Below are 56989 nucleotides of genomic sequence, written 5' to 3' on the forward strand. Positions count from 1 at the left end.
AGCGCCGAAGGGCGGCTTGCCCGGAAACAACGGCAGAAATACCGTTGTTAGAGCGCCGAAGAGCGGCTTGCCCTTGTAAGGGGGTGAATCGGTCCAATTAGTTATCCTTTTTCCACTTGCGCTTGCTGCCACTTAAAATCTAAAACGGCTAACTGTCCAGTGAAGGACGGCGATAGCTGCGTTGCTACCGTTGCGTGACTTTAACGGACGGTCTGTAGCAGGTGAGCCTTTAACCTGCCGTTTCCTCACGGAAAGATCTCCATTGCACAGAAATGATACCAGAAAGCATAGGGTCAACCGTTTTTGGTTCAATAATTTTGCAGAGCGAATCCCTTCTACAGGAAGGAGAAAATATTCCGCAGCAGCCCGCGTTTCCTTGGCGGAGTCTTGAGCTTCATAGCGGCAGCGGGATGCAGTTCATCATACGGAGAGAGGGAGGGGCCGCCAGACTTTTGGATAGTTTCCAGGGATACGGCTAACTGCTTGATCATTTGGCGCAGGTCCTCAAGCTCTGCCCGCTGCTGGAGCAGCTGCACTGAGACTACCTCGTCAGCTTTGTGATCCAGTGAACGCTCGATATAATCGATCCGGGACAGCATGTCGCCCATAGGCCAGTCCTGTGTGTGGCGGAGCGGGTTCTCCTGTTGGGATACAGGCGGCTGGATGTCTGCTGCGGAACCCAAACTCATATACTCTAACACTTCCCCGTGACTGATGCGCTCTTTAATCGATTTTAACAGGCTGATCTCCTGCTCTGAGAATATATAATGTCCAAACCGGTCCTTTGGAAAATAATCAGGGAACATGGCAGCCCAGCGTTTGATGGTTGTCTGGCTGACAGACAGCAGCTCTGCGGCATCCTTCGTTTTCAGCATTTCCATATCGATTCCTCCAGTTCAGGTAGTCTTGAAACGGATACAGGCCTTGAAATGACGGTATCTGTTTCCTCTTGCTATGAACAATTCGTTGTTCATTAGCGGCTCCCTGCACGGGTGACAAAGGAAGTGCTGATTCGATAAACAAAGTGGTATTACGAGCAATTATTTAGGGGGTATTCGCCTGAAACAGACTGTTTCTGTATGAGGTGAGCGGAGCCAGCCAGACCGTGCCAGTTCCCCGGTACACATTGACCAGACCCTCGCCGGAAGCGGCAGAGCCGAGCCGGGTTTTGCCCGATTTCTCGATGGTAAAGTCCAGCGTGTTCGACCACATCAACGCAAAATTGCCATCGACTTTCAGCACATCATTCTGCAGCTCAATGACGACGGCTTCCTCGGAAGGAATCGGTGCTTCCAGGGCCAGGATTCCTTTGCCTTTGGCGCTCAGGTTGAACAGCCCTTCTCCGCCCAGTGCGGCCGAGGAAAGGGTCTTGCGTGCGGTGACGGCGAGCTGGAGTGAAGATTCACAGGCCAGGAACAGGCCGTCATCAATGACGATATGATCGTTGTCGACATCAATCAGCCACAGGTATTTATAGGTGGTTTCCAGCAGAATTGTACCGGTGCCCTTATAGAGTGGTTTAATGGCACTGGTCCCGGTTGCGGCACTGGAGACAATATTTCTCATCAGACCGCCGACCCCTTTTACCCCTGAGATCATTTCAATATTGCCGACCATATACTGCATTGCCCCGGCGCTCAGCGTAACCTCACTGTTATTCAGCTCAATCATGAGCTGCTTGTTGCGCATATTGCTTTTGCTCATGAAGAAGTTGGACTGTGCTTCCGCCAAGGTGGTGCTGCTCAAATCTTCTTTGTATTCGATAACCGTAAATCCGCCAAGCTGTTCCTTGATCACAACATTGCTGTTATCTTTCAGATTATTGATAGTGTAGGCCATATTGATCTTCTCCTCTGCTGGCAGTGATGTCGTAAGCAGTTCTGCTTCGAAGTTTAGGTATTCGACACATAAGTTCTATCTCCTTGCCTTTGTTTTAATAAAAAAGATAACGTACCAGGAGAGCGACCAGCAACTGGCGATAGGGATGATGGACAGCTGTTAGCGTACCCTAGAACCCCCTCACACTGGAGGGAGTTCTTTGTTTATGCTTTTTGAAGGTACGGCTGAAATAGTAGATATCGTTGAACCCGGTGGCTGCAGCGATTTCGGAAACGGTAAGCTGAGTATGGCGCAGCATATAGTCGGCCCGGTCAAGCCGGACGGCATTGACGTATTCGGAGACGGTATGTCCCGTCAGTTCCTTGAAAAGCCGGCTGAAATGGAAGCGGCTCAGTCCTGCCAAAGCTGCCAGACCTTCTACGAAAATCGGCTCCTGGTAATGGGTGTCAATATGGAGCAGCACAGGTGCGAAGCGTTCAATGGTCTGGATGCGCCGGGTCTGCTCGGCCTGCGACAACTCGGTTACGCCATGTCTGCGCAGCAGCAGCGCAAGCAGCCTGTACAGCTCAGCCTTGACCGCCAGCTCATAGCCGAGTTCACGGCGTTCAAGCTCACGGATAATGGTTAGAGCACAGTCGGAAATATGCTGGTCTCCGGAGACATGGTTGCTGAACAAGAGCCGGTTCTGCTGGATCGGTGCGATGAACTTGGTCTCGGCAGAATCACTGGCGGCGCTGTGCAGCAGTGAAGTGTCCGCAATAATGGCGTAATAGAGCAAATCGTTCGAGGCGCTGATGCCGTAATGCAGCTCGTTGCTGTTCACCGCGATAAGATCGCCGGCCCGGACTTGGAACGGTGTCCGTCCGCATTCGAACACAGCCTCGCCGCTCTCAATGAACAGAAATTCCAGATGCTCATGCCAGTGATGGGGGAACGTCACAACCCCCGCCCTGTCGAAGCGCTGGGTATGGACTTTGATCGGAAACCCGGGGTCCGGCATGTCCATAGGCTCCCGAAGATGTTTATCATAATTCAGCATTTCTGGATATCCTCCTTCCACAGCACAATTGTACAAATAAGACCGCAAGGCTCTGCATGGTGTTCATGATTGAAATCATTATAATACGAATCAGAAGTGATGCAAATCAAGGAGAGAAGGTTATGGATATGATCAGGATTGGCGTAATAGGAACGGGCTCCATTTCAGGCATGCATCTGAATGCCTACCGGAACAATCCGCAGACGGTTGTATATGCGGTGTGCGACCTGAACGAAGGGCGCGCAAGGGCCGCAGCGGCTGAGTATGGCGCTGAGAAGGTGTATACCGATTACCGCGGGCTGCTGGCTGATTCCAGCGTCGATGCGGTCAGTATTTGCACCTGGAACAATTCCCACGCCGAGATTAGCATTGCGGCGCTGAAGGCCGGCAAGCATGTGCTGGTGGAGAAGCCGCTCTGCCGCACGCTGGAGGAAGCTGTTCAGGTCCAGCAGGCAGTGGAGGAGAGCGGCAAGATTTTGCAAGTGGGCTTTGTGCGCCGCTATGATGCCAACGTCCAGCTGCTTCAGAAGCTGGTGGGGGCAGGGGAGTTCGGCGAAATTTATTATGCGAAGGCGACAACCTTGCGGCGCCTGGGCAATCCCGGCGGCTGGTTCTCTGATATCGAACGCTCCGGCGGCGGGCCGCTGATCGACATCGGGGTCCATGTGATCGATTTATGCTGGTATTTGATGGGCCGCCCGAAGCCGGTCTCCGTAAGCGCCAACACCTACCGGAAGCTGGGCAACCGGGCTAATGTAGAGAATCTTTCTTTCTATAAGGCTGCCGACTACGATGCGGCGAACAACACGGTGGAGGATCTGGCGAATGCACTGATCCGGTTCGAGAACGGCGCTTCGCTGCTGGTGGATGTCAGCTTTACGCTGCATGCCAAGGAAGACGGGCGGTCAGTGAGCCTCTACGGTGAGAAAGGCGGCTTTGAGATTGATCCTGAGACGGTCATCGTCAGTGAGCGGGCGAATACCATCGTTAATATCTATCCGCAGACCGATCATAAAGGATTTGAGTTCAACAGTGCGTTCCAGTATGAGATAGACCATTTCACCCAGTGCGTGCAGAGCGGCTCGCAGCCGCTAAGTCCTGTGCAGGACGGGGTAGCAATCATGCGGATTCTTAGCGGGATCTACGAATCGGCAGCCAAAGGTGAAGAGGTGAAATTATGAAGCTGGGAATCAGTACCTACAGTCTGCACACGGCTTTTGCAGCCGGAGAGCTGACACTGAAGGGCGTCATTGAGACGATTGCCGATCTGGGAGCAGAACATGCGGAGATTGTGCCCCTGGGCTTCAATCTGATCGACAATCCGGAGCTGGTGAATGTCATCCTCCAGACCGCAGCAGACCGTGGCCTCGAATTGTCCAACTATGCGATCGGAGCGAATTTTGCCGGGCTGGAGGCAGCAGAGCGGCGGCGGGAACTGGAGCGGGTCAAACGGGAAGTGGATGTATGTGCGGCGCTTGGCATTCAGCGGATGCGGCATGATGTGGCTTCATCACCCGATCTGTCGATTGTCCACTTTTTGGAGGAGCTGCCGCAGCTGGCTGAAGCCTGCCGTGAAATTGCGGATTATGCATCCGGCTTTGGCATTATAACGAGTGTGGAGAATCATGGATATTTCATTCAGCACAGCGACCGTGTGCAGGCGCTGGTACATGCCGTGGGCCGGGACAATTTCCGCACGACACTGGACGTTGGCAATTTTCTGTGTGCCGATGAGAATCCGCTAACCGCTGTGGCCAGCAACCTGAAGCTGGCTTCCATGGTTCATCTCAAGGATTTCTATATCCGCCCGCAGAACCGGCATCCGGGAGAAGGATGGTTCCAGTCCTCCGGCGGGAATTGGCTCAGGGGTGCGATTGTGGGCCAGGGCGACATTGATATGCCGCGTGTACTCCAACTGGTGAAAGAAAGCGGGTATGACGGCTATATCTCCATTGAATTCGAAGGGATGGAAGACTGCCGCAAGGGAACAAGGCTGGGTCTGGAATACGTCAAGCGGACATGGAACGAAATCTAATCAACTACAGGGGAGGATTACTGCTATGGCTAGACCTGTGATCACAAATAAAATTGGTGTCATCGTAGACAGCTTTCAGGTTGGTGTAAAGGAGGGCTTGCGCAAGGCGAAGGAAGCAGGAGCAGATGGCGTACAGATATATGCGGTGCAGGGTGAATTCGATCCGGCCAATCTCCCGCCGGCTGCCCGCCGTGAATGGAAGGATTATATTGCTTCGCTGGGGCTTGAAATCTCTGCCCTTGTTGGCGACCTGGGGGGCCACGGCTTCCAGGACCCTGCGCAGAACCGGGCCAAAATCGACAAGTCCAAACGCATTATGGAGCTGGCCAAAGAGCTGGGCACGGATATCGTGACCACCCATATTGGTATTGTTCCCCCGAACCGGGACAGCCAAATCTATGAAACCATGCATATTGCCTGCGAAGAGCTTAGCCGGTATGCGCATGAGATGAATGCTTACTTCGCGATTGAGACCGGGCCGGAAACCGCCGCCCATTTGAAAATGTTCTTGGATGGGCTGGGCTCAAAAGGGGTTTCCGTCAATTTTGACCCGGCCAATATGGTCATGGTGACCGGAGATGATCCGGTACAGGGCGTTCATGCCCTGAAAGACTACATTGTGCATACCCATGCCAAGGATGGCGTCAAGCTGGCAGAGATCGATCCGCGTAATGTATACGGCCAATACGGCTATGAAGCACCCGCGCTGGACCATGAAAAGATCGCGGAAATGGCAGAGACCGGCCAGGCATTCCGCGAGGTGCCGCTGGGAACAGGAAGTGTCGATTGGAACGGTTATCTTCAGGCGCTGAACGATATCGGCTATAAAGGGTACTTGACGATTGAACGTGAAGTCGGCAGCAACCCGGAGGCGGACATCCGGTTAGCCGTTGAGTTCCTGAAAGGGTTCCGGGCATAGTGCTCAAAACTTAGATTCCAAACGGCTAAGCTGTCCGATGAAGGGCGGCTTAGCCGTTTTGTTCAGTCATACCCAAAATATACACAGGAACAAGGTCAATTCCATTTTACAGATAATTATTATATTATTGTTATGCACCAACGGGGAGGGAGGACAGGCCATGAACAAAGAAGAACAGGTCAAAATGGATTTCAGGGACTTATTTAACAAGATGGCTTGGCTGAATAAGACGAAGATGGAAGACAGTCTTAAGGGTTATAAGCCTTCTGAAGTACATTGCATCGAATCCATTGGAAAAAATGTAGACTCGAACGTGACAAAACTTGCGGAGTCCTTGTATATGACTAGAGGTGCCATAAGTAAAATAACTAAGAAGCTCACAGAAAAAGGCTTGATCGAAAGCTACCAGAAGCCGGATAACAAGAAAGAAATCTATTATAGGCTTACTGAGCAGGGGGAAGTTGTTAACAAAATCCATGAGGAACTGCATAAAGAGTTTCAAGAGCGGGATAAAGCCGTATTTGAGCATTTAACCGAGGAGCAATTAGACAGTATGCTTAACTTCATGGAAAAGTATAGCAGGCATTTGGATGAAGAAATAAAGAAACAGGGTCTCGATATTAAGCCGGAATAACCAAACTGAAAGCCGGTCCTGAACGGAAAGTGAATTTGCTCAGCCCCGGAATTCTTCCAAAACCTTGGATTTGTCTCCATAAATCTTCTCCAGGTGATCCTCTCCCCAATAGCATAAATGGTCTAGCGCAGGCTTTAATCCCCAGCCGTAGTGCGTTAACTCATACTCCACTTTAGGAGGGATCTCATTATAAACCTTTCGCGCAACGATCCCATCCTTCTCCAGGCCTCTAAGCTGAGTGGTCAGCATTTTTTGAGTAACGCCGGGCACTAACCGGCGAAGCTCAGATGTTCGTTTCCGTCCTGTCATCAAATGGTAGATAATTAAAGGCTTCCATTTGCCTCCCATTACTTCTAAAGCCGCTTCCACTCCAACTTGATACTTCTTTTGAACGTTATTTTTCTTCTGTTCAGTCATCTCTTAATCCTCCATTAAAAGGCTAAGTTTGCTTAGAACAACCCATCATTTTAATCCGTTACTCAGGTCAGCTTCTGGGGAATGTACCTAGGGTACTTCCATGTTCCTATGGCACCTGTATCATCCTATAGAACTTAAAAGTGCGTACTTCCAGATCAATTTCCTACTGTTTATAATAGCATCAGCCATTGATCATGGCTAGAAATTAGCTGCTCAAGAAAGGGGATGAAAATACAAGCATGAAAGTATTAAGTGTTGTTTCACACCCGAGAAAAGATTCCTTGACTTTTGGGGTGGCCGGTCGCTTCGTACAAGGTCTCGCCGAGGCTGGACACGACTATGAGATATTGGATTTGCACGGGATTGGTTTTGACCCTGTGCTGCAAGGAGCAGATGAACCTGATTTGTCAGCCCCGGAACAGTCCTTTTCCCCTGAAGTGGAAATGGAAATCCGGCGGATGCAGGAGCATGATGCTTTGGCATTTATTTTTCCGCTTTGGTGGTGGCATTTGCCGGCTATGCTAAAGGGGTATATTGACCGTGTATGGAACAATGGGTTTGCGTACGGTTCGAACCACCTTCATCATCAGCATGTCTTGTGGATTGCTTTGGCTGGAGTTTCGAAGGATCAGATGAAAAAGCGTAACTATGACGAAATGATTACTCATCTGCTGAATGTGGGAATTGCTGATTATTGCGGTGTTTCCAATTCCAAGGTTGAATTCTTATATGAGACCCTGGATTCAAATCCCCGTCATTACGAAATGCTGCTGGACCAAGCTTATCGCTTAGGTTTGAATTACGCCAAGGACCATTAAGCTTTGCTTTACAATTTACTGGAAGTGGATTTGCCCATTTATAGTTAGAATAATGATAGTGAAACCCAGGCAGCCGGTCTCCATTGAGAGCAGGCTGCATTTTTATTGCCGCTTTTTTGTTGACAAGGAAACAAAGTTATAATACGATGATTTTGTTTCCGGGGAAATAAAACGATGATTTTTGAAGGGAGAATTTAAGTGTTCAAATTTAGATCACATAATGAACAGAACGCAGAACAAACCATAGATAAACACGCTTTAATATTCGGTCTGATCTCTGTGTTTCTGTGCGGAATAGGCTTCAGTATCATAACACCTGTCGTCCCATTCTTAGTGCAGCCTTATACAAGCAATCCGGGAGAACAAGCTATAATGGTTACGCTGCTGACTTCTGTTTATGCACTCTGCGTGTTTTTTGCGGCCCCTGTACTTGGAGCTTTGAGTGACAGATATGGCCGTCGTCCATTGCTCTTGGTATGCCTTTTGGGTTCCGCCATCGGGTACTTGGTTTTTGGCATAGGAGGAGCTCTATGGGTACTATTTGCCGGGCGCATAATTGAAGGTATAACAGGCGGGAGCATAAGCACTATCTTTGCATATTTTGCAGACATCATTCCTCCGGAACAGAGAACCAAATACTTTGGATGGGTGAGTGCGGTTGTAGGTGTAGGCACCATCATTGGCCCCACTCTAGGCGGATTACTCGCCAAGTTTGGTTATGCTGTACCTATGTATTTTGGAGCAATAATAACGTTATTGAATGTTGTTTATGGATTCTTTTTTATGCGTGAGAGCCTTGACAAGAACCATAGACTGAAAGAGATTACCTTTGTAAGGCTGAATCCATTTACACAGCTTGCAAACCTGCTCTCCATGAAAAACTTAAACAGGCTGCTTGTCTCTGCATTTTTACTTTGGATACCTAACGGATCTTTACAGGCCGTTTTTTCACAGTTTACAATGGATACCTTCAACTGGAAGCCTGCACTAATCGGGCTTATGTTTTCAATCATGGGCTTCCAAGACATCATTTCACAGGGTTTCATCATGCCAAAGCTTTTGAAAAAACTTGATGATAAACAGATAGCGATTCTTGGAATGTTTGCGGAGATTATAGGCTACAGTCTTATTGCCCTATCTGCTTTGTTCTCATTCTATCCTCTTCTTATCGCTGGAATGTTTATATTTGGTTTTGGTGATTCGATCTTTGGGCCTTCATTTAATGGGATGCTCTCCAAGTCTGTCGATTCTAGTGAACAAGGAAGGATTCAAGGAGGCAGCCAATCTATTCAAGCTTTAGCAAGAATGATCGGGCCTATCATTGGGGGTCAAATCTATGTATCGCTTGGGTCTGCCGCACCCGCTTTTATGGGGATGATCCTTATAACAGCGGCAATACCCGTTCTATATAAAAGAACGTATGTAAATAAGTAAATACTTACTTTAGATTGAATGACAATGCATACATGCAATATTATCCAAGCCTGGTTGAGCGTTCAGCTGGGCTTTTTTATAACGTATCTCTTTTTTTGACATAATACAACCTATAATATATTATACTCTGAGAGGTCTATGTATTATAACGGAGGGGGAAATCCCCTGAATGGGAGTGTAGGAATGAAGTTGAATAATTTGAGTCAAAAACCGCTGTACTTTCAGCTTAAACAGATATTGAAAGAAGACGTAGAACGTGGGGTATATAAGGCGGGACAGCAGCTACCGCCGGAAGCGGAATTATGCGAGATGTACGGTGTAAGCCGGATTACTGCCAGAAGAGCTATTACGGATTTGGTAGAAGAAGGGATTCTGCATCGGCAGCAGGGCAAAGGAACATATGTTAAAGAGGCGAAGGTTATGCGTGAGCTGATATCGGTGGGAGGGTTCTCGGAGCTTACCACCGCATCTGGGAAAACACCAAGCTCGCAGATTTTATTCAATAAGGTTATTCAGGCAGACGAGAAGCTGGCCAAAACCTTTAATATAGCACTTCATGATCCTATACTTAATGTTCACCGGCTGCTCTTCATTGATAATGAGCCTTTTATTATCGAGACCTCCTATTACCCCCTTAATTTACTCCCGGATCTAGAGAAGCATATTGGAGAGAGTGCATCTACCTACAGTATTCTTAAGAAGCGATACAATGTGGAATTGTGCCGGTCCGAAAAAACACTTGAGGTGGTAGCTGCTTCAGAGTACGATGCGGACCTGTTCCGGTGTGACCGGGGAACCTCGCTGTTTGCCATTGAAAAAGCAAGCTATGATAAGACGGATCGGCTGATTCATTTATCCAATTCTCTATACATGACCAACAAAGTGATTTTTACGATAGATACCAAAAAAAGCGGAACTTTCTAATCGTTCATCACTGTCGGAGGAAAGGGAATGAATTACTCTTAGAAACACGTATTATGTAAATTTACATTACATAATACGTGTTTTTTGTTTTCTTTTTTTATTATATTACAGATCCATGTTATGAAATGTAACTTATGAAAACGCTATCTTTAAAATATAAGATTGACTTAATACTTGTGATGATGGTATATAATATAATATTACAATATATAATAAGTTGCTCATCTTCCTGAACACTGAATGCTATTTCAAGAAGGAGGGGGAAAATGCGGGTTGCGGGTGTTGGCTTCAATTGTATGGACATTTACGACAATTTGCAGAGGTATTATCCGACCGGAAACAGCGTTGACTTCATTATTCACATGAGCCGGTTCGGGATTCAGAGTTCCATGATAAGTGCCGTGGGTACGGACAAGCATGGGGAACTGATGATAGAGGTCCTGCGCAGAGAGAATGTGGATGTCTCCCATCTTCATGTGGAGGAAGGAGATACTGCGATTTTCAAAATGGACCTCAATGGAAATGACAGAGTGCACAAGGAAAAGCTTGCGGGGGTTATGGAGAATTTTGCGCTTACGGATGATGATATCGCCTTTGTACTAGAACATGGGATGATTCACACCAATTTGTCCGGAAATATTATTGAATGGCTCCCCCGGTTCCGCGCCAGCGGCGTGCTTGTAGTATTCGATTTCACTACCAAAGTTAACTCTATTCCGGAGCCCATTCTACCGAATGTGGATTATGCCTTCTTCTCCTACGATCAGGACGATATTTGGATTCTGGAATATATGAAATGGGCGCAGGCTCTGGGACCCCGGATTGTGGTAGTCACCCTGGGGGAGAAAGGAAGCATTGCGTATGACGGGCAGTCTTTTTTCCGGGAGGGCATTCTTAAGGTTCCTGTAGTGAACACGGTGGGGGCGGGTGATTCCTTCTGTGCGGGCTTTATGTACGGGGTTATCCAGGGCAGGACCATACCGGATTCATTGCGTATAGGAGCTGAAACAGCTGCTGCTGTCGTTGCCAAATTCGAGCCTTATTGAGAAAAATAACTAATGAAAGGCGGTGCTTAGGATGATTATTGATGTGCATACCCATCCTATTTTTTACAAAGATATTTGTGAGGACTCTGAGCAGCTGAAGTTCCGCAAGGAGCAGTTCGGCATTTACAAGCAGTCACCCTATTCCATTGAATCGGTCAAGATTGAGATGGACTATATGAATGTTGATAAATCGGTACTGCTGCCCGAGGACCTGACTACACAAAGCGGCGGTTGTATCGTGACTAACGAAGAGATTGCCAAGCTTGTGAGTCTGGAACCCGACCGGTTCATAGGTTTCGCGAGTGTGGACCCTTACCGCAAGGACGCAGTGGATGTGCTCGACTATGCTTTTAAAGAGCTGGGGCTGAAAGGACTTAAGCTTCATCCATCGAAGCAGAGATTCTATCCTTACGACAAGCTGCTAAAGCCCATCTATGAGAAATGTCTTGAGTACGATAAACCTATTATGTTCCATGCCGGAATGACCTGGCAGCCTGATGCTCCAGCCAAGTACTCCCACCCGCTTCATTTTGAGGAGGTTGCCATGGCCTACCCCGGGCTGCGGATGTGTCTGGCACACTTCGGGTGGCCGTGGATTCATGAGACTGTAATGCTGCTGTTGAAATACCCCAATGTCTATACAGATACTTCACTGCTGCACATGGATAACGCAAAGGATTTCTATGAGCAGGTATTTACACGGAATATGGGTCCGCTATGGATTGAACGAAACCTGAAGTATCAGGTAATGTTCGGTACCAACAGTCCAAGGTTCAGGGCCAAACGCCTGCTGCCTGCTCTGAAGGGGCTGAACTTCCGCCCATCCACACTGGAGAATATTTTGAGCGGCAACGCAGAACGATTTATCGGGGGGAGTGAGCAGAAATGGTAAATACGAAATGTATTGTGCTCCAGACAAGATCAGAATTCCAGATGATTAAAATTACAGAGGATATCAGGCAATTTGTCGCCGGCTCGGGTATCAAAAATGGTTTGGCTGCTGTTATTACAGCCCATACTACTACCGGCATTATGGTCAATGAAGGTCTTGAATGTGTGGAAACAGACATTGAGGAGACCCTGGAAAGGCTGATTCCCAAGGATGCGCCCTATGCACATGCCCATTTTCTTCCCAGCTATGGGGCAACCGGCAGCAACTCTCCTTCCCATCTAAAATCAATGCTGTCCGGCAACAGCTGCCTATTCGTAGTCCAGGATGGAGTCATGGTTACCGGGGATGCACAAGATGTTTATTTTGTTGAGTTCGATGGCCCCAAGAGCAGAAAAGTCTACATTCAGGTTATGGGCGAGTAAATCTTGGAGTTTTCGCAGGAATACTTTCTGATTGGCTGGGATGCGCTTACATGACAATGCAGCGTCCGGGTATGGACCGTCTGGCATTTCTGCGTTGATTACAGTACACACAATTCTAGTGAAGTGAGGGATTTGAGATGAAAAAAGCGGTAGACAACAAGGCAGCAATCACATTGTTAATGGTTCTGGTATGTATACTTGCTCTGGCAGGCTGCGGCAATAATACAGCGTCCAACACGGGGAACGCGACAAATGCAGCCCCGGCAGCATCCTCTGAACCTACGGCTTCTTCCACGGCTCCGGCCACATCAGATACCCTTACTCTCCCTGAGGCTGTAAAGGAAAGAGGAAAGCTGGTTGTGGGTGTTAAGGTAGACTACCCGCCGCTTGGGTATCTGGATGAAAGCGGTAAAAATGCCGGATATGAAATTGGCGTTGTGCGTAAAATGGCTGAATATGCCTTCGGTGATCCTAATGCCGTAGAATTTATCCCGGTCAATGCCACTAACCGCATTCCTTACCTCACTTCCAAGAAAATAGACTTTATTGCGGCTACGCTGGGAGTAACTGAAGAGCGGAAGAAGCAGCTTGATTTCACAACCACATTCTTTGACGGCGGCGCCGTTACAGTTGTCCCCCAGGACAGTAAGATAACCGCTATCGCTGATCTCGCCGGTAAGAAGGTTATTGTAATTAAAGGGTCCACAGGCTCCACCTACCTTGAGGAAAATGTGCCGACTGCGGAGCAGATGAAGATTGAGAGCAACGCGGATGCCTTCCGGGCGCTGAAGGATGGACGGGCCGATGCCATGTTCCATGATGCCGTGCTGATGTCTGAGTTCATTAAGACTTCACCGGAATATAAAATCGTGGGTGAACAGGTGGCCTTTGCCCCCATGGCGATGGGTGCACGCAAGAATGAACCGGAAATGCTGAATTTCCTTAATGGCTCCCTCGAACAGATGAGACAGGAGGATTACTTCAAGGTATTGATTGAAGAGTATTTGCCAAAAGCAGGCGATCTCGATCCAATGGAAATGATCCCGCGTCCATAAAGGGAATTTAGGAGGCCATACGATGGAAACGAACAAACCCAAATTGACGATCCGCAATCTGCACAAACGGTTCGGGGAGCTTCAGATTCTCCGGGGGGTCAATTTTGAAGTATTTTCCCAGGAAGTCATAGTTATTATAGGTCCCAGCGGATCAGGAAAAAGCACGCTGCTCCGCTGCATCAACGGTTTGGAGGGAATTAACGACGGGCAGATCTTTATCGATGAGGCTGCGATTGAGTATACCCCAGCTTCCCTTCAAAAGGTCCGCCAACGGATCGGGATGGTTTTTCAGAGTTACAATCTCTTCCCTCATCTTACCGTCATGGAGAATCTGCTGCTTGCTCCATTAAAGGTGCAGAAGAAAACCAAAAGCGAAGTGCTGCCCCGCGCCGAGGAACTGCTGAAGCAGGTAGGCATGTCTGATAAAGCGGACAGCTATCCCTCGCAATTATCGGGAGGACAGCAGCAGCGCGTAGCGATTGCCCGCTCTCTGGTGATGAATCCGGAAGTTATCCTCTTTGACGAGGTTACTTCTGCACTGGACCCTGAACGGGTCCGGGATGTGCTGGATGTCATGAAGGCGTTGGCGCATACCGGAACTACTATGATCATCGTTACGCATGAGATGGGCTTTGGCCGCGATGTGGGTGACCGGATTATCTTTATGGATCAGGGTGTGATCGTGGAACAGGGTCCTCCTGAGCAAATATTCGGCAATCCCCAGGAAGAGCGGACCCGGCAATTTCTGCGCAATGTGATGTAAAAGAGAGGGTGAGTAGGTTGAGCTTTGACTTCGGCTATATCATTAAAACGCTGCCCTTGCTTATGGTAGGCCTTAAAATGACGGTGTTTATCAGCGTGCTGGGTATCCTGTTCTCACTCCTGATTGGCCTCAGCGGGGCTGTAGCCAGAACACTCAAGATGCCGGTAGTATCCCAAATTGTAGCTGTTTATGTAGATATTATCCGGAACACCCCTCTTCTGGTGCACATATTCTTTGTTTATTTTGGTCTACCTATGATAGGAATTAAGCTGGATGCAGTAACCGTGGGGATTGTGACTCTTTCTCTGTGGGGCGGAGCCTTTGCGGTCGAAAACTTTCGTGGAGGTACAGATGCTGTGTCGAAATCCTTAATTGAATCCGGTGAATCCCTCGGACTCAGCAGATGGCAGGTGGTACGGCATATCATTGTCCCTCTGGGGTTTCGGATCAGCTTTCCGGCCTTCTCCAATACAGCGGTTTCCGTGATCAAAAATTCGGCCTATATGACAGGGATTGGTGTCGTCGAACTGACCTTTGTTGCGGTGGACCGTATGGCCTATGATTTTAAAACCTATGAAATGCTGCTTGCGATTGCAGTCATTTATTTAGCGCTGATCTGGGGAGCCTCCTATCTGTTCAGCAGGATCGAGAGAAGACTGGATTTCAACAAAAAGACGGTGAAGGGGGGAAAGGGCCGTGGAGGTTTTGTTGAAAAACTCGCACTTTCTTTTAGAAGGGGTAATTAACACGCTGCTTCTAAGCATTAGCTGCCTGTGTATCGCGCTGATTGCCGGAATCGGTGTGGGTGTGCTCCAAATGGCAAAGAACAGGCTCATCTCGTCGATTGCCAGAGGCTACGCGGAACTCTTTCGGGGACTGCCTATCGTCATTACCTTATTCATAGTCTTCTTTATGCTCCCTGAGCTAGGCATTTATGTGAACAGTTATATTTCAGCGATGATCGCACTTAGTGTCTGGAGCAGCTCTAACATATCCGTAGCTGTGCGCGGAGCGATTCAGTCAATCCCTCCTACGCAATTCGAAGCAGCCCATTCACTTGGTCTGAGCTCTATGCAGACGATGCGGTATGTGATCCTGCCGCAGGCATTCCGCCGGATGCTCCCGTCGATTATCGGGCTTTTATCCAATCTGGTGCAGTCCACTACCCTGTCGGTTTTGATAGGGAATCTGGATTTTCTCAAGTCTGCCCAGCTCGTGATTGAACGGGTGGAGATCATGCAGGGAGGTTCCATCGCTTTTCAGATCTATGTGCTGGTGCTGTTGGTTTATTTTGTTATCTGTTACCCCTTGTCCATTTGGGCGAAACGTTTGGAGCGTTCGTACCGCTAACGGCTAAACACTAGGCAATTGAAACCTTAACCTGCTGCAGCCGGAGGGGCTTATGAAGATTAGCTACCGGAAATATTCCCTGCATGTCTATAATTATTTTTTCTACATTGCTTACGCTTCTTATCTGCCTTTCATCAGCTACTGGTTTGCTGAGGATGGATTATCGACACAGCAGATTGGACTTATTTTCTCTATTGGTCCTTTGGTTGGATTTTTGGTACAGCCGCTCTGGGGCATGCTCATTGATTATTACGGCATGGCTAAATGGCTGCTGCTCATCAGTACAGGAATTACACCTTGGGTAGTTATAGCCTACCGGTTTGCAGGGCATCACTTCTGGCTGTATATCGTGATATCTGTTGTGCTGGCAGTCTTCTCATCCGCTACTTTACCGGTGATTGATGCCGTTACTGTGCGCCATGCCAAACATAACTCGCTTAGCTATGGAGCCATTCGGGTGGTGGGATCGATCAGCTTCGGTCTGGCTGTGACCGTATTCGGCCAGATGTATGAACATTTCGGAGTGTCCACTGTGTTTGCGGCCTACATCCTCACCATGACCTTAGTCTGTCTGTTTACCTTCTCAATCCCGGGAGACAGAAAGAGTCGTCCGAAACCGGAGATGACGGGAAAAAGGGCGCCGCGAAGCGGGATGACTGCCGGAATGATCACCTTATTAAAGGAACCGAAATTTGTATGGTTTCTCATTCCTGTATTTTTGGCAGCGATCGGGCCGCAAATGAATAATGCCTTTTACTCCGTATATATCAGCCATTTTGGGGGAGAGGCTTCGGCGAAAATCGGTCTGCTCTATACTGCTGCATCTTTGACAGAGATTCCGGTCTTTTTATTCTCAGGTTATCTCATCAGGAAATTCGGTTATGTCAAAATACTGACTGTTGTTTCACTGGCGGGTGCGCTCAGATGGTATGTGCTTTCGCTGGAGCCGTCATTTGAAATTCTTGTGGCCAACCAGATGCTGTCCGGACTTACCTATGCCCTGTTTTTGTCGGCAGGTGTGAACTATGCCTATGACAACAGTTCGGATAAGGCAAAGACAACAGCGCATTCCCTGTTCGTTGTAGTCTATACGAATGTTGCAGGAATTGTAGCCAGCAATGTAGGCGGATGGGTCGTTGAACGTGGAGGCTATTCTCTTTTGTTCCAGGGGGCTGCTGTTATGAGTCTGCTTGGAGCAGCGGGCTTTGCCTCGCTCGGAAGAGTGAAGAGACGTGAGGGGAGACTGAAGGTATGATCGACATTACCGACCGGATTTTTTTGGCTCATCAGGGTGGTAAAATATGCACCCAGCCTAATCTGCCAATCCTCAACCATGATGATCTAGCCCGTGTATACACTCCCGGGGTAGCACAGGTGTGCACCGCGATTCATGAAGACCCGGAACAGGTCTATGCACTGACGGTCAAGCGGAATATGGTTGCCGTCGTGACGGATGGAACCGCTGTGCTGGGACTTGGCAATATCGGCCCCTATGCTGCCGCTCCGGTCATGGAAGGGAAGGCAGTGCTGTTCAAACAGCTGGCTGGTATCAATGCCTTTCCGATCTGCCTGGATACCACGGATACCGAGGAAATTATACGTACGGTAAAAGCTATTGCGCCTATCTTCGGCGGCATTAATCTGGAGGATATCAGCTCGCCGCGATGCTTTGAGATTGAGCGCCGTCTGGAGGAGGAGCTGGATATTCCAGTCTTCCATGATGATCAGCATGGAACAGCTATTGTTGTCTTGGCAGGTTTGATCAATGCGTTGAAGGTTACCGGCAAACAAATAGATCATGTCCGTATTGTTGTTAATGGCATTGGAGCGGCAGGGGTATCCATTTGCAGAATGCTGCTTGCAGCGGGTGCCCGGCATCTGGTTCCTGTCGATCAGGAGGGTGCGCTCATAAGAGGCGGAAATTATGCTCATCCCAAGTGGCAATGGCTTGCCGGGCAGTCCGGGGTCGAGGATCAGCCCGGTACGCTGCAGGAGGTGATTGCCGGAGCGGATGTTTTTATCGGCGTCTCCCGCGGCGGCATTCTGCGGTCGCAGGATGTGCAGCGCATGGCCCGCTTGCCTATCGTGTTCGCTATGGCAAATCCCGAACCGGAGATATCGCCTGAGCTTGCTCTGCCATACGCCCGCGTATATGCTACCGGACGAAGTGATTATCCCAATCAGATCAACAACGTGCTGGCTTTTCCGGGAATCTTCAAGGGGGCACTGGAATGCAGGGCGCAGCGTATCAACGACCAGATGAAGCTGGCAGCCGCCCACGCTATCGCTGCGGTGGTTAAGGATAGCGAACTGAGCGCAACGTATATTATTCCCAGCCTGTTCAACGAGCAGGTCGTTATTAAGGTAAGGCAAGCTGTAATTGAAGCAGCGATATCAAGCGGTATAGCAAACATCATCCCGCCAGGCTTTGAAATATAAGGGATAAAAGGGGGCTCTCCGCTTTGTTAAATGATCTTGTCAGGGTGGAGCATGATTTTCTCGGTGAAATGGAAGTTCCCGCCGGGGCTTATTATGGAATTCAAACGCTGAGGGCAATCGAGAATTTTCCGATCACAGGCTACTCTATTCATGAACGCTTAATCACCTCCATGGCCATGGTCAAGAAGGCTGCAGCCCTTGCCAATATGGATATCCACCACCTACCCTCACGGATAGGACATGTAATCGTACAGGCTGCGGATGAGGTGATCGCAGGGGTATGGAGTGAGCAGTTTAAGGTAGATCCCATACAGGGCGGGGCGGGCACATCGATTAACATGAATGCTAATGAGGTGATTGCGAACCGTGCGATTGAACTGCTTGGGGGATTAAAAGGCGATTACACCATCGTTAGCCCTAATTCACATGTGAATATGTCGCAGTCCACCAATGACAGCTTTCCCACGGCTACCCATATTGCCGTCCTCTATTTGATGGATGAGCTGCTGGAGACTATGACAGGCCTGCACGGTGCCTTTGTCCGAAAGGCTGAAGAGTTTGATGACATTATCAAGATGGGCCGGACCCATCTTCAGGATGCGGTTCCCATCCGGCTCGGACAGGAGTTTGCCGCCTATGCCAGAATGCTGGAAAGGGATTTGGTACGGATCAGGCAGACCAAATTTCATTTGTATGAAATCAACATGGGGGCTACTGCTGTGGGTACCGGATTAAACGCTGACCCCCGCTATATAGGCAAGGTTGTACAATTACTGGCTGATATAAGCGGTTATCCGTTAGAGAACGCAGCACATCTGCCCGATGCCACCCAGAATACGGATGCCTATACGGAGGTCTCTGCTGCGCTCAAGATCGCTATGATCAATATGTCCAAAGTAGCCAACGATCTGCGTCTCATGGCTTCGGGGCCACGGGCCGGTCTGGGAGAAATTAAGCTTCCTGCCCGGCAGCCGGGCTCTTCCATCATGCCGGGCAAGGTGAATCCTGTAATGTGTGAGGTTGTGAATCAGGTGGCCTTTCAAGTTATTGGCAATGATCATACGATTTGTATGGCCTCGGAAGCAGGACAGCTTGAATTGAATGTAATGGAGCCTGTGCTTGTATTTAACTTGCTCCAGTCTTTAAGCATTATGAATCGTACGTTAGGGGCTTTTCAGCATCATTGCATCGATGGAATTACGGCGGATAAAGAGAGATGCGAAGGCTATGTCAAGCAGAGTGTAGGGGTGATTACTGCCCTGAATCCTTATTTAGGTTATGAAGAGGCGGCAAGGATTGCTCATGAAGCGATTCAGACAGGAGACTCTGTCCGTTCGCTTTGCCTGCGGTATAACTTGCTGAAAGAGGAAGAGCTGGACCGTATCCTCAACCCCTACCGCATGACAGAGCCCGGCATCGCAGGTTCGGTGAATTAGAATAACCTGCAAAGACAGGTTGACTTCACACAATCTAGATGTTATATATTATAATATAACAACATATAACAAAATATAGTGATGGAGGTAATCATGCAATGAGTACTGTAGACAGATTAACTAAAGCGCATTCCCAAGTGGAAAAGATTCTGGAGGCTTTTAAGCAGAGAACCATTAATAACGTCTTTTATGTGGCCTGCGGCGGATCGTCAGCCTTAATGTATCCAAGCAAATATTTTATTGACCGTGAATCCAGTAATATTACAGCAGAAATCTATAGCTCCAATGAGTTCATATACCGCAATCCTAAGTCACTTGGAGCGGACTCTCTGGTCATCCTTTGCTCTCATAAAGGAAAGACGCCTGAGACCACGGAAGCTGCACATTTTGCTAAATCCAAGGGAGCTCTTGTAGTCTCACTGATGTATGTAGATACCGCTCCGCTAGCTGATGAATCGGATTTCATTGTTAATTACAGTTGGGCGCCTCCGGGGGAGCTTGATCCACTTCCCGAGATCATGAACTATTCCATTTTGTACCGTCTTTCCATGGGGCTTTTATATGTGCAGGAGGGAAATGACCTGTACTTGAAGCTTCTAAGCAGTTTAGAGAACATGGATACGGTGCTGGAGAAAGCCAAGGTACAGTATCTTGCTCCAGCCAAGGCGTTCGCCGCCGAGTATAAAGATGAAAAAATAATGTATACCATGGCTAGCGGATCAAACTACGGGATTGCCTATTCCTTTGCAATTTGCATCCTGATGGAAATGCAGTGGATTCACTCACACGCCATTCATGCCGGGGAATTCTTTCATGGTCCGTTTGAAATCCTGGACAAAAATGTTCCTTTCATATTATTGATGGGCCTTGATGAAACACGTCCGATGGAAGAGCGGGCATTGAAGTTCCTGAAGGAACACGGGGAAAAGATGCTGGTGATCGATGCTGAGCAATTTGATTTGGCCGGCATAGAGGAAGAAGTGAAGGGCTATATCGCCCCACTGGTGATGAACCTTGTATTGCGTGTATATGCGGTTGAGCTTGCTAAGGCTACCGGGCATCCACTGGAAGAAAGACGTTATATGTTCAAGGTTCCTTATTAAGTTTGGTAAATAACAAACTTCTTTTATAAACATAAGATTCCGTAAAAGAACTCCTCCTTTCCGCAAAGAAACCCAGGTCATTTATGATCTGGGTTTCTCTATAATTTTATTAACAGCCTAATGACTTCTCGAAATCAATTCATTCATCCAGGCGCTCAGCCTCTTCCCCAAAAATCATGAGAATAACTCTACAAATATATGCCTGTAATCTCGTCCGCGCTTACCGGCTTACTATAGTAGAAGCCCTGGGCATTGTAGCACTGAATTTCCTTGAGCAGCTCCACCTGTTCTTCCGTCTCCACACCTTCGGCGACGATGGTCAGCCCAAGCTGCTTGGCCATCGAGATAATCATCTCGGCAATAGCCCGGCTGTCGGTGTCTGTAGTGATCTTGCGGACAAAGGACCGGTCAATCTTCAGGCAGCCGATAGGAAGGCTCTGCAAATAGCTGAGTGAGCTGTAGCCTGTCCCAAAGTCGTCCATCGATACGGAAATTCCGGCCCTCCGGAGATCATTCAGGATGCTGATCACATGTTCTTCATTGTGCATCATCGCACTCTCTGTAATCTCCAGCTCCAGCAGCTGGGTATCGAAATCCAGCTCATGGATTGTACTCATAATCGATTGGAAAATATCCGGTTTCATCAGATGAATCTGCGAGACATTCACGGCCACGGGAACGACCTGACGGCCCTCACGCTCCCAGGTTTTTACCTGGGTGCAGGCCGTGCGGAGCACCCACTGCTCCAGCGGAATAATGAATCCCGATTTCTCCGCCAGCGGAATGAACTCCAGGGGAGGAATCATGCCCAGAACCGGATGCTGCCAGCGCACCAGCGCTTCAAGACCAACGATTTCACCGCTGCGGATATCGATTTTGGGCTGGTAGAACAGCCTGATCTGGTCATTGTCCAGCGACTGCTCCAGATCATTCTCCAGAATAATCCGCTCCAGACTGGTCTGGTCGCGTTCCGCATCGTAGAACTGGTACTGGGAGCTGCCGTTCTCCTTGGCGCTGTACATTGCGGTATCGGCGTGCTTCACCAGAGAGTCGGCATCCAGCCCGTCCTCCGGAAAGCGGGCGATTCCTACTGAAGCAGACAGTTTGACCGAATGGTTGCCCACCTCAAAGGGATGGGCGAATTCTTCCACGATGCCGGCAGCGAGGGACTCCGTCTCTGCCCGTGAGCGCAAATGGGGCACCAGCACTGTAAATTCGTCCCCGCCCATCCGCGCGATGCTGCAGGAGGAAGGGAGACAGCGCTTCAGCTTGCTGGCCGCCTGCTGGAGGACCTTGTCACCGAAAGAATGGCCAAATAAATCATTGATCCGCTTGAAGCGGTCAAGGTCAATGAAGAACAGTGTGAACGGGTAGGCGGGAACGCCGTTATGCTCCGTATGCTCCAGCAGCAGATTATGAAAGGAGCGGCGGTTCGCAACCCCGGTCAGTTCATCCTGATAGGCTAGATGACGAATGGTTTCCTGGTCCTTTTTATTCTTGGTAATGTCTTTAATGATGCTGTAGATGCCTACCGGCACAGCTTCAACCACAATCGGCAGCGAGGTGAGCCAGAAGGTCAGCATAGCGCCAGCGGGATTTCTCAGCTCCAGCTCGATGGTGCTGGATTTGCCGCGGAGAACATGCCGGTAATGATGCTGGGCCAGTGCATGGTATTCCCCCTCAAAAAGATCCGAGAAATGCCTTCCGACCAGCTCCTGACCGAGCTGCCGGGCGAGCAGTTCGGCCTGGCGGTTCAGCCCGGTGACGATCCCCTGGGCATCGAATGCCAGCACACTGTCCGGGTTGTACTCAAACAGCGACATATAGTGCTGCTCTGTCTCTATGATTCTGCGGTTCTGGCGCTCCTGCCGGGTGTCTCTGTAGGCATCCGGAATGATGTACAGGCCGCTGCTGATAAACAGCGACAAGATGTAGGGAATCAGCTGCAGGTAACTTCCCGGAGCGGGGCTCCCGACCGGAAGCACCGAGAAGGCACAGAGCAGCGGAATTAACAGCAGGCCTGCTGCACAGAGCACAATGCCGGGAACCGTAGCCTTGGAATGAAGATGATACTCGCGGTTGCGGTTGGAGATCACCAGGACACGAAGGATGGCCAGACACAGGCTGAGCGCGGAAGCTGCCGTCATAAGGACGAGTACGGGCTTCCAGACCACATAGTCACGGAACAGAAAGATGATATTCAGGTAATCGAACACCAGAATGATGCCGGCAATGCCCAGACTGATACTGAAGTGGCGGCTTGTATGGCTGCGAGGCATACTGGAATACCAGATACCGAAGTAGGTGGCAGCCCAGCAGCCGGCCATGGTGAACAGGAGATGCAGGATGTAATATTTCGGAGCCAGGGGCAGGTTAATAGATAAAGGGATCAGAATATGGGAAGCGCTGAAGGTGGCGGTCCCCAGCAGTATCATCTTCGTCCGGGTGAAGCAGACCTGCAGGCCTTGGGCATGAGTGCGGAAGGGAACCGTTCCGAAGACAATGAGAGTGCAGGCCGCCAGGCTTGCCAGTAGTGCCAGAGCCAGTTGCAGCCAGTTCATATTCAGGAGTTCTAAGTATAACATCGGTGTACCTCTTTCATTATGTAGATATAATATAAAAGTTAAATTATGTAGGCCTTTTTTCATAGGACATTTATCGTAATTAAACCGCAAAGGGAGCAATTAAACTGCTTTTATGATAGAAATACGAAAAAATAATGACATATGGCCTCCAATTTGCGTTAGCGGTGTTTTGCAGGCCGCTAAGTGTGCATATGCGTACCCAATAAAATCCAGGGTGTCCGAAGTCCGAAAGATGAACGGCCTTAAAAAAATTGTCCAACTTTTGGTTTTTTCTGTATATAATCGAAGTGCAGAGCTGAAAAATTCCGATAAAATAGTTATAGGGAGTTGTCTAAACTTTCCTTATAATAGAAATAACATACTGGCAAGACAAACTGAGAGGAAGTTAGCCATTGTTTGAAACCTTACTTTTAAATTTCCTGTTCTTGTTGTTTCCGGTCTTAATCGTGGTGATTTTCTTTGAGAATAGAGCATACCCGTACAACAACAAGCTTCTGGTCTTTATGTCTGCGGTAACGATGGTTTTATGCATTGCCAAGCCGATTAAGCTGGAAATGGGATTTATTTATGATCTAAGATATATTCCGTTTATTCTCGTGGCTCTGTTTGGCGGATATTGGAGTGCGCTTCCATTGTACGCGATCATGAACATTTACCGGTTCTATCTGGGGGGAGCGGGGACCTTTCCCTCCTTCCTGTTCTCAACAGCGGTGCTGCTGCTGGTGCCATATCTCAGCAAACGCTTCATCAAGCTGTCTTCCAAACGCCGCATTCTGTGGGCAGTGTTCATCGCTGCGTTAACCATGGGCATGTACCTGATTATTCTGGGACTGATGACGGACAAATTGGATCAGCAATTCTGGAGACTTACGGTCTATGCCTTGTTGACGCATGGTGCCGTGATGAGCATTATTATGATTCTCATCGAGCAGATCATTACCAATATTAAAAACCGTGACCGGATTCTGCAGTCTGAACGCCTCAATGTGGTCAGTGAGCTGGCAGCCAGCGTGTCGCATGAAATCAGGAATCCGCTTACGGTAACCAGCGGTTTCCTGCAGCTGCTGAATAAATCGATTACGATTACACCGGAGGAAAAGGGGTATGTCGAGTTATCCTTGCTGGAACTGAACCGTGCGGAGAAGATCGTCAGCGACTACCTCTCTTTTGCCAAGCCGCAATCCGATAATATGGTGTGTTCCAATATGAAAGCGGAAGCCGAGTATACCAAGAACATCATCATGCCTTACGCAACCATTCATAAAGTGGATGTTCAATTCAATTTCAACAACACCCTGAACAAATGCTATGACAAAAACCAGATCCAGCAATGCCTGATTAATCTCTACAAAAACGGGATCGAAGCGATGAAGGAAAAGGACGGGGGCACGCTCACCATTGATATTTCGGAGAAAAAGCAAAACATCGTCATCAGTATTCAGGATACCGGTATCGGTATGACCAAGGAAGAAATCTCACGCCTTGGCAAGCCGTATTATTCCACCAAGGAAGAAGGGACAGGTCTCGGTATGCTGATGGCGTACAGCGCTATCAATAAGGTCAAGGGGATTATAGAAGTGGAAAGTGAAAAGGGGAAAGGTACAACCTTCCTGATCACCATCCCTACCTGAGCGTTCTGTGGCAGACACCTGTCCAATAATGGTAAAGTATTTCTTAAGCAGAGAATTTTGCAGGAATTCAACCGGGAGGCATAAGCAATGAGAGAAGAACTTATCGCACAATTAAATAAGTGGCATGAGGAGGACAAATATCAGGAAATCGTAGACCGGATCAAAGAAACGCCGACGATATTGATTGATGATGAGCTGGCCACCCATTTGGGGAGAGCACTGAACAATCTCGGGCGGTACAAGTCGGCACTGAAGTGGTTCATGAAGACAGCGGATAAGGGTAAAAAGGACCCGCTGTGGCATTTCCGTGTGGGATACGCCCATTATTATCTGGATGAGCTGCAGGATGCGATCCGGGAATTTGAGATTGCGCATAAGCTGGACCCCGAAGATGAAGATACCATTCAATTTCTGGAATGGAGCCGCAAGGAGGCTGCTGAAGCCCCGGCAGATAAGGACTCTGACGGGGAAGAGGAAGAGGAATAGCAGCGGTTTATCCTTAATGAATAAGGAGAACGAGGTTTTAAACTATACTGTTCGGAGTCCGGGCAGCAGTTTAGAGCCTTTTTACTTTTCCTGGATCAGATCAGTATTTCCTAAGCATGAAACGGGCAGCCCCCATCTGAGGTTCAGATGGGGGCTTTTGGTCCGGAAGAGGTTGAAATGCTACTGCCTTTTTGCGGGGAATCCATGTGCTCTGCTTCGCCAAGCGATTAGAAGGGCAAGACTCAGCAGAATAAACAGTGCCCAAGGGAAGGAACGGACACCCGTTGTTTCGAGAAGAATGCCGCCGATCACACCGCCGCCGCTGATCGCCAGATTCCATGCTGTCACCAGCATCGACTGAGCCACATCCGCACTCTCGCGGCCAGCTACAGCAATTGCTGTCTGCAGCAGAGTCGCAGCTCCCCCGAATGTCAGCCCCCACACTGCAGCCACCAGATAGATCACGCCAGGCTGGTTGCTGACTATGCCCAGCAGGACGGAGGCCAAGGCAAACGCAGCCAGGCTGACCAGAACCAGCAGCCGCAGATGGCGGTCGATCCATACACCGGTCAGCCAGATGCCAAGTAGCGCTGTAATCCCGAAAATAAGCAGCACTAAGTCCACGCGCCCGGCAAATCCCGTCTGGGTAAGATAAGGTGCAATATAGGTATAAAGGATATTATGTGCCAGTACCCATGCCAGCACGACAAACAGTACCGGGCGAACTCCTGGGGCAGTGAAGACCTTATGCAGAGGGAGCCGCTTGTCAGCAGCTTCTCCCGGATAGTCCGGAAGCTTCCAAAGCACCCAGACGGCCAGCAGCAGCGCGGACAGCGACAAGATTCCGAAGACATTGCGCCAGCCGGCAAGGTCACCGAACAGGGTTCCGGCAGGAACACCGAACGCCAGAGCAAGAGGTGTACCTACCATTGCAACGGCCATTGCGCGTCCCTTCAGCGGCTCCGGCACCATGCGCCGGGCATAACCTGCTGACATTCCCCATAGGACACCGGCAGACACGCCCGCGAAGAAGCGTGCTGCCAGCGTCAGCGTATAGTTAGAAGAAAATGCGGTAACGGTGTTGAAGACGAGAAAACCAAGGATACACAGCAGAAGCAGAGGTTTCCGCTGCCAACCGCGCGTCGCAGCGGTTAATGGAATGGCTGCCAACAGTGAGCCTAGCGCGTATAAGGTAACAAGTTGACCCGCCATGGCCTCCGTCACTCCAAGCCCATGAGTGATCTGGAGCAATAAACCGGCAGGAATTGTTTCGGTAAGAATACAGATGAAGCCAGTCATAGCAAGGGCGAGCAAGCTCCCCCAAGGGAGCCGCCCGAAAGCTGGAGTGCCGGGGACTGGCGGGGAGGCGGAAGCCGTGGTGCTGCTCATTGTGTACACCTCTCTAAGGATAGTATTTATTTGCTCAATCTGCCGTAGACGGCGTTGCAGAGGTCAATGGTAAACGGGCCTGACATCCCCTCCAATGCGGTGTTGGTGAAGGCTGCCACGCTTAGCCGCTGCTCCGGATCGACGAACCACGAATGACCATAGGTGCCTCCCATGCGCCATGTGCCAGGCGATTCCGCAGTGTCTGCTGCAATAGGGTCTTTCAGCACCGTAATCCCCAGGCCAAAACCCCGTCCTGGCCAGAAGGGCATGTGCAGATCCCCAATCTGATTGGTGGTCATTTCACGGACCAGAGGTTCCGGCAGCAGAGGCGCTCCTCCCTTGCGCAAGGTTTCCAGCAGCTGCAGAAAGTCTCCGGTGCTGCCGACCATGCCGGCTCCCCCGGAATGATAGGCGGCAGGGTCGAGCGCCCGTCCAGGGGAAAGCCGGAAGCCTGCTGTACCCTCCATAAAAGCAAGGCTGTCCGGATTGTGCAAAGGCCGCAGACCGGGAACGTCATCGGCGTAAGCGGTGGCCAGCCGCTGCGGGTCCACTGCAAGGAAGCCGGTGTCCTTCATGCCGAGTGGCCGGGTCACGAGTGCATCAATAGCTTCGCTGAGCGTGGTCCCGGCAACCCTTGCGATCACAGCCCCCAGCACATCTGTTGCGATAGAATATCTCCACTGGGTGCCCGGCGTATAGAGCAGCGGGGCTGAGGCGATCCGCCGCAGGTTCTCATCCAGGGTGATGCCGGACTGATCCATGCCATCGGATACCCCGGCCTGCTCATAGGAGCCGCCCTCTTCCTGAAAGAAACGGTAGGTCAGACCAGCGGTGTGCGTCATTAAGTGACGGATCGTGATTGCCGGTCGCTCGCCGTTCTCCAGACGTGGCTGAAACTCCGGCAGCCAGCGGTCCACCCGGTCATCAAGCTGCAAGCGGCCTTGGGCCACTAGTACCAGCGCAGCTGTAGAGGTAATGGGTTTGGAAACCGATGCGAGCCGGAATAACGCATCCTCCCGCATGGGCTGGTTCAGTTCGCGGTTCGCAAAGCCGGCAGCCCGGCTATATAGGAGCTTCCCATCTACCGCCACCTTGATGACAGCGCCCGCCAGGCGCTTGTCAGTAAGCGTCTGGTCAATTACTTTATCAATGCGTTCCGGGAGGCGGTCTAGGTTAATCGTGTTCGAATGCAGTATACTCAACAGTGATCATCCTTTCGTTATAGTTAAAGCAGCATTTGCTTTACTATTGTAAGTATATTATATAAAATTAGTTAACCGGCTTACATAAGGCAACAAAGCTATAACAGCTGTTTGGCGGTTAAAAACAAGGCAGTTTGCACAAAGTCCCTTAAAATTAAAGGAGTTGAATGGGATGGACCATACGGATAAGCAGATTCTGTTTCATCTTCAGAGCCAAGCGAGAATATCTATGACGGAACTCGGGAAATGTGTGGGCTTATCACAACCGGCAGTGACGGAAAGGGTTAGACGTATGGAGGAAAACGGGGTGATCAGCGGGTATCGTACTGTAATCTCGCCCGAAAAGATTGGAAAACATGCGGCCGCCTATATGCTGTTCCACTCCAGAGAATGTACCGCCTTCATGGATTTCTGCCGCTCCTCTCCGGAGGTCGTTGAATGTTACCGGATCAGTGGAGAGCACAACTACCTGTTAAAAGTAATGACCGATTCCACACAAGCCCTGGAGCAGTTCGGCAATGAATGCGATAAATACGGGAACTATACCATACTAATTGTGATGTCATCGCCCATTGATCATAAATATCTTATTCCTTCGCTGGAAGGAGCAAGCCCAAACCTGCTCGAGTAGAAAACGGACCCAACCGAATGGAAATGTTTAACTCCTCCCCTTAGAGGGGAATAAAGAATAAATGCTTAAGGAGGTACATACATAGTGGAAGAAAATTTGCTGGAGCAGTTGGCGCGGTGGCATGAAGAAGATGAGTATGCCAAAATCGTAGAACGTATTATGGACATTCCCGAACCGGACAGGGATTACGTGCTCATTGGCCAGCTCGGCAGGGCGCTGAACAATCTGGACCGCTACAGCGAAGCGCTGGAACAGCTGCTGAGTATTGCGGAGCAAGGGAAACAGGACCCCATCTGGCACTACCGGGTAGGGTATGCCTATTACTATCTGAAGCAATATGATCAGGCAGTCCGTGAATTTGAGCTTGCGGATGCGCTGGAGCCTGGAGATGAAGTAGTTCTTCAGCTGCTTGACTGGAGCCGCCGGGCGGCCGGGCGGGAGGCGCGGGAACAGCAGCGTTTTGCGGCTGCACAGGCCAGCGGTGGCGGACACTCCGGCGGCGGGCGCTTTGATCCCCAGGAGTTCGCAGACTTCTGGGAGGATAGCGACTATGCGCTGGAATCGTATGTGTCCGAGCCGCCTACGGACGAGCTGATTGCCTCTGTGGAGCAGGAGCTGGGGTATAAGCTGCCGGCTTTTTATATTGAGATGATGAAGCAGCATAACGGAGGCATTCCCCGTGACACCTGTTTCCCTACGGAGGAAGGCACCTCTTGGGCTGAAGACCATGTGGCCATCACGGGAATTATGGGCATTGGACGGGAGAAGACCTACTCCCTGTGCGGAGAATTAGGCAGCCAGTTCATGATTGAAGAATGGGGTTATCCCGATATTGGCGTGGTATTCGGGGACTGCCCGTCCGCAGGACATGATGTGATCATGCTGGATTACCGGGCCTGCGGCAGGGACGGCGAACCGGCAGTGATCCACGTGGATCAGGAAGCGGATTACGAGATTACCTTTCTCGCCAAAGATTTCGAGAGCTTTGTACGCGGCCTGGTAAATGAAGAGGTCTTCGATACGTCCGAGGAGGACAAAGAGGAGGATCTGCGAAAGGTAGCCCATGGAGCCTTCTCTCCTCTGCTTGCGGAGCTGTGCGGCAATGTCACGGAGATAGAGAACATCGAGGGAATAATCCGCACGGTCTGTACGGCAATTGTTGAAGAAAAAGGGCATTTTTCTCTCCATGCCGATGAGCGGTCTACCTTGATGTACGATGTGCAGTTCTGGCTGTACACCAAAGCCTACCCGGATACGAACCGCGACGAATACATGGAGGTCTATTCCAAAATGATTGCGTTCGGCGGCGAATTCGGAACTGGCGGCTATGCGCCAGCGTTCATTTCCGATTGGCTGGATGAGCGGGTCCGGCAGGGAAGGATTGTTGAACGCGGTGGCGCGCTTGCCTTCACGGATGAGGCCAAAGAGGAGCTGCTGTACAAGCTGAAGAACGTTGCCGTGCCCGCAGCCGGAAGTGTAGCCCCGTTCATCCTGGTGGAGCAGGATCATGGCGGCATGTCCGTCATTCTGAATGTGGGCACCTACTTGGCGGAGCTGTTCGACACCAGGGCAGAAGAAGGTTTTGAAGGCAACGGGTACGACTGGGCTTCCCTGGCGGCCGTCTATCTGGAGGAGCAAATGCCGGAGTTGGCGGGGACGGTCCATTTTGACCCGGAAGCTGATATGTTCTGCGCGTACTCCGGCAATAGGGAAGCTATCCTTAATTTTACTGCCGGGTTCAAAAAGGCTTGCGAAGATGAGTCCCTGATCCGGGACCTGTTCTCCCGCGCTGAGCTGGACTGATTATCCCCCATGGGCAGGAATTAGGGTCCCCTATTATATGTCTGATTCCCGCTGAAGCAGTACCGTCCTTATGCAAGGACGGTACTGCTGTTTCTGCTGACCCATTCCGTGAACACACCAAAATCCTTCTCCACCTGATTGGCATACCCGTAAGCCCACCGGGAGAGATAACGGGCAAAAGCATCCGGGTCCTGCCCCATGGCCTTGGCGATTTCCTCTTCGCTATGATAAGGAAGAATCCCCTGGTCTACATCTATATCGGCCCGGGCATGCATTTTGGCGGTCAGGCAGCCCATCCCCTCAAGGACCCGGTTCATATCCTCTGGACTGGTGATGTCTTTCAGCTTCAGTCTTTTTTTATAAGGCGAACGTTCTCTTACATAAAAATGTCTTCCCTCCAGCGTAAGAAAACCCAGATATGGATCGGCCTTGTGGTGCATGGCCTGCTGTGTCGCTGTTACACGCTTCCCCTGATGTCCAAAATACTGCCAGAAGGATTCGGAATAGGGCATGAAATAGGCCGGCACCGGCACCCGGACCTCTTTTACCTCAAGAACAGTATCGTCTGTATCCTCTTGCTCCTGCCCGCCCTCAATGAGGATGTAGTAGCGGTCCAGCCCAATGGAGGCGGTCCCTGAACCATGCTTGACGGCAATGTCCTTCATCCGGTAGTGATTCTCGTCCTGGCTGCGGGAAGTGATGGTCTGCATATAGAATGCCCAGGCGCTCTCCAGGAGGGTCTGTTCGGCTTGCCCCGGGACAGCCAGCTCAGAATTCTCCAGAAACACCCGGCCAGTCTGCATTTGAGCTGTCACCTTCTCCAGAAAATGTGCCTGTCTGCGTTTCTCCAGCTTGCGGAGGAGCTTTTTCACCGGACCTTTGGCCCTTCCCTCATCCAGCACATAAGTGGCGGGGTTGTCCTTGCCCTGCACGAACCGGCGGATCTGTCTGGCATAGGCCTGTACGAAGCGCTCAATACAGCTTAGCTGTTCAGCTTCACCGTACCCGAGCTGTCTGCCCACCAGGGCGATACTGCCTGCCATGCGCAGGAGATCGTAGAGATAAGAACCCACATAGCCCTCATCGAAATCATTGACGTCATAGACGATCTCCCCGTCACTGCTTCGGATCGCGCCGAAGTTCTCAAAGTGCAAATCCCCCTGAATCCAGGTAGGCCGGTCCTCTGCGGTGTGGTAGGGGAAATACTGGCGGGTGGTATCGAAATAGAATAAGTACGCACTGCCCCGGTAAAAGGAAAAAGCATTCTGCGACATTTTCAGATATTTTTCCGCCCGTTTCTCCGCGCTGAGCCCCATAATGCTGCCGTCGAATTCATCAAAGATGGAGATCAGCAGATCCTTGCGCAGCTTGGTGCGGGTGCGGATGACGCCTTCGGTAATAGACTTGTCGATCATGGGAAGCCTCCTATGCCGTGATTGAATAAAGATGGGATAAGAACGAAATCATGGCGTATGTTTTTTTTATTTTTAAAAAGAATACACATACAACTTAGTCCGCAGCGTATCTCTGCAGGTGACTGTTCGGACCGGCTGCATATCCGGCAGGGCAAAAAAAATGCTGATTACCACCGCCCCGGGGGGAAGCTCCTGCCTGAACTTGGCCGCAAGGCGCTCCATGGCGCCGGGAAACAAATAGCAGAGGACCATATCGGCATCGGCGTATGAGCTGCGGTAGATATCGCCCCGGGTGAAGCGGAGCCGGCCTTGAAGCGGTTCCTGGCCATTCCTTGAAAGTGGGAGCCGCGCAGCAATCCGCGCCAGCAGCCGTGAGCACCATAAGGGGAGAATTGAATTCTCAATGCCGATCAGCCTTTTGCCCGGACATTGACGGACGATATCCAGCCCCAATGTGCCCCAGCCGGACCCTGCTTCGATAATCGTGCCATAGCCAGGCACCCGGTTCACCTCCCCGGCAACCGCCAGCCTTACAGCCTTCGAGGCGGGCATCGGGGAGATCCCGTTCCTCCAGGTGTCTACGACGATCCACATCACCGATAAGAGAACGGCAAGTGCGAGCAACCACGTGATTTGGAGGATGAGCATGTATCCGTTCCTCTCTTTACTCTCTATGAATAGAATTTCAATGTTTCTGTTATTATAAATCCCCTGGGGCCGCATCACCAGCTTAAGTGTTCTCAGCAAACTCTAATCTTCCTGCAAAGCTTTTCTCCAATGAAATATGAAGGTTACATGAGAGATTTATGAACAGAGCAATCATCTTTAGTGGGAAAAAGGTTCACTAATCGAACTCACTTTGCTTATCGGAATTCCTATGTTGGAAAAAGTACCACTAATTCGGCTGAAAGTGGCCGTATGAGGCGAATAGGCATGAATTAGGTGGACAAAATCCAACTAAAACCTTTTATAGCAAGGATTTCAGCAAATTAGTTTTACTTTTTCCACTTAGCTTTCGTTCCTGATGAGCTTCATTGCATACCCCGAGCTTTCAAGTTCTCCAGTTCAACTCAGATAGCCTTCCTTTAGAGTAGTTGCAATTCTGAGAATAATTTTTAAATATTCCTTGACGGGAATATTCTTATTGGAGTATATTACTGGTGTACCCAACAATAATCTAATGCTTCACTAAAGGAACATCAGAATGATGGACACAACGACATTTAGCGCGTTAGCCGAACCCACCCGCTTGCGGATGGTGGAGGTGCTGAAGAACGGACCTCTGAGTGTTGGCGAGATTGCCGAACAACTTGGGCTCAGACAGCCCCAGGCCTCGAAGCATCTGCGCGTCCTGCTGGAGGCCGGACTGGTTGAGGTAGAGGCAGCCGCTAACCGGCGGAATTATAGGCTGCGGACGGAGCCGCTGCAGGCACTGGATGCATGGCTTGAAGCCTACCGGAAGATGTGGAATGAACGTTTCGACAATCTGGATGAGTACCTGCGGCACCTGCAATCCAAAGACAAGGAATGACAATGAACGTTACTTACAGGAGGGAATTGAAATGTCCAAAATGATTTCCAGAGTAGAAGGACTTGAGCTGGTTCTTGAACGTGTATTCGATGCACCCCGCGAGCTGGTATTCAAAGTATTCTCCGAGGCGGAGCATTTGAAGCAGTGGTGGGGCCCGCGCGGCTGGACGGTTCCCGTGTGCACCGTTGATTTTCGTCCGGGCGGCATTTGGCATTACTGTATGAAGTGTGTCGACGAGAAGCAGGGGGATTTCTACGGAATGGAGTCCTGGGGCAAAGGGGTCTATCATGAAATTATTGACGGGGAGAAAGTCGTCTACACCGATTACTTCTCGGATGCGGAAGGTAATGAAGCCGAAGGGATGCCGTCTACGCTGGTCACGATGCTCTTTGAAGAATACGACGGGAAAACGAAGCTGGTAAGCCGTTCGAAATATGACTCGGCTGAAGCGCTCAAGACGGTACTGGATATGGGTATGGAGCAAGGCATTACCGAAACCTGGGACCGCCTCGAAGAGCATTTGCAGTCGGTTCAATAGGGCAAGAGTATACACAAATTAGGGGGCTATCCCATAAGCCGTGATGTTGGCTGGGAGAGCCTCTTTTTGTTGTGTAGGGATTCTAATTCAAATGGAAAAAATGATATATTTGTCTAGGGTGAAAATTTATGTTAAAACGATTTATGCAAGTTGTTATAGGATTGTCTTTACTTGTTGTGGTTTCGGCATGCACGAAGGCCGGGGAGTCCGCAAACAGCGTCAGCGCGGCCCCGGATACTGGGGCAATGGCAGTGACCTCTTCAAGCCCTTCTCCTACTCCAATAGCCAATCCAAAAGTAAGAGCAGCCGGAGAATCGGAGTTCGGGGAATTGGAAATCCGGTCCAGTGTCCAGGAAAACGTTGAACCATTGGGAGCCCCTAGCTGCTATGGTACCGCAGAAGATTATAAGATTAGCGGTACTTATAAAGTACAGTTCACAAATACGGCTAACATAGTAACGGAGCTGGCGCTCCCCTCATTGACCGGCTTTATTCAGCCCCGGAATGAGACCATTCCATTAAAAAAGCTGGCATTCCCTGGGCACGAGGTCTTCGTGATCACACCGAACTATACAGATTGCCACGGGATTTCCTTTTATCTGGTCGATGTATCGAAAGACGGGGCTTTTCTATTGCAATTCCTTACCCGGGAAGGTACCTTTGATCAGTATGATTTTTTGCCAAAAACAGAATTGAAGGTTGAGAAGGGGTTGTTAGAGGTCCAGCATGGGGGTGCCCCAGGGAATGAGACTGTAATTGAACAACATTTCAAACCGGATTTCGCCAAGCATGTAATGGAAAGGGTATTGTAAATCCATCTTTTGCCAAATCGAAATGAATCTCCTCCCGCGGATTCCCCGGCTCCCGTTTCTTTTGAACACGTTTGGAAATAATGGGGGGAGGAGGCTGAAAAATGAACTATGCAGAGATTCTGATGAGAACCATTCTATCGGTAGGCCTGCTGCTGCTGATCCCGAGAATACTGGGCAAGCAGACCCTTTCCAATATGACGTCCAACGATTTCGTGATTAGTATTACGCTTGGCTCCCTTGCGGCGAATCTGGCGTTCAATGTCAGTCTGAAATCAACCTATCTTGTCCTGTCGATAGTCGTCATAACGGCCACCTCGTTCCTGCTCTCCTTCATTGCCCTCAAAAGCCGCCGCCTGCGCAGCTGGATTTCCGGTTCTCCCACGGTCCTGATCGAAGAAGGCAAAATCATGGAAGCCAACATGCGGAAGATCCGCTATACCATGGATTCGCTGGATCAGGCGCTGAGGAAGAAGGACATTTTTAATATTGAAGAGGTTGATTATGCGGTGCTTGAGGACAACGGACAGGTCTCTGTTCTCAAGAAGGAAGCGTACCAGTTCGTTACGAAGCAGGATCTGGGGCTGGCGCTGAAACCGCAGGCTTTTCCCGTGGAGCTGATTATGGATGGCAAGCTGGTGGAGGACAATCTCAAGCAGAACGGCCTGACCCGGGAGTGGCTGGAGAAGGAGCTGGACAAGAAGCAGAAGGGGAAGACGCTGGCAGATGTGTTCTATGCGGTAAAAGGCACACAGCAGCAGCTCGTGTTCGATTTCTATGAAGACGGACTGCAGCAGCCGCTGGATCGGGAGTAGCCATGGGAGCGTTAAGCGGAAGTAGGAATAAGTCCTGCAGCTGGCGCAGGCATACAAACCGGGGAAGCATAGGCTTCCCCGGTTTTTTGGCAACCCTATAATGGTGATGAAGGAGCAGGTTGTGGAAATTCTGTTACCAGGCGTAAATCCCGTTCAGATCCAAAAATTCTCCGTTGTGGCGTTTACCATCCGTAGCGTAGCCCACAATAATAGCCGCCCCGGCTTCTTTAGATTGTCCGCCTTCTGCGTTGCCGTTTAGGTCCGTCTTCGTGAATCCGGGGGTTACTGAGAATACTTGGGCTTTACTGTTCTTTAGTTCCAGGGCCATCGCGACTGTCATCGCATTGTTTGCCGTTTTGGAGGAATTGTAGTCGAACGCATTCAGCGCGTATTCCGCATTCTGCATAAAGTGCAGTGATGCCATATCGGTGGAGACGTTCACAATCGTTCCTTCATTCTCTGTAATTAAGGGGAAAAGACGTTGATTCAAGCGGAAGGTTCCGAAGAAATTCACTTCAAAGGCATCCCGCAAATGCTCTTCCTGAGTATTGCTGAACGAGCTGGAGAAGGCGCCCGGCATACCTGCATTGTTAATTAAAAGTGTCAACTCAGCATAGTTGTTATGAATGGTACCGGCTGCCTGTTCAATACTTTCCAGATTCGTCATGTCAATCTGCAGGAACTCCACGTCCAGCCCTTGGCTGGTTAATTCAGCAACTGCCGCTTCCCCCCGTCCGATGCTGCGTGCGCCAAGCAATACCTTCCATCCGGCTTCACCAAGCTGTCTTGCGATTTCCAAGCCAATCCCTTTATTCGCACCTGTTACCAAAGCAATTTTTGTCATGGTTATCCTTCTTTCTCTGCGGAATAGTATCTATCAACAATTCGTAGCTTACTATGCTACACTAAGTGTAGGTCAACACTAAATTTTAGGAAGTGATTAGGATTTTTACGATAGGACAAGCTGCCAAAAAAGTAGGGCTCAACATAGGGGCAATCCGTTTTTATGAGAGAAAGGGTCTGCTCGATCCTGTTGTCCGCAACGAACAGAACAATCGGCTGTATACCGATGACGAGATTAATTGGCTGATCTTTCTTAGATGTCTGCGTGAAACCGGAATGAGTGTAGAGGAGATTAAGAAGTACTACGACATGGTCAAAGCCGGAACGTCCACCTTGCCGGAGAGGATCAAGCTCATCCAGGACCAAAAGCAAGCCCTGCTGGACGATATCGACAAGAAAAAAGCCCAACTCATTCACCTGGAGCACAAGCTTGAGCGTTATTACCGCGGGGAGAATTATTAAAACTTAGACTGGGCTGGCCAGCATTCAATTGCACTTTCTACAATAGATGATCCCTAAATCAGCGGAAAAATGGAATCTATTGCACTCTGTACAGCAGAATCTGGCGAAAAAGGCGTTTATGGCCCAAAATCAAGAAATCTACTGCACGAAATACAGCAGAATGCGATTCGCCGCAAGAATTTTAGCTTTCTATTGTACAAAGTGCAATCACACGGAAAGTGGAATGCTTCAAAAACACTCCAGATTTTGAACACAATGAAGGGATTCACATGCACGAACTAGTGCCCCATCCGAGATCATAGTTGGGAAAACGGGTAATTATACGTAAATCCAACTCTCTCGAGGTGAGCAACATGACTATTTTTGTTCGTGACTTAACTCAGGATGAAGGAAACCGCCTCCTGCGGATTGCCCGTAAGGGAGCCGATCCGGTTCAGGTCCGTCGAGCCTTACTCATTTTGGCCTCCGCCCAAAAAATGAAAGTACCTGAAATCAGCCGACTTTATCATATCTCCGGTGAACATATCCGGCATACGATTCATCGATTCAACCAGGAGGGGTTGCCTTCATTGAAACCGAAATACTGCGGGGGACGTCCGCCTACCTTTACTCCAGAAGAACGCAGCAAGATCATTGAACTTGCGCAAATTCCTCCCAAAGTAGCCGGCTATCCGTTTACCCATTGGTCGCTCTCGAAATTGAAGCAAGCCGTAGAAGAACGCAAGATCGTGTCTCCCATCTCCATCGAAACGCTTCGGGTGATCCTGGGCGAAGCCAAGATTACGTATCAAAATACGAAAACGTGGAAGGATTCAAACGATCCAGAATTCGAGTCTAAAAAAACGAATCGAAGACCTCTACGAGAACCCTCCAGCGGACGGGCGTGTAATTTGTATGGATGAATTTGGCCCGCTTTCACTTCAACCTTACCGTGGGAAAGGCTGGTTTCAAAAACGCAGACCGATTCGGCTTCGGGCGACCTACAACCGACCGCATGGCGTGAAGCATTTACTTGCTGTACTGGATTTGAAAACAGATCAGTTGTATGGTCATGCTTCAAAAACGAAGAAGCATCAGGATATTCTTCGTTTCTTCTGTGTGCTCCGGCGCCGGTTTCATCGGTCGGAACGCTTGTATATCATTCTGGATAATTTTTCTCCGCATTTGCACCACAAAGTGAAAGAATGGGCCGCAACGAACAATGTGGAATTAATCTATACTCCAACGTATGCATCGTGGCTTAACCGAATCGAATGTCATTTTGGACCCCTTCGAAAATTTGTTCTCGAAGGTAGTGATTTTGCCAAACAACAAGATCTAGCATTGGCGATTCAAGCGTATCTTCGCTGGCGAAACAAGAATAAACGCAAGGCCATTATTCTACGCGAGCAAAATAAGATCAAGGTTGTCTGAAGGGGCACTAGCTACACGTCTGCACCAGGAGACAGTGGTGCACCAACGTATTATAGTACTGTATTAATGGGAGTTAATAAAGGCCGCCACAATGGGAACGCTGTATATTCGTATATCCAAAACGTATTGAATGCTTTACCAGCGCAACCAATTTTAAATTAATGCCGTAAAATCAAAGGAGAAATCCATGGTTCAAAAAAATAGTTCCTTTAAGAGGACTCCTATTTTAATTTTTATTTGCTTGTTCTTGTTCACTTCATGTAATAAGGATGTTGAAATATTTATTGGAACCGTACACACAATTGATGTAGAGAATAAAAGGATGCTGGTGATATCTCACTTGAAAGAACAAGACTTGAACAAGAATTACAAAGAAGTTATTAATTCTAGTGAGTACTCTCAGGCCATTTGGGTAAATAAAGTTTCACCTTCTAATTATAAACAAGGTGATGAAATTGAAATATCCTATACAGTAAGTGATGATTCATTTCCAGCACAAGTAACCGCCAAAAAAATCACTAAAATTAAAAATTGATTCCAAAGAATAAAATCAAGTATGTGGGAGCGTTGTTTCCAAAAGAAGCGACGCTTTTTTGTGTGAAATAAAAGTTATATCAACCAACATTATTGTCATCAAAGAGGAAAACTACAATATAATTACTATAAATGACCAAACTCACTTCCAGGAAACTGTAAAACACAAAAAGAATAGGGATAAAGTAACCCGTCTTAGCACATATTTAGACGCACATGACAGCGGCAACTGCCATCGTACCATGGTTACCCCTCAACCCACTTTCTCCAATGTCTCAAGCGTAAGGTTCTTTTCTCCGCGTTCGGCTTGTCCCACATATTCGTAGGTAAACCCGACCGTTCTGCAAGCTGCTCTTGTGATAAGTTCATTTCTTTGCGTAATCTTCGAATGCGTTCTCCGATACTTTTTACAAGTTCTGATTTGGATTCATCTGGCATTTTGGCTCACCTCATGACTAAAAAAAGCCTAAAAACGAAATGATGTTTTGGCTTCTATCTGTTCCTTCTTCGGAGTTAAATTCATTTTTATTTAGTCTTACTGTCTCCAGACGTATCAATAGCAGCAATCACTTCCCGATTAATCTTGGTGAGTGCTGCTATTTCCTCTGTACTCCTACTGCTAATCAAAGTGATATGCTCATCTAACGCCTTACGGCGGTCGGTATTATTATCAAAACGAAAAATTTCTACAGCCAAGAACTTGAAAGGCAGTAATTATTTTCTCCAATGTCTCAAAAGAAATGTTGCGGTCGCCTCGTTCTACACCGCCTATGTAGCTGTAATGAAGGAATGCTGCTTCGGCCAGTTGTTCTTGTGTCCATCCTTTTGCTTTTCTAAGCTCGCGTATTCGATTGCCAACGCTTTCTGATAAACTCATGGGATCACCTCGTGTGCCTAATCCTTAAAAGCTCCCTTAACTTCTCTAACAATCCTATTCAAAGTATCAATTTGCTTCACACTCAACTCACTAACTGTAACCGCATATTCATCAATGGCACTTTAAGAAAGGATAATCAAGCGGGGAGAGGAGGACGGGGAAATATGATGATAAACAGACAACTAGCCTTCATCTATTGGTATTGGCAGCAGTAACGAAGGTATCGAAATAAAGTCTTACTCTTTATTGCTTTTTCTCTTCCCATTCCATAACCGTCTTCAAAACATTCAATGCCATATTTTGATCTTCCACAGAACGTTCAACAAGCAGTTCTACAATTTGTCCAAGAGCGTCTTGTTTGTCCATTGGCCCTATGTACCTGAATAACTCCTCTAACGAAATGTCTAGACCTCCAACCACTTTCTCCAAGGTCTCAAGCGTAAGGTTCTTTTCTCCGCGCTCGACTTGTCCCACATAATTCGTATGTAAACTAGACCGTTCTGCAAGCTGCTCTTGTGATAGGTTCATTTCTTTACGTAATCGTCGGATGCGTTCTCCAATTCTTTTTACAAGCTCTGACTTGGATTCATCTGGCATCTTGGCTCACCTCATGACAAGCTTAACTGAGTAAACATGTCTTATTAACACACTATAAATTGTATTTGACTTTAAAATAACATTTAAGGATAATGAATATGCATTCCATTATTTCCTTTTAGTTCAATAAAATACACGTATCGAAGAAATCAGAACTATATCCTACCCAAACGAAGGAGGCCCCACCCGTGCGCCCTTCCATTCTGAAATCACTCAAGCCGGATATTATTGTTGAAATGCTGGAAATGGCTTATCGCCTCGAGGATTGGGACAAGATGTTGAATACGGCGGGGATTCTGTACAGCTATGCGCAGTGCATCTATGAGGAGCGGCAGTATCACAAGGCTAAGAAGCTTCCGGTACCGATTCTGGACACGGAGCGTCCGCTGGTCTATTATTTCGGGTTCAGTCACCTGATGCGGGGCATCGTTTGCCAGAGGCAGGGAAAGTATGATGAGGCCAGAGATTCCATTTACCGCTATGCCGAGCTTGGATGGATGGAGGACTTGGGGGAGGAAGGGGAGGAAATTGCCGAGGAGTTCAGATATTTGGCCCGTGCCAACTTGTATATTGTCGAGATTCTGTCCGGCAGGACGGAATTGTTGGAGGGGTATGCCAGTTTCTTGCAGGATAATCCCGAGGAGCTGTTGCCGGGGCTCGGGACTATTTTGCAGGCTGCGGTTCAGTACGGGCTTGATGTAGATGATCTGCTGCATACGTTCGCGGAGCAGAGTGCCGGATTTGGGGACTATGAGGATGCAGGCAATCTCTCGCATTATTACAGCTATTGCTATCACTTAGCGTTGTATCATAAGCAGGCGGGCAGAATACCGGAAGCGCTGGACTGGGCGATACAATCTTTAGTGCTGGCTCACCAGTCCAGGCATGACGGGAATTTCAAGCGTTGTCTGGCGCTGTTCGAATCGCTGCGAGAAGGGGGGACAGAAGAACAGGATCGGCGGTATCATGAGGTGCTGACGGAGTGTCTGGGCCAGGTTGTTTTGGAGCTTCCCGAACTGCCGCATGTGGGAGTATAGGGTCAGACTGGCTTCTTTTTCAGCAAAAGAAAGATAATGCCGCCCAAAATAAATCCGCTTATAGTTCCCGCCAATACAGATTTGATAATACTGAGTGCAATGTCCGTACCCGTACTGTCAGGGGTGGATACGATATTCACAATGAACAGCAGGCTAAACAGGATGGATGTAATGAGAAAAGACTTTGATTTCAGGAATCGCTTCATGCTTCTCCTCCGTTCAGGAAGAATTCTCTGTTATATAAGATAAAGTAAGTCTCTGTACAATATTACCATAATTCCCCTCCCAAACCACGACACACAGCTGTCCGATTTCTCCCCCTATAATGAACTTATCTTAAAGGATAGGGGGTCGACAGATATGAGTGAGATCGTAAGACATGATGTGAATGAGGAGTATGCGTATTCCGGATTCGTGGAGGCAGGGGATTTTATTTTCCTCAGTTTCTGTGTAGGCAATGTGGGGGGAACGGTGGAGGAGCAGGTGGAAGGTGCGCTGAACGATATGAGTAACCGGCTGGAGCAGGTGGGGCTGGGGCTTGCGGATGTGGTGAAGCTGGATGTTTTGCTGCGGGATGTGTGGGATATTCCGGTGATGGAGGCGGTGTTCAAGCGCAGATTTCAAGGCAAGTACCCTGCCCGGAAAACGATCTCCACGGAGTTCGCGCATGCCGGCGGGCCGGAGGGGCTGAAGGTACAGATGGATGGTGTGGCGTATCGTCCACGCGCGTAGCGTTTGGAGGTTAGGAAGAAAATGCTCCCAAATATGAACAGCAGCTCCTCCTGTACGGAGTGAGCTGCTGTTTGGGATGCCTTACAGTGGCAGGGGGGCGGATGAATATAACATTAACACTACCTTACGGATTCATAAGCACCCGATGAACACCTTGGCTTCCTCCCGGTGCGGTTCCGAGATATAAGTACCCCCCTTGGCTTACGGCAGTGGTGATGCCATACAATGTACCTTCAGGATCATGCCAGCTATTCACCAGTTCCCCTTCGGGTCCATATTCCGCGACCAGTCCATGCTTCACCGGCGCACTGGCTCCATTTAACAAGGATTGTGGAACTTTGGACATTGTAGCTGCTAACCAAGGATGACTATGCATGTAATCGGCAAAAGCCAAACGGGTTGTGAATACCCCTACCCAGAAATGTCCCTGTGCATCACGTGTGATGTTGTCCGGGAATCCAGCAATATTGTCTGCAAAAATATCCGAGGTGCCCTGCTTGGCCCCCTTCAGCCAGTATCGGGTCAACTGATAATGATACGATTCGGCCACGAGCACGAAATCTTCGTCAGCAGACAAGGCTACCCCATTGGCAAAATATAAGTCCCGAAGTAAAACGGTCGTCTCCTTGGTCTGCGGATCATATTTCAGCAATCGTCCATGCGGTTTGTTCTCAGCAATTTCTTTGAACATGACCTTGCCATAGTTAGAGGTATCAGAGAAATAGATCGATCCGTCCTGCGCGATGTCCAGTTCGTTCGCCAGGTAGATGGGCCCTCCCTCTACTTCTGTGGTTAGTACTTCAATATTTCCATCCGGGTCAATCGACAGCAGCCCTTTCTGAATATCCGTCACAATTAGATTCCCTGCCGCGTCGAATTTCAGTCCGTTAGGTGTTCCGTGGGTATCGGCGAACACTTCAGCCGGTTGTGCTTTACCCGCCGTATCAAAGGCTACTCTGTAAATTTTGCCGTCGGAGTCACCCGTGTACAGCCGTCCTTTGGTATCAAAAGTAATGAATTCCGGGAACTTGGCGCGGTCTGTAACCAGCTCAGCCGAGCTGAGTTTGCTGTTTTCTTTCCAGGGACCTTCCTTCTCAAAAGAAGGGGCGGTAGGTGCAGACCATACAGCAGGTTCTACCGGGGCAGGTATCAGCAGAAAAACAGCGATTCCCATTACAATTACCCCGAGCAGGGCCAAGCTCCATCTGCCGACTTTTTGACGTGTTGAAAGTTTGCGTTGCTTTGGTTCTGTTGACATTATAAATCCCCCTTATTGTTTGCGGGGACGAAGCATGCCCCCAACCAGCCGCAGACTTTGTCTGCGGGTCATAAAACGTGAAATCTGGGCACCTAGATAATTCCGGAATCCCGGAACAACGTACTGTTTCCCTTTTTTCATAGCGCGCAGTGTAACTTCCACTACACGTTCCGGCGAGTCTTTTGCGCCCACAGAGGCATCATCCGTGCCAACGACATTGAAGAAATTCGTTTCTGTTGAGCCTGGGCACAGAGCAAAGAATTGAACGCCACGGTCACGATTCTCCCACCAAAGGGCATCGGTAAAGGACAAGACAAAAGCTTTAGTTGCCCCGTAGACGGCCATATAAGGCAGCGGCTGAAAGCCTGCGGTAGACGAAACATTGATCACAGCGCCAGCGCCTCTTTGAAGCATCCCCGGCAGGAACAAATGAGTCATATCTACTACAGCTGCGACATTGAGCATCACTTCTTCATGCTGGCGCTCGCCGGAGATTTGCTCGAACAGACCATGGGTGGCAAAACCCGCATTGTTAACCAACAGATCAATGTTCAGGTTGAGCTGCTGGCACTTCTGATACAACTCTCCGGCAGCGCCTTCGATGGATAGATCCTGGGGAATCACCTGGCACTGAGTTCCATAGCTTCGGGTCAATTCTGCTGCAAGCGTATCAAGTTTGCGTTTGGATCTGGCTACAAGCACCAAATGACTGCCTTCCTTTGCCAATTGTCTTGCAAACTGTTCGCCGATTCCCGAAGAGGCCCCGGTAATTAGCGACCATTTCCCTTTAATATTCATGATTCCCGCTCCTTTTAACACAGTGTTTTTATTTGGAAACAACGTTACCAAAACTTTAAAAAAATATGACAAATTCCTATGAGCATAAAATCGCTTCGGTAACACTGTTTCTTATGAGAATCATAGTAACCCAAAAGATGCATCCGTGTCAAAGCTTTTTTTTCAGCGTGATGGATTAATTGACAACCTTTCTGCAAATGGTTAGAATGCCTGTTAGAAGCCCAGTAACCCTGTTTCTTGTCAATAACATGATAACTGAATGAAGGTGATCCTTATCAGTAACGAAGACAAGCCCTCACTATCCACGGGGCGGGTATTAAAAACATATCAGGAAGCCCGTCTGCAAAATACGGAAAATCTCCGTAAGCTTGTGGTTGATGCGGCCGCAGCCATTCTGCAGGAAGAGGGGCCGGAGGCCGTCACTGTGCGCAGAGTATCGCAAAAGATGGGCTGCTCAACCAAGATTATTTACAGTTTGTTTGTCAATAAAGAAGGTCTGGCCCAGCAGCTGTATCTGGAGGGCTGCAAATTGCTGGCCCAGCGTTTTGAAGAAGTGCCGCCGTCCTCTGATCTCTTGCAGCATTTGCTGGATTTGGGCGAAGCCTTCTGGCAGTTCGGGCAGGACTATACCAGCTACTACAAGCTGATGTTTGGAGGGGCTTTTGCCGAGTTCAAGCCGGATGAGGAGAGTATGCAGGGAACGATGACAGCCATACGCCGTTTGCTGATTCTAATCAGTACCGCCCAGCAGCAAGGACAGATTTCGGACAAGGAAGAGACTCAGACCATCGTGAACACCATATGGGCTTCGCTGCACGGAGTAATACACCTGTATATGGGCGGGTTCCTTGGCGATGTCGAAGCAGCCCATACCGTCTACAAACAAACAATGGTTTTGCTGTCCCGATCCTTGTTTGCAGTATCCAAGCCATAGCGGATTGCTCCTGACAGCCCATTCCTTCAAGGGATGGGCTGTTTGATTCGTTCCAGCACAAGCGAAATCAGCTTATTGCGAAGGCGGTTTTTGCAGCAGCAGCAGGCTTGGCTGGCCGTCTCCGGTGGTATATAGTAGAGGGACAATTTGCAGGCAGAGGAGCGAACAGGGGATGATTGCATTAATCTTGGCTGCGGGGTATGCGACCCGTCTCTATCCGTTAACGAAAGATACGCCGAAGCCGCTGCTGCCGGTTCAAGGAAGCCGTACTATTCTGGATTTGCTGATGGACCGTCTGGAGGTGCTGGATGAGGTTAAGGAGATTCTCATTGTGACCAATGACCGGTTCTTCCGGGTTTTTGAGCAGTGGAGCCAGAAGTACAGAGGGACAAAGCCGGTTCGTATTCTGAACGACGGCACTACTTCCCCAGAGGGACGGTTAGGGGCGATCGGCGATATCCAGTTTGCCATCGAGCGGGAGCAGATACAGGATGATCTGCTGGTTCTGGCAGGTGATAATGTGCTCGGATTTGACCTTGAGGGGTATCTGCATTATTTTCATAAGGTGGATAAGGATTGCATTCTGGTCCGGACGGTGGACGATATCACGGAGCTGCGCAGTGTTGGGGTGGCGGAGCTGGATGCCGAGTTGCGGGTCCTTTCTTTGGAAGAAAAGCCGCAGGCGCCCCGGACGAACATTGGCGTATTTGCACTCTACATCTATAAAAGGTCCACACTGCCGCTCTTTTTCCGTTATCTGGCCGAAGGGGGCAACCCGGATGCGCCGAGTTATTTTCCCGAGTGGCTGCATTCCCGCCAAGAGATCCGGGCCTACTATACGGAGGGTACTATTGATGATGTCGGCACCCCTGAAGCTTATGCGGAGATGCGGGCTAGGCTGGGGGACGGCCAAGAGGGCAACGGTTAATTTCCAAGCAGAAAGCAGTTCATCCTGTAGGGAGGCTTTTTTATAATTTAGGAAATTATGATTACTTTCCATTGTGGATAAGATGTGTATAAAATTGGGGATAAGAATCTTTTAGTTCAATTCGTCAAAAGGACGAATGTGGACCGAAACAACGGCAGAAATGTGTTGTTTGAAGAGCTGAAGGGCGGTTTGTCCAGTAACAACGGCAGAAATGCCGTTGTTAAAGCAATGAAGGGTGGTTTGTCCGGTAACAACGGCAAAAATGCTGTTGTTGAAGTGCTGAAGGGTGGTTTGCCCGGAAATAACGGCAGAAATGCTGTTGTTGAAGTGCTGAAGGGTGGTTTGCCCGGAAATAACGGCAGAAATGCCGTTGTTAAAGCAACGAAGGGTGGTTTGTTCTTATAGATGGAAACCATACAATAAAAAATGGCGGATCATGAAAACCAGATGATAAGTAAACAAGGAGACCCTCTGCAGGTTGAAATGAGAGGTAAAAGTGCCTTTGAATTTTGCGCAAGCGGGCTAAATGGTGAATTGAGAGGTGGTATAACAAGTAAGTCCGTTAGGACTAACCTTTAGTGAGTAGCCTTATCACCCGTAGGGTGATTTTTTTGCTATCACTAAAAATTTTAAACTTCCCCCGGGCTACCCCTTGAACATTACGTTACGTAATGTTTTATACTGAAGCTACCGGAAGACAGCTGGCACGGAAAAAAGGGGATGATTATGAAGCAGACCTGGAAGGTTGGGGAGCTTGCGCGGCTGACAGGACTGACGATTCGTACGCTGCGTTATTACGATCAGATTGACTTGTTCGCACCCTCGGGATATTCCGATTCGGGACATAGGCTTTACACGGAAGCGGACATTGTGCGGCTGCAGCAGATTTTGTCCTTGAAAGAGCTGGGCTTGTCGCTTGAAGAGATCAAGACGGTGCTGACCGGCAATGATTTCAGTCTCCCGGAGATTATCTCGCTGCAGATTGCCCGGATCAAGGCGAACATGCGGGTACAGCAGAAGCTTTTGAGGGAGCTAGAGCATATCTCAAGCCTGATGCAGTCGGAGCAATCCTTGACCATTGAAGATTTCACCAAGGTTTTGGAAACGATGAGAATGAGCCATGAGAAGTTTTTTGCTGACAAACGCAAGAGCTGGAATCAACATCTGGACCGGCTGGGCGATTTTCTGGATGAGCATCCCGAATAACCAAATTGAACGGAGGACTAAGTCATGAATCAGCATTCCATTAAGCATGATACTTTTGCTCTCGAACGCATCTATAATGCTTCTCCCGCCAGAGCTTTTGCCGCATGGGCAGATCCGGCCCTTAAAGCTAACTGGTTCGCGCAAGCGGAAGAATTCGAATTTCGGATAGGCGGGCGGGAGGCCATTCGAGGCAGTGAGCCGGGCGGTCCGGTTTATACCTCCATCGCCACATATCAGGAAATAACGCCGGACAACCGCATCGTCTACACCATTACTATAGACAAGGCGGAGACGCGGATATCGGTATCTGTGGTCACTGTGGAGTTCAAGCCTGAGGGAAACCGCACACAGTTGATTTACACCGAGCAATGCGCCTTCTTCGACGGACAGGATTCAGTACAGGATCACATCGCCGGAGCGACGGATTTCCTGGACAAGCTGGAGCATGAACTGAATGGTGCAAAATAACCTGAGAACGGAGGCGGCCGCATGAGAAAAATCATCGTATCCGAGTTCATTACGCTGGACGGGGTGATGGAAGAGCCGGAATGGACCATTCCCTTCCATAGCGGGGAACAGATTCAGCGTAAATTCGAAGAGCTTAAGGCCTGTGATGCTCTGCTGCTGGGCCGTGTCACTTACGAAGGGTTCGCCGCCGCCTGGCCTGAAACGGCAAAAACCAATACCGTCGTGAATGACATTCAGGATTTCTCTATCCCTGACGGGTTCGCGGAGCGAATGAACAGCTACCCGAAATATGTAGCCTCCAGAACGCTGCGTCCAGAGGAGATGAAGTGGAATGCAAGCCTCATCCAAGGCGGTCTTGTGGAAGAAATCACGAAGCTGAGGCAGCAGCCCGGCGGGGATATACTGGCCCTTGGGAGCCGTGAGCTGATCAACACGCTCATGCAGCATAACCTGATTGATGAGTACCGGTTCATGGTGTTCCCTGTGATGCTGGGCAGCGGCAAACGTCTGTTCAAAGACGGTAATGAGCCGAAGACGTTGAAGCTTGTCCATACCAAGGTGCTGCAATCGGGCGTTGTGGAGCTGACATACCACCCGGCGGAAATCTGAACCGCCATAGAGGAAAGGGGCGTGCATGATGCACGTCCTTTTGGTCTATACAATGGGGGCGATCACCGTCATGCAGTGCCACCTGCCAGACCCTTAATCCGCTCCAGATCATTGCTGCACAACACATCAAGATTGGCTGTGATCTTCTCCTGACTCCAGTCCCACCATTTCAGCTCCAGCAGCAGGGCGATGAGTTCATCGCCGAAGCGTTTTCTAAGAATGCGTGCCGGATTGCCGCCGGCAATATGATAAGGAGGAACATCCTTGGTTACGGTGGAATTGGCCGCGATGATCGCTCCGTCTCCAATGGTTACACCAGGCATAATGGTGGTGTTTTGGCCGATCCACACATCATTGCCGACGACGGTATCGCCCTTGTAGGGCAGGTCTGCCAGCTCCGGTGTAGCTTTCTCCCAGCCGCTGCCCATAATGTTGAAGGGATAGGTGGTTACTGAGCCCATCCGGTGATTGGCCCCGTTCATGATGAACTCAGTGCCGCGGGCGATGGCGCAGAATTTGCCGATAATTAGCTGATCCCCGATGAATTCATAATGGTGGGTGACGCGGCTTTCAAAAGAGACAGATTCGTCTGGATCGTCATAATAAGAGTAGTCTCCGGCGATGATATTGGGGCGGGTGACGGTATTTTTGATGAACCGGACTTGCTTAATATTGGGGTTCGGATGAATTGCGTTCGGATCGGGTCCTGTAGGATGCATAAGCACACACCTTTCTTGGATTATCTAATGCGATAGTCCGCATGTGTTTTCATTATAACCCAAGCCAAACGGCGGTCCAGCCCGGAATGCTCCGGGTGGACCGCCGTTTGGCTTGACTACCGCCCTTTAACTACTCCTGGGAATGAGCGGCTTCGTCTTTAACTTCCTCGCGGAAGGCTTTAATGCTTTTTTTACGGCGTTCGTTCTTTGCTTCGATTTGTTCACGTTCTTTGCTGCTGATCTCAGAAGAGAATTCGTTTAAATAGTCTTCAGCTTCATGCAGGTTTTGCATGGTGTGCTGAATGCTCTGTTGTAAATGCTCAACGTTATCTGCCCGATTATCCGGCTTTGCCATTTGGGGATCGCCTCCTGTGATTAACGCGCCTGAAAGGACGCTAATCTGTAGGGTGATCGTTGCCGGAAGATTTTATGCATCAATGTAATTCATCGCTGAACCCGGATGGCTGATCCATGCCCGCCATTGCTGCTTCAATAGACATCCCGCGCATACCGCCTGGTTAATGACATTTCTTTTACATAATCATTTGCTTCATCCGCAGTCATGCCGCCATGCTGCCGGATCACGGCCTTCAGCGCGGCATCCACTTCTTTGGCCATCTGCTGGGCGTCTCCGCACACATAGAAGTGGGCGCCCTCCTGAAGCCATGCCCAGAGCTCGGCTCCATGCTCAAGGATGCGGTGCTGTACGTAGATTTTCTCCGCCTGATCCCGGGAAAAGGCCGTATCCAGCCGCTGCAGGAAGCCTTCCATCTGCAGTCCCTCAAGCTCCTCCCGGAAATAAAAGTCACTGTCCTCCCGCTGTTCGCCGAAGATCAGCCAGTTTTTGCCCTTGGCGCCGGATGCCTTGCGCTCCTGCAGGAAGCCGCGGAAGGGAGCGATGCCTGTGCCCGGACCGACCATAATCATCGGGGCATCGGGATTGGCCGGCAGCCGGAAATGGGCATTCTTTTGTATGAAAATTGGAATCTCTGTATCCTCTGTAGCAAGGTCCGCGAGGAAGGTGGAGCATACTCCCTTGCGGACGCTGCCGTTATTCTCGTAGCGTACAGTGGACACTGTAATATGAACCTCGTCCGGATGGGCCTTCGGGCTGGACGAAATGGAATACAGGCGGGGCTGCAAGGGCTTGAGCTGTTCCACAAGCTCCTGCGCACTGAGGGCAACCAGGAACTCCTGCAGCACATCGATGAGCTGGCGCCCCCACAGCCATTGCTTCAGTTCCGCCTGGTTGTCGCTTTCAAGGAGCTTGCTTAACCTGGCATCCTGTGAACGGTCCCGGACGAACCGGAGCATCTCCGGAGCAATACGGGCAATCTCAAAATGACGGCGAAGTGCTTCGTTGACCGGCAGCTCGCCCTGTCCCTTGACCATTACCGGCGTGGAAGGCTCAATGTCCAACGTGAGCAGCAGATTGCCGACCAAATCAGGGCAATTGGCGGGCCATACCCCCAGCGCATCACCTGCTTCGAACTGCAAGCCTGCAGACTTCAGGTCGAAGGCATAGTGGCGGGTTTCTTTTTCAGACCCAGGCGTATTCAGACAATGCTTGAACAGGAGCCGTGACGGGACCGGGTGATTCCGGTGATATCCGCGTTGTTCCGGGTTCGGGGAAGCCGGGCCGGGTGCACTAACCGGAGCGGGTGAGATACCGCTTGCCTGGGCAAGCGCAGAAGGCCCCGGACGGCCTGCAAATCCGCTTAACAGTTCCGAGATATCCTTCGTCCATGCATCCACCTGTTCCTGATAGTCCGTATCGCAATGGGCACAGTCCAGCAGCCGCGACGCGCCAAGCTCCTCCAGCCGGGCATCCAGATTCTTTCCGAAGCCGCAAAAGAGATCATAATTGGAATCCCCGAAAGCGAGCACGGCGTACCGCAGATCCTTCAGCAGAGAAGTATTCTCTGCCTTGAGGGATTGGTAAAAGCTCTCACCGTTGTCCGGAGGATCTCCAGCTCCGAAGGTGCTGGCGATGAACAGCGCAAACCGGGTTTTTACCAGATCGCTTACGGAATATTGGTTCATATTTATCAGCCGTATGTCGTAACCGGCCTGCTGTAATTTCTTCGCGCACTCAATGGCCGCACCTTCGGCATTTCCGGTCTGCGAGGCCCAGAGGATGGTTACGGGAAGCTTGCCTGCTGTCTCAGCATCTTCGGAGGCTGCCCCTAAAGAGACTAGGCCCGGGGGCATTGCCTGCACGGAATGGGGTTCCGCTCCGGGAAACGGAGTACGGGAGAACATTCCCGCCAGCAGACCATCCACAAAGTAGCGGGTGGACTGTTCAAACGGCGCGGTGGACGGCAGAACCGGAATACCGGAGGCTGACCGGCCGGCCTCGGTGCGCAGGCTTGTGATGAAACCGGACAGATAAGCCTGTTCCTGGCTATCCAGGGTCATGGCTGTAGGGGCTTCAAGGCCAAATATGCCCGCAAGCGTATCAAGCTGCTTCATACTTATGGCCTCCTTCGGATGGGCATTCTCAGCGGCGGCTGGCGGTGTGGGCTGATTCTGGTCCAAATCCGGCGCTTGCGGCTCCCCGCTTGGCTGTTCCGCAGCCTTGACGAGCGATACGGAACAGAATTTCAGCTCAGGCTGTAAGGACAGGGGATCAACGGCATCATTCGTGACGTCATTGACGGCCAGTTGGGCACCAAAGACATCATTCCAGTGGAAAGGGGCGAAGCAGTTGCCCGGACGCACGCGGTCGGAAAGGACAGCGGGAAGAACCGCCAGCCCCCGCCGCGAACGAAGCTCTACCGGCTGGCGGTCCTTAATTCCAAGCACCTCAGCATCTTCCGGGTGAATCTCCACAAATGGACCCGGGTTCAGCTTATTGAGCTTGGGAACTTTGCCTGTCTTGGTCAGCGTATGCCATTGATGCTGCAGGCGGCCGGAATTCAGTACGAAGGGATAGTCACTGTCCGGCATTTCCGCAGGCGGCATATACGGGCGTGCCCAGAATACAGCTTTTCCGCTGTCTGTCGGGAATACGATGTCCGGAGCACTGCCATCTGCAGGCTCACTCAATGCAGGTCCGTCCTGACGGTTCAAGTACCGGATCGGGTTCCGGTCGTTCGGCTGTTCCGGCGCAGAGGGCCACTGCACAGGCGTTTCCCGCAGCCGTGCATAGGTGGCTCCGCGCAGGTCGTAGCCGGTCTTTGGGTTCCAGGCCTGCTGGATTTCGGCATAGACCTCTGCTGAAGACTGGTAGGCAAAAGCCTCGGCATAGCCCATTTCAGCGGCTACCCGGGCAATCAGCTGCCAGTCGGGCATGGCCTCTCCGGGCGGCTTCACGGCTTGCTGCATCAGGGTCAGATTGCGCTCGGAGTTGATCATCACGCCTTCCCCTTCGGCCCATAAGGCCCCGGGCAGCAGGATATCCGCATAACGGTTAGTCTCAGTGTCGAGGAAGCTGTCCTGCGTAATAACCAGCTCAGCCGCCTCGAGGGCAGCGATGACCTTCTTGCGGTTGGGAACCGTAGCCACCGGATTGGTGCAGATGATCCAGCAGGCTTTGATCTTGCCTGCAATCATGCTCTCGAACATGGAAATGGTACCGCCGCTGGCATCCGTCCGAAGGGTGCCCTGGGGGATTTCCCACAGCTTCTCTATGAAGCTGCGGTCCGCTTCAGACACCAGGGAGCGCTGCCCGGGCAGGCCCGGGCCCATGTAGCCCATCTCCCGGCCGCCCATGGCATTGGGCTGGCCGGTGAGCGAGAAGGGGCCGCTCCCCGGACGGCAGATTGCACCTGTGGCAAGATGCAGGTTGCAGATAGCATTCGTGTGCCAGGTGCCGTGAATGCTCTGGTTAAGGCCCATGGTCCAGCAGGTCATCCACTCCGGCGCTCCGCCAATCCACTTGGCCGCCTGGCGGATATCGGCTTCCGGGATGCCGGTAATCTCGGACACTTTATCCGGCGGATAGTCCTCCAGGAATGCCTCCATGCTCTCAAAGCCGGAGGTGAACCGGGCGATAAAGGCCGGGTCTGTATGGCCGTTCTTAACCAGCAGATGCAGCAGTCCATTCAGCAGGGCAAGATCCGTTCCGGGCCTGATCTGCATGAACAGGTCTGCTTTGTCCGCAGTGGCCGTCCGCCGGGGGTCTACGACAATCAGCTTGGCTCCGGCCTTGACCCGGTCCATCATCCGAAGGAACAGAATCGGATGACAATCGGCCATATTGGCGCCGATGACGAAGAATAAATCCGTCTTATCTATATCCTGATAAGAACCCGGAGGCCCATCCGCTCCCAGGGAGAGCTTGTAGCCGTTCCCGGCGCCCGCCATGCATAAGCGTGAATTAGACTCAATATTCGGGGTGCGGATGAAGCCCTTGGCCAGCTTGTTGATCAGGTACTGGGCCTCCAGCGACATTTGACCCGACACGTACACGGACAGGGCATCCGGGCCATGTTCCTCCAGAATGGCCCGCAGCCGCTGCGCGGTATCACGAATAGCTTCATCTATATTCACTCGTTCAGGCTCGGCTCTGCGATCCTGGCGTTTGTAGGCATATTCCATCCGGCCCGATTCCGTGAGTGCGGCTGCGGCCGTACTGCCTTTGGTGCACAGCCTGCCGAAATTGGCCGGATGCTCTTTATCTCCGGTGATGTTGACTACGCGGTTACCCGACACTTCGAGTACGATCCCGCAGCCAACGCCGCAATAAGGACAGACGCTTTTTACTTTGCCCGTTGTCATGTGAGTTCACCGCCTCGAAGTTCTCTGGATAGGTTTATTAGAAATTGACTCCGGATTCCGCCTTTGCCCAGGATTTTTTCCACGACCGGGTTACGGCGTAGAAAATCAGGGTTGTCAGGAGTACGATGGAGCCGACCACCAGAAATCCGGTAACCTGTGAGCCGGTGGATTGCTTCAGCGGACCGAGGACGTAAGTCGGCAGCAGATATCCGCCAAGACCTCCGGCCGCGCCGACAATGCCGGTAATAACTCCGATTTCGCTGGAGAAACGCTGGGGGATGATCTGGAAGACCGAGCCGTTGCCCATTCCGAGACAGGCCATCATCACGCTGGTATAGAGCAGCATCACCAGGAATGAACTAGGCATCGACGCAATGGCGAACGCACATACAGAAACTACACCATACAGAACGAGCAGGAGGCGCATGCCGCCAATCCGGTCCGCAATCCAGCCGCCTAAAGGCCGGAAGAAGCTGCCCGCGATAACTGTGATGGTGACCAGATAGCCTACCTGGACTTTGGTCAGCCCCCCGGAATGTACGCCGTCGCCGTACACATCATAGAAGAAGATGCTCGCATAGTTGGCGAACCCGACAAACCCGCCGAAGGTAATGGCGTAGAACATCGAGAACCACCAGGTATCGGCATGCTTGAAGACACTGAGATAGCTCTTAAGCGGTTTGGGTGCCGGAGCATTCGGGGCGTCTTTAGCCAATATGGCAAAAACAATCATAACGATGACCAGAGGGATCAGCGCGATCCCGAATACGCTGTGCCATCCATAAGCCTGGGCGATCTGCGGCCCGAAAAAGGTCGCCAGCGCCGTTCCGCTGTTCCCGGCTCCGGCAATGCCCATCGCGAGTCCCTGATATTGCGGCGGGTACCAGCGGCTGGCGAGGGAGAGGGATACGGCAAAGCTTGCGCCTGCAAAGCCGAGCAGGAAGCCGATCATATGCATCTGCAGCAGGCTGGTTCCGCCCAGCCAACCCCACAGGAGGGGAATGATGGTGAGGAACATCCCGAGCAGGCCTGCTTTTTTACTGCCAATGCGGTCAGCCAAAATGCCCATGGGGATGCGGAAAATCGAACCGCCGAGGATGGGGATGGCGACCATGGCCGCTTTTTGGGTATCTGATAATCCGAAATCCTTGGTGATATAGAGCGACAAGGCTCCACACAGCACCCAAATCATAAAGCTTACATCAAAGTACAAAAAAGCTGATAATAAACTCGGGGCGTGACCCGCCTTGCGAAAACCTTTTGCTTCCATGCTGACATCCTCCTTTTAATAACCCCAAGTAAATGAACCGGCAAAAAAGGGCCGACTGACAGAACCCGCACAACTGCGGATTATGTTCATCGGCCCCATTGCCATTGCAGCCACACCATCGTGACTGACTGTACGATTATTGGAAGTAAGAACTCCGGTACAGCAGACTATCCGTTCACAGCATTGTGGGAATAATCTGTTGTCACCTTCAGGGACACATTGTTGTGTCGTTGAAATCTTATAATGTCAATATAATTAGCTCGATAAGAAATGTCAACAACTATAACATAAAAATTTAAAATTATTAATTTTAATTCTTTATTTAGGTGTTTGAAGCGTTTTCATGTAATATAATCTTACATTTACCCGTATCAGGTCTGCTGAGTGACAAAAACGTCACCCGAATTCATCCTGCTTCTATGGTTGCAAGTCCAAACCGCGGCTAAGATAAGTATCAGGAAGGGGAGGAACCAAAAATGCAAACTGTGATTCAGACTCAAAATTTATCGAAAAGTTATGGGACAACCGCAGTACTTAAGAATATTGATCTGATGATTCAATCGGGAGAATTTACAGCGGTTATGGGGCCCTCGGGCTCTGGAAAATCGACGCTGATGAACGTACTGTCTACCATTGACCGGTTCACGGGCGGCGAGGTGTGGCTGGAGGGGAAATCCCTGCTGGAGCTCAAAAAAAAGTCACTGCGGCAATTTCGGCAGGAGCGCATGGGGTTTATTTTTCAGGATTATAATCTCCTGGATACGCTGACGGCCAAAGAGAATGTTCTGTTGCCGCTCTCGCTGCGCAAAGTGAAGGTGGAAGAGATGGAAGACCGGCTGCTGCCGATTGTGCAGGCGCTGAATATTGAAGAGATCCTTCATAAATATCCAAGCGAGCTGTCAGGGGGACAGAAGCAGCGGGTAGCTTCGGCGCGGGCCATCATTACCAATCCGTCTATTGTTTTTGCCGATGAGCCGACGGGGGCGCTGGATTCCCGGTCCGCGACCCAAATGCTGGAGCAACTTGCGGAGCTGAACGGGACGTTCGGGACAACGATTATGATGGTCACTCATGATCCCTATGCGGCCAGCTATTGTAAAAGGGTAATTTTTCTGCGTGACGGAGGAATTGTTAATGAGATTTACGCAGGAGACCAGACCCAAAAAGCGTTCTATGAGCGCATTCTGGAAACCCAAAGCCTGATGGGGGGCAAGCTGCGATGAGTCTGCTGGAGCTTACGGCCCGGAATGTGAAGCGCAACTTCCGCCTATATTCCATCTATCTGTTCTCGATGATTACCGGTGTCATTATTCAATTCACATTCTCGTCCCTGATGTACAATGAAGATATTATAGATGCGCTGCAGAACCGTGCCAACTTTCAGACCGGTGTGGGCATCGCTTCACTTGTTGTGTTCTTATTTATCATTTTCTTTATTCTGTATGCCAATTCTTTCTTCATGAAGCAGCGCAAAAAAGAGTTCGGCATGTACCTGCTATACGGCCTGAACGAACGGCAAATTACGCGGATGGTGTTTTATGAAACCCTGATTATGAGCGCCATTTCCCTGTTCACGGGGATATTGATCGGGGGACTGCTGTCCAAGCTGTTTGGGATGCTGCTGATGAATTTAATGCATTACGACCAGGTTATTTCTCTGTCATTCCCCATTCCGTCGATTGCTGCAACGATCGGTGTCTTCATATTGCTTGCTATGATTATAAGTGTACAGAGTCATATCATGCTGAACCGGGTGCAGCTTACGGAGTTGTTTCATGCGAAGCAAAAGATGGACAAACCCGTCCGCATTTCTTCAGTCTGGGCTATGATTGCTGTACTTCTGCTGGGCATGGCCTTTGCTCTGATTAGCAGCGGAAAGGGTTCGGTGTTCTGGCAGGATTACGCGACGATGACTATGATTGCCGTGACTATTGGCATTATCGGGGGCACCTTCCTGTTCTTCCGTCAATTCGCCGGCTGGCTGCTCCAGGCGGTAAGCCGCCGCAGAAAATACTACGAGGGCAATACGATGCTGTGGACCTCTTCCCTGCGGTTCCAGATTAGAGGCAACACGTTGAACTTAACCTTTATTTCCTTGTTCAGTGCGGCGATTATGCTGCTGCTCAGCTTCATGACGATTAACTATAAGGTGCAGTTCGAAGCGGTGGGGAGAAATCTGCCT

59 protein-coding genes and 1 pseudogene (1 of these 60 running past the window's edge) are annotated in these 56989 nt (G+C 50.1%); 40 read left to right on the top strand and 20 right to left on the bottom strand.

All coding sequences use genetic code 11. The features are described 5' to 3' along the window. Positions 1-335: 335 nt before the first annotated feature. The 3 genes from BLQ82_RS21260 to BLQ82_RS21270 all read right to left on the bottom strand — a co-directional run bounded on the left by BLQ82_RS21260 (position 336) and on the right by BLQ82_RS21270 (position 2878). Complete coding sequence (locus BLQ82_RS21260; RefSeq protein ID WP_062525911.1) at positions 336-881, bottom strand: MerR family transcriptional regulator; 546 nt, start codon at positions 879-881, stop codon at positions 336-338. 163 nt (positions 882-1044) lie between these two features. Then, entirely contained in the window at positions 1045-1839 is a 795-nt protein-coding gene (locus BLQ82_RS21265; protein WP_062525910.1) for an AIM24 family protein, read from the bottom strand. Positions 1840-2008: 169 nt separating this feature from the next. Then, positions 2009-2878: an AraC family transcriptional regulator gene (locus BLQ82_RS21270; protein WP_062525908.1), complete on the bottom strand. Its 870-nt coding sequence runs from the start codon at positions 2876-2878 to the stop codon at positions 2009-2011. Positions 2879-3000: 122 nt separating this feature from the next. Between BLQ82_RS21270 and BLQ82_RS21275 the strand changes: the two genes are divergently transcribed. The 4 genes from BLQ82_RS21275 (at position 3001) to BLQ82_RS21290 (ending at position 6466) form a co-directional block, all read left to right on the top strand. Beyond that, positions 3001-4059, top strand: a complete 1059-nt coding sequence (locus tag BLQ82_RS21275; RefSeq protein ID WP_062525906.1) for a Gfo/Idh/MocA family protein — start codon at positions 3001-3003, stop codon at positions 4057-4059. Further along, positions 4056-4913, top strand: a complete 858-nt coding sequence (locus BLQ82_RS21280; protein ID WP_062525904.1) for a sugar phosphate isomerase/epimerase family protein — start codon at positions 4056-4058, stop codon at positions 4911-4913. The genes BLQ82_RS21275 and BLQ82_RS21280 overlap by 4 nt, the downstream gene beginning before the upstream one ends. A 25-nt stretch (positions 4914-4938) precedes the next feature. Beyond that, a complete protein-coding gene (locus BLQ82_RS21285; RefSeq protein WP_062525902.1) occupies positions 4939-5832 on the top strand; it encodes a sugar phosphate isomerase/epimerase family protein in 894 nt (297 codons plus the stop codon). A 160-nt stretch (positions 5833-5992) separates the two neighbouring features. Next, positions 5993-6466: a MarR family winged helix-turn-helix transcriptional regulator gene (locus BLQ82_RS21290; protein ID WP_062525899.1), complete on the top strand. Its 474-nt coding sequence runs from the start codon at positions 5993-5995 to the stop codon at positions 6464-6466. Positions 6467-6505: 39 nt separating this feature from the next. Here the strand turns inward: BLQ82_RS21290 and BLQ82_RS21295 are convergent, their stop codons facing one another. Continuing rightward, on the bottom strand, positions 6506-6883 hold the full coding sequence (locus BLQ82_RS21295; protein WP_062525896.1) for a winged helix-turn-helix transcriptional regulator: 378 nt from the start codon (positions 6881-6883) through the stop codon (positions 6506-6508). A 239-nt stretch (positions 6884-7122) separates the two neighbouring features. Between BLQ82_RS21295 and BLQ82_RS21300 the strand changes: the two genes are divergently transcribed. The 14 genes from BLQ82_RS21300 (at position 7123) to BLQ82_RS21365 (ending at position 20565) form a co-directional block, all read left to right on the top strand. After that, positions 7123-7701 carry an NAD(P)H oxidoreductase gene (locus tag BLQ82_RS21300; RefSeq protein ID WP_062525894.1) on the top strand — a complete coding sequence of 193 codons (579 nt, stop codon included), beginning with the start codon at positions 7123-7125 and terminating at the stop codon, positions 7699-7701. A gap of 198 nt (positions 7702-7899) precedes the next feature. Further along, complete coding sequence (locus BLQ82_RS21305; protein ID WP_062525892.1) at positions 7900-9135, top strand: MFS transporter; 1236 nt, start codon at positions 7900-7902, stop codon at positions 9133-9135. A 183-nt stretch (positions 9136-9318) separates the two neighbouring features. Beyond that, a complete protein-coding gene (locus BLQ82_RS21310) occupies positions 9319-10059 on the top strand; it encodes a GntR family transcriptional regulator (protein ID WP_062525891.1) in 741 nt (246 codons plus the stop codon). Between the two features lie 266 nt (positions 10060-10325). Then, positions 10326-11105, top strand: coding sequence for a fructoselysine 6-kinase (gene frlD, locus BLQ82_RS21315; protein WP_074648474.1), 780 nt, complete (start codon positions 10326-10328; stop codon positions 11103-11105). Between the two features lie 31 nt (positions 11106-11136). Then, complete coding sequence (locus BLQ82_RS21320) at positions 11137-11997, top strand: amidohydrolase family protein (protein WP_062525887.1); 861 nt, start codon at positions 11137-11139, stop codon at positions 11995-11997. Next, positions 11991-12419 carry a secondary thiamine-phosphate synthase enzyme YjbQ gene (locus tag BLQ82_RS21325; protein ID WP_062525885.1) on the top strand — a complete coding sequence of 143 codons (429 nt, stop codon included), beginning with the start codon at positions 11991-11993 and terminating at the stop codon, positions 12417-12419. The genes BLQ82_RS21320 and BLQ82_RS21325 overlap by 7 nt, the downstream gene beginning before the upstream one ends. Positions 12420-12556: 137 nt before the next feature. Further along, positions 12557-13474, top strand: coding sequence for a transporter substrate-binding domain-containing protein (locus BLQ82_RS21330; protein ID WP_062525883.1), 918 nt, complete (start codon positions 12557-12559; stop codon positions 13472-13474). Positions 13475-13496: 22 nt separating this feature from the next. Then, positions 13497-14237: an amino acid ABC transporter ATP-binding protein gene (locus BLQ82_RS21335; protein WP_062525881.1), complete on the top strand. Its 741-nt coding sequence runs from the start codon at positions 13497-13499 to the stop codon at positions 14235-14237. A 17-nt stretch (positions 14238-14254) separates the two neighbouring features. Further along, on the top strand, positions 14255-14983 hold the full coding sequence (locus tag BLQ82_RS21340) for an amino acid ABC transporter permease (RefSeq protein ID WP_074648476.1): 729 nt from the start codon (positions 14255-14257) through the stop codon (positions 14981-14983). Further along, complete coding sequence (locus BLQ82_RS21345; protein ID WP_062525880.1) at positions 14934-15587, top strand: amino acid ABC transporter permease; 654 nt, start codon at positions 14934-14936, stop codon at positions 15585-15587. The genes BLQ82_RS21340 and BLQ82_RS21345 overlap by 50 nt, the downstream gene beginning before the upstream one ends. Before the next feature lie 52 nt (positions 15588-15639). Beyond that, positions 15640-16842 (top strand): MFS transporter, encoded by a 1203-nt coding sequence (locus BLQ82_RS21350; RefSeq protein WP_062525878.1) that lies wholly within the window; start codon positions 15640-15642, stop codon positions 16840-16842. After that, a complete protein-coding gene (locus BLQ82_RS21355) occupies positions 16839-18026 on the top strand; it encodes an NAD(P)-dependent malic enzyme (protein ID WP_082722767.1) in 1188 nt (395 codons plus the stop codon). Before BLQ82_RS21350 ends, BLQ82_RS21355 begins: the two co-directional genes overlap by 4 nt. Before the next feature lie 23 nt (positions 18027-18049). After that, positions 18050-19462: an aspartate ammonia-lyase gene (gene aspA / locus BLQ82_RS21360; protein ID WP_074648478.1), complete on the top strand. Its 1413-nt coding sequence runs from the start codon at positions 18050-18052 to the stop codon at positions 19460-19462. Between the two features lie 98 nt (positions 19463-19560). Continuing rightward, on the top strand, positions 19561-20565 hold the full coding sequence (locus BLQ82_RS21365) for an SIS domain-containing protein (RefSeq protein WP_062525876.1): 1005 nt from the start codon (positions 19561-19563) through the stop codon (positions 20563-20565). Between the two features lie 188 nt (positions 20566-20753). Here BLQ82_RS21365 and BLQ82_RS21370 read toward each other — a convergent pair whose 3' ends face one another. Then, entirely contained in the window at positions 20754-23150 is a 2397-nt protein-coding gene (locus BLQ82_RS21370) for a putative bifunctional diguanylate cyclase/phosphodiesterase (protein WP_062525874.1), read from the bottom strand. A gap of 392 nt (positions 23151-23542) precedes the next feature. Between BLQ82_RS21370 and BLQ82_RS21380 the strand changes: the two genes are divergently transcribed. Next, positions 23543-24781 (top strand): ATP-binding protein, encoded by a 1239-nt coding sequence (locus BLQ82_RS21380; RefSeq protein ID WP_062525870.1) that lies wholly within the window; start codon positions 23543-23545, stop codon positions 24779-24781. Between the two features lie 87 nt (positions 24782-24868). Next, positions 24869-25267 carry a tetratricopeptide repeat protein gene (locus BLQ82_RS21385; protein ID WP_062525868.1) on the top strand — a complete coding sequence of 133 codons (399 nt, stop codon included), beginning with the start codon at positions 24869-24871 and terminating at the stop codon, positions 25265-25267. 180 nt (positions 25268-25447) lie between these two features. Here BLQ82_RS21385 and BLQ82_RS21390 read toward each other — a convergent pair whose 3' ends face one another. After that, a complete protein-coding gene (locus BLQ82_RS21390; RefSeq protein WP_062525866.1) occupies positions 25448-26656 on the bottom strand; it encodes an MFS transporter in 1209 nt (402 codons plus the stop codon). A gap of 26 nt (positions 26657-26682) precedes the next feature. Further along, positions 26683-27852 carry a serine hydrolase domain-containing protein gene (locus BLQ82_RS21395; RefSeq protein ID WP_082722772.1) on the bottom strand — a complete coding sequence of 390 codons (1170 nt, stop codon included), beginning with the start codon at positions 27850-27852 and terminating at the stop codon, positions 26683-26685. 178 nt (positions 27853-28030) lie between these two features. On the opposite strand from BLQ82_RS21395, the gene BLQ82_RS21400 reads away from it, so the two are divergent. Then, positions 28031-28489 (top strand): Lrp/AsnC family transcriptional regulator, encoded by a 459-nt coding sequence (locus BLQ82_RS21400; protein ID WP_062525864.1) that lies wholly within the window; start codon positions 28031-28033, stop codon positions 28487-28489. Between the two features lie 84 nt (positions 28490-28573). After that, positions 28574-30292 (top strand): Imm51 family immunity protein, encoded by a 1719-nt coding sequence (locus tag BLQ82_RS21405; RefSeq protein ID WP_062525862.1) that lies wholly within the window; start codon positions 28574-28576, stop codon positions 30290-30292. Positions 30293-30360: 68 nt separating this feature from the next. Here BLQ82_RS21405 and BLQ82_RS21410 read toward each other — a convergent pair whose 3' ends face one another. Next, positions 30361-31707, bottom strand: coding sequence for a DUF2252 domain-containing protein (locus tag BLQ82_RS21410; RefSeq protein WP_062525860.1), 1347 nt, complete (start codon positions 31705-31707; stop codon positions 30361-30363). A 72-nt stretch (positions 31708-31779) separates the two neighbouring features. Next, a complete protein-coding gene (locus BLQ82_RS21415) occupies positions 31780-32454 on the bottom strand; it encodes a class I SAM-dependent methyltransferase (RefSeq protein ID WP_341874817.1) in 675 nt (224 codons plus the stop codon). Positions 32455-32914: 460 nt separating this feature from the next. Here BLQ82_RS21415 and BLQ82_RS21420 point away from each other — a divergent pair, with 460 nt between their 5' ends. The 4 genes from BLQ82_RS21420 to BLQ82_RS21435 all read left to right on the top strand — a co-directional run bounded on the left by BLQ82_RS21420 (position 32915) and on the right by BLQ82_RS21435 (position 35400). Further along, complete coding sequence (locus tag BLQ82_RS21420; RefSeq protein ID WP_060863707.1) at positions 32915-33238, top strand: ArsR/SmtB family transcription factor; 324 nt, start codon at positions 32915-32917, stop codon at positions 33236-33238. A 31-nt stretch (positions 33239-33269) separates the two neighbouring features. Further along, complete coding sequence (locus BLQ82_RS21425) at positions 33270-33776, top strand: SRPBCC domain-containing protein (protein WP_062525858.1); 507 nt, start codon at positions 33270-33272, stop codon at positions 33774-33776. A 128-nt stretch (positions 33777-33904) separates the two neighbouring features. Then, positions 33905-34588, top strand: a complete 684-nt coding sequence (locus BLQ82_RS21430; protein WP_062525857.1) for a hypothetical protein — start codon at positions 33905-33907, stop codon at positions 34586-34588. Positions 34589-34689: 101 nt separating this feature from the next. Further along, positions 34690-35400, top strand: coding sequence for a DUF421 domain-containing protein (locus BLQ82_RS21435; protein WP_062525855.1), 711 nt, complete (start codon positions 34690-34692; stop codon positions 35398-35400). A 133-nt stretch (positions 35401-35533) separates the two neighbouring features. Here the strand turns inward: BLQ82_RS21435 and BLQ82_RS21440 are convergent, their stop codons facing one another. After that, a complete protein-coding gene (locus BLQ82_RS21440) occupies positions 35534-36244 on the bottom strand; it encodes an SDR family NAD(P)-dependent oxidoreductase (protein WP_062525853.1) in 711 nt (236 codons plus the stop codon). 92 nt (positions 36245-36336) lie between these two features. Between BLQ82_RS21440 and BLQ82_RS21445 the strand changes: the two genes are divergently transcribed. The 4 genes from BLQ82_RS21445 to BLQ82_RS21455 all read left to right on the top strand — a co-directional run bounded on the left by BLQ82_RS21445 (position 36337) and on the right by BLQ82_RS21455 (position 38653). Beyond that, positions 36337-36705 carry a MerR family transcriptional regulator gene (locus BLQ82_RS21445; protein WP_244280912.1) on the top strand — a complete coding sequence of 123 codons (369 nt, stop codon included), beginning with the start codon at positions 36337-36339 and terminating at the stop codon, positions 36703-36705. Positions 36706-37058: 353 nt separating this feature from the next. After that, positions 37059-37607, top strand: coding sequence for a helix-turn-helix domain-containing protein (locus BLQ82_RS31130; protein WP_062525851.1), 549 nt, complete (start codon positions 37059-37061; stop codon positions 37605-37607). Further along, the gene (locus BLQ82_RS31135) at positions 37525-38118 is read left to right on the top strand and encodes an IS630 family transposase (RefSeq protein ID WP_342028168.1); all 594 of its coding nucleotides are present in this window, start codon (positions 37525-37527) and stop codon (positions 38116-38118) included. The genes BLQ82_RS31130 and BLQ82_RS31135 overlap by 83 nt, the downstream gene beginning before the upstream one ends. Positions 38119-38305: 187 nt before the next feature. Next, on the top strand, positions 38306-38653 hold the full coding sequence (locus BLQ82_RS21455; RefSeq protein WP_062525847.1) for a DUF3221 domain-containing protein: 348 nt from the start codon (positions 38306-38308) through the stop codon (positions 38651-38653). 245 nt (positions 38654-38898) lie between these two features. On the opposite strand, the gene BLQ82_RS33105 is transcribed toward BLQ82_RS21455, so the two are convergent. From BLQ82_RS33105 to BLQ82_RS21475, 3 genes and pseudogenes are all read right to left on the bottom strand, one after another. Continuing rightward, on the bottom strand, positions 38899-39090 hold the full coding sequence (locus tag BLQ82_RS33105) for a helix-turn-helix domain-containing protein (protein WP_342028166.1): 192 nt from the start codon (positions 39088-39090) through the stop codon (positions 38899-38901). Positions 39091-39177: 87 nt separating this feature from the next. Then, positions 39178-39529: pseudogene (locus tag BLQ82_RS21465) on the bottom strand (helix-turn-helix domain-containing protein). Positions 39530-39772: 243 nt separating this feature from the next. Next, positions 39773-40126 (bottom strand): helix-turn-helix domain-containing protein, encoded by a 354-nt coding sequence (locus BLQ82_RS21475; RefSeq protein WP_062525845.1) that lies wholly within the window; start codon positions 40124-40126, stop codon positions 39773-39775. A gap of 188 nt (positions 40127-40314) precedes the next feature. On the opposite strand from BLQ82_RS21475, the gene BLQ82_RS21480 reads away from it, so the two are divergent. After that, a complete protein-coding gene (locus BLQ82_RS21480; protein WP_082722766.1) occupies positions 40315-41163 on the top strand; it encodes a tetratricopeptide repeat protein in 849 nt (282 codons plus the stop codon). 2 nt (positions 41164-41165) lie between these two features. Here the strand turns inward: BLQ82_RS21480 and BLQ82_RS21485 are convergent, their stop codons facing one another. Then, positions 41166-41369, bottom strand: a complete 204-nt coding sequence (locus BLQ82_RS21485) for a hypothetical protein (protein ID WP_062525843.1) — start codon at positions 41367-41369, stop codon at positions 41166-41168. Between the two features lie 154 nt (positions 41370-41523). Between BLQ82_RS21485 and BLQ82_RS21490 the strand changes: the two genes are divergently transcribed. Further along, on the top strand, positions 41524-41895 hold the full coding sequence (locus BLQ82_RS21490; protein WP_062525841.1) for a RidA family protein: 372 nt from the start codon (positions 41524-41526) through the stop codon (positions 41893-41895). Positions 41896-42019: 124 nt separating this feature from the next. On the opposite strand, the gene BLQ82_RS21495 is transcribed toward BLQ82_RS21490, so the two are convergent. Continuing rightward, positions 42020-43153: an SMP-30/gluconolactonase/LRE family protein gene (locus tag BLQ82_RS21495; protein ID WP_062525839.1), complete on the bottom strand. Its 1134-nt coding sequence runs from the start codon at positions 43151-43153 to the stop codon at positions 42020-42022. A 12-nt stretch (positions 43154-43165) separates the two neighbouring features. Then, positions 43166-43951, bottom strand: coding sequence for an SDR family NAD(P)-dependent oxidoreductase (locus BLQ82_RS21500; protein ID WP_062525837.1), 786 nt, complete (start codon positions 43949-43951; stop codon positions 43166-43168). Between the two features lie 259 nt (positions 43952-44210). Here BLQ82_RS21500 and BLQ82_RS21505 point away from each other — a divergent pair, with 259 nt between their 5' ends. The 6 genes from BLQ82_RS21505 (at position 44211) to BLQ82_RS21530 (ending at position 48096) form a co-directional block, all read left to right on the top strand. Beyond that, positions 44211-44885, top strand: coding sequence for a TetR/AcrR family transcriptional regulator (locus tag BLQ82_RS21505; protein WP_244280914.1), 675 nt, complete (start codon positions 44211-44213; stop codon positions 44883-44885). Between the two features lie 172 nt (positions 44886-45057). Further along, complete coding sequence (locus BLQ82_RS21510) at positions 45058-45813, top strand: nucleotidyltransferase family protein (RefSeq protein ID WP_062525835.1); 756 nt, start codon at positions 45058-45060, stop codon at positions 45811-45813. Between the two features lie 165 nt (positions 45814-45978). Then, positions 45979-46218, top strand: a complete 240-nt coding sequence (locus BLQ82_RS21515) for a hypothetical protein (protein WP_244280916.1) — start codon at positions 45979-45981, stop codon at positions 46216-46218. 321 nt (positions 46219-46539) lie between these two features. Continuing rightward, complete coding sequence (locus BLQ82_RS21520; RefSeq protein ID WP_062525832.1) at positions 46540-47019, top strand: MerR family transcriptional regulator; 480 nt, start codon at positions 46540-46542, stop codon at positions 47017-47019. A 24-nt stretch (positions 47020-47043) separates the two neighbouring features. Then, a complete protein-coding gene (locus BLQ82_RS21525) occupies positions 47044-47487 on the top strand; it encodes an SRPBCC family protein (protein ID WP_062525830.1) in 444 nt (147 codons plus the stop codon). Positions 47488-47508: 21 nt separating this feature from the next. Next, positions 47509-48096 (top strand): dihydrofolate reductase family protein, encoded by a 588-nt coding sequence (locus BLQ82_RS21530; protein ID WP_062525828.1) that lies wholly within the window; start codon positions 47509-47511, stop codon positions 48094-48096. Between the two features lie 68 nt (positions 48097-48164). Here the strand turns inward: BLQ82_RS21530 and BLQ82_RS21535 are convergent, their stop codons facing one another. The 4 genes from BLQ82_RS21535 to BLQ82_RS21550 form a co-directional block, all read right to left on the bottom strand. Next, complete coding sequence (locus BLQ82_RS21535) at positions 48165-48815, bottom strand: Vat family streptogramin A O-acetyltransferase (protein WP_062525827.1); 651 nt, start codon at positions 48813-48815, stop codon at positions 48165-48167. Positions 48816-48945: 130 nt separating this feature from the next. Next, on the bottom strand, positions 48946-49170 hold the full coding sequence (tlp, locus tag BLQ82_RS21540; RefSeq protein WP_062525825.1) for a small acid-soluble spore protein Tlp: 225 nt from the start codon (positions 49168-49170) through the stop codon (positions 48946-48948). A gap of 134 nt (positions 49171-49304) precedes the next feature. Then, positions 49305-53537 carry a sulfite reductase subunit alpha gene (locus BLQ82_RS21545; RefSeq protein ID WP_062525824.1) on the bottom strand — a complete coding sequence of 1411 codons (4233 nt, stop codon included), beginning with the start codon at positions 53535-53537 and terminating at the stop codon, positions 49305-49307. A gap of 37 nt (positions 53538-53574) precedes the next feature. Continuing rightward, on the bottom strand, positions 53575-54807 hold the full coding sequence (locus tag BLQ82_RS21550) for an MFS transporter (protein ID WP_062525823.1): 1233 nt from the start codon (positions 54805-54807) through the stop codon (positions 53575-53577). A 476-nt stretch (positions 54808-55283) separates the two neighbouring features. On the opposite strand from BLQ82_RS21550, the gene BLQ82_RS21555 reads away from it, so the two are divergent. Together BLQ82_RS21555 and BLQ82_RS21560 are read left to right on the top strand one after the other, a co-directional pair. Then, on the top strand, positions 55284-56030 hold the full coding sequence (locus tag BLQ82_RS21555; RefSeq protein WP_062525821.1) for an ABC transporter ATP-binding protein: 747 nt from the start codon (positions 55284-55286) through the stop codon (positions 56028-56030). Then, positions 56027-56989: the 5' portion of an ABC transporter permease gene (locus BLQ82_RS21560; RefSeq protein WP_062525820.1), read on the top strand. 1002 nt of this gene lie beyond the right edge of the window; only the first 963 of its 1965 coding nucleotides appear in the window; it begins with the start codon at positions 56027-56029; its stop codon lies off the right edge, out of view. The genes BLQ82_RS21555 and BLQ82_RS21560 overlap by 4 nt, the downstream gene beginning before the upstream one ends.

This window comes from Paenibacillus jilunlii, from assembly GCF_900102965.1.
GTDB classification, from domain to species: domain Bacteria; phylum Bacillota; class Bacilli; order Paenibacillales; family Paenibacillaceae; genus Paenibacillus_AQ; species Paenibacillus_AQ jilunlii.

Bases quoted from the DNA above. Each gene is read 5' to 3' on its own strand.
- BLQ82_RS21505 (WP_244280914.1), top strand. From the start codon at position 44,211: ATGAAGGTGATCCTTATCAGTAACGAAGACAAGCCCTCACTATCCACG.
- BLQ82_RS21455 (WP_062525847.1), top strand. From the start codon at position 38,306: ATGGTTCAAAAAAATAGTTCCTTTAAGAGGACTCCTATTTTAATTTTT.
- BLQ82_RS21260 (WP_062525911.1), bottom strand. From the start codon at position 881: ATGGAAATGCTGAAAACGAAGGATGCCGCAGAGCTGCTGTCTGTCAGC.
- BLQ82_RS21420 (WP_060863707.1), top strand. From the start codon at position 32,915: ATGGACACAACGACATTTAGCGCGTTAGCCGAACCCACCCGCTTGCGG.
- BLQ82_RS21300 (WP_062525894.1), top strand. From the start codon at position 7,123: ATGAAAGTATTAAGTGTTGTTTCACACCCGAGAAAAGATTCCTTGACT.
- BLQ82_RS21545 (WP_062525824.1), bottom strand. From the start codon at position 53,537: ATGACAACGGGCAAAGTAAAAAGCGTCTGTCCTTATTGCGGCGTTGGC.
- BLQ82_RS21390 (WP_062525866.1), bottom strand. From the start codon at position 26,656: ATGAGCAGCACCACGGCTTCCGCCTCCCCGCCAGTCCCCGGCACTCCA.
- BLQ82_RS21495 (WP_062525839.1), bottom strand. From the start codon at position 43,153: ATGTCAACAGAACCAAAGCAACGCAAACTTTCAACACGTCAAAAAGTC.
- BLQ82_RS21535 (WP_062525827.1), bottom strand. From the start codon at position 48,815: ATGCATCCTACAGGACCCGATCCGAACGCAATTCATCCGAACCCCAAT.
- BLQ82_RS21525 (WP_062525830.1), top strand. From the start codon at position 47,044: ATGAATCAGCATTCCATTAAGCATGATACTTTTGCTCTCGAACGCATC.
- BLQ82_RS21490 (WP_062525841.1), top strand. From the start codon at position 41,524: ATGAGTGAGATCGTAAGACATGATGTGAATGAGGAGTATGCGTATTCC.
- BLQ82_RS21290 (WP_062525899.1), top strand. From the start codon at position 5,993: ATGAACAAAGAAGAACAGGTCAAAATGGATTTCAGGGACTTATTTAAC.
- BLQ82_RS21275 (WP_062525906.1), top strand. From the start codon at position 3,001: ATGGATATGATCAGGATTGGCGTAATAGGAACGGGCTCCATTTCAGGC.
- BLQ82_RS21355 (WP_082722767.1), top strand. From the start codon at position 16,839: ATGATCGACATTACCGACCGGATTTTTTTGGCTCATCAGGGTGGTAAA.
- BLQ82_RS21530 (WP_062525828.1), top strand. From the start codon at position 47,509: ATGAGAAAAATCATCGTATCCGAGTTCATTACGCTGGACGGGGTGATG.
- BLQ82_RS33105 (WP_342028166.1), bottom strand. From the start codon at position 39,090: ATGCCAGATGAATCCAAATCAGAACTTGTAAAAAGTATCGGAGAACGC.
- BLQ82_RS21435 (WP_062525855.1), top strand. From the start codon at position 34,690: ATGAACTATGCAGAGATTCTGATGAGAACCATTCTATCGGTAGGCCTG.
- BLQ82_RS21280 (WP_062525904.1), top strand. From the start codon at position 4,056: ATGAAGCTGGGAATCAGTACCTACAGTCTGCACACGGCTTTTGCAGCC.
- BLQ82_RS21320 (WP_062525887.1), top strand. From the start codon at position 11,137: ATGATTATTGATGTGCATACCCATCCTATTTTTTACAAAGATATTTGT.
- BLQ82_RS21310 (WP_062525891.1), top strand. From the start codon at position 9,319: ATGAAGTTGAATAATTTGAGTCAAAAACCGCTGTACTTTCAGCTTAAA.
- BLQ82_RS21365 (WP_062525876.1), top strand. From the start codon at position 19,561: ATGAGTACTGTAGACAGATTAACTAAAGCGCATTCCCAAGTGGAAAAG.
- BLQ82_RS21475 (WP_062525845.1), bottom strand. From the start codon at position 40,126: ATGCCAGATGAATCCAAGTCAGAGCTTGTAAAAAGAATTGGAGAACGC.
- BLQ82_RS21485 (WP_062525843.1), bottom strand. From the start codon at position 41,369: ATGAAGCGATTCCTGAAATCAAAGTCTTTTCTCATTACATCCATCCTG.
- BLQ82_RS21425 (WP_062525858.1), top strand. From the start codon at position 33,270: ATGTCCAAAATGATTTCCAGAGTAGAAGGACTTGAGCTGGTTCTTGAA.
- BLQ82_RS31130 (WP_062525851.1), top strand. From the start codon at position 37,059: ATGACTATTTTTGTTCGTGACTTAACTCAGGATGAAGGAAACCGCCTC.
- BLQ82_RS21510 (WP_062525835.1), top strand. From the start codon at position 45,058: ATGATTGCATTAATCTTGGCTGCGGGGTATGCGACCCGTCTCTATCCG.
- BLQ82_RS21265 (WP_062525910.1), bottom strand. From the start codon at position 1,839: ATGGCCTACACTATCAATAATCTGAAAGATAACAGCAATGTTGTGATC.
- BLQ82_RS21330 (WP_062525883.1), top strand. From the start codon at position 12,557: ATGAAAAAAGCGGTAGACAACAAGGCAGCAATCACATTGTTAATGGTT.
- BLQ82_RS21500 (WP_062525837.1), bottom strand. From the start codon at position 43,951: ATGAATATTAAAGGGAAATGGTCGCTAATTACCGGGGCCTCTTCGGGA.
- frlD (WP_074648474.1), top strand. From the start codon at position 10,326: ATGCGGGTTGCGGGTGTTGGCTTCAATTGTATGGACATTTACGACAAT.
- BLQ82_RS21370 (WP_062525874.1), bottom strand. From the start codon at position 23,150: ATGTTATACTTAGAACTCCTGAATATGAACTGGCTGCAACTGGCTCTG.
- tlp (WP_062525825.1), bottom strand. From the start codon at position 49,170: ATGGCAAAGCCGGATAATCGGGCAGATAACGTTGAGCATTTACAACAG.
- BLQ82_RS21350 (WP_062525878.1), top strand. From the start codon at position 15,640: ATGAAGATTAGCTACCGGAAATATTCCCTGCATGTCTATAATTATTTT.
- BLQ82_RS21400 (WP_062525864.1), top strand. From the start codon at position 28,031: ATGGACCATACGGATAAGCAGATTCTGTTTCATCTTCAGAGCCAAGCG.
- BLQ82_RS21335 (WP_062525881.1), top strand. From the start codon at position 13,497: ATGGAAACGAACAAACCCAAATTGACGATCCGCAATCTGCACAAACGG.
- BLQ82_RS21430 (WP_062525857.1), top strand. From the start codon at position 33,905: ATGTTAAAACGATTTATGCAAGTTGTTATAGGATTGTCTTTACTTGTT.
- BLQ82_RS21325 (WP_062525885.1), top strand. From the start codon at position 11,991: ATGGTAAATACGAAATGTATTGTGCTCCAGACAAGATCAGAATTCCAG.
- BLQ82_RS21555 (WP_062525821.1), top strand. From the start codon at position 55,284: ATGCAAACTGTGATTCAGACTCAAAATTTATCGAAAAGTTATGGGACA.
- BLQ82_RS21385 (WP_062525868.1), top strand. From the start codon at position 24,869: ATGAGAGAAGAACTTATCGCACAATTAAATAAGTGGCATGAGGAGGAC.
- BLQ82_RS21285 (WP_062525902.1), top strand. From the start codon at position 4,939: ATGGCTAGACCTGTGATCACAAATAAAATTGGTGTCATCGTAGACAGC.
- BLQ82_RS21295 (WP_062525896.1), bottom strand. From the start codon at position 6,883: ATGACTGAACAGAAGAAAAATAACGTTCAAAAGAAGTATCAAGTTGGA.
- BLQ82_RS21440 (WP_062525853.1), bottom strand. From the start codon at position 36,244: ATGACAAAAATTGCTTTGGTAACAGGTGCGAATAAAGGGATTGGCTTG.
- BLQ82_RS21270 (WP_062525908.1), bottom strand. From the start codon at position 2,878: ATGCTGAATTATGATAAACATCTTCGGGAGCCTATGGACATGCCGGAC.
- BLQ82_RS21550 (WP_062525823.1), bottom strand. From the start codon at position 54,807: ATGGAAGCAAAAGGTTTTCGCAAGGCGGGTCACGCCCCGAGTTTATTA.
- BLQ82_RS21520 (WP_062525832.1), top strand. From the start codon at position 46,540: ATGAAGCAGACCTGGAAGGTTGGGGAGCTTGCGCGGCTGACAGGACTG.
- BLQ82_RS21410 (WP_062525860.1), bottom strand. From the start codon at position 31,707: ATGATCGACAAGTCTATTACCGAAGGCGTCATCCGCACCCGCACCAAG.